52 protein-coding genes and 1 pseudogene are annotated in these 52,136 nt (G+C 70.6%); 29 read left to right on the top strand and 24 right to left on the bottom strand.

The features are described from left to right. A partial coding sequence (locus FNH08_RS04475) for a class II aldolase/adducin family protein (RefSeq protein ID WP_265579739.1) occupies positions 1-771 on the top strand: 771 nt, incomplete at its 5' end. Between the two features lie 73 nt (positions 772-844). Here FNH08_RS04475 and rox read toward each other — a convergent pair. Next, entirely contained in the window at positions 845-2,287 is a 1,443-nt protein-coding gene (gene rox, locus FNH08_RS04470) for a rifampin monooxygenase (protein WP_152769912.1), read from the bottom strand. A 412-nt stretch (positions 2,288-2,699) separates the two neighbouring features. On the opposite strand from rox, the gene FNH08_RS04465 reads away from it, so the two are divergent. From FNH08_RS04465 to FNH08_RS04455, 3 genes and pseudogenes are all read left to right on the top strand, one after another. Then, positions 2,700-3,929: a GNAT family N-acetyltransferase gene (locus FNH08_RS04465; RefSeq protein WP_152769911.1), complete on the top strand. Its 1,230-nt coding sequence runs from the start codon at positions 2,700-2,702 to the stop codon at positions 3,927-3,929. Positions 3,930-4,033: 104 nt separating this feature from the next. Then, complete coding sequence (locus FNH08_RS04460) at positions 4,034-4,447, top strand: cytidine deaminase family protein (RefSeq protein ID WP_152769910.1); 414 nt, start codon at positions 4,034-4,036, stop codon at positions 4,445-4,447. Between the two features lie 110 nt (positions 4,448-4,557). Then, a pseudogene (locus FNH08_RS04455) lies at positions 4,558-4,934 on the top strand (VOC family protein). Positions 4,935-4,963: 29 nt separating this feature from the next. Here FNH08_RS04455 and FNH08_RS04450 read toward each other — a convergent pair. From FNH08_RS04450 to FNH08_RS04430, 5 genes are all read right to left on the bottom strand, one after another. Next, complete coding sequence (locus tag FNH08_RS04450) at positions 4,964-5,416, bottom strand: VOC family protein (RefSeq protein WP_152769909.1); 453 nt, start codon at positions 5,414-5,416, stop codon at positions 4,964-4,966. A gap of 240 nt (positions 5,417-5,656) precedes the next feature. Then, complete coding sequence (locus tag FNH08_RS04445) at positions 5,657-7,774, bottom strand: bifunctional serine/threonine-protein kinase/ABC transporter substrate-binding protein (RefSeq protein WP_152769908.1); 2,118 nt, start codon at positions 7,772-7,774, stop codon at positions 5,657-5,659. A 93-nt stretch (positions 7,775-7,867) separates the two neighbouring features. Continuing rightward, entirely contained in the window at positions 7,868-9,043 is a 1,176-nt protein-coding gene (locus FNH08_RS04440; protein ID WP_322723671.1) for an ABC transporter substrate-binding protein, read from the bottom strand. Between the two features lie 58 nt (positions 9,044-9,101). Continuing rightward, a complete protein-coding gene (locus FNH08_RS04435; protein WP_228033889.1) occupies positions 9,102-9,938 on the bottom strand; it encodes a hypothetical protein in 837 nt (278 codons plus the stop codon). Between the two features lie 149 nt (positions 9,939-10,087). Beyond that, a complete protein-coding gene (locus FNH08_RS04430) occupies positions 10,088-10,687 on the bottom strand; it encodes a hypothetical protein (protein ID WP_152769907.1) in 600 nt (199 codons plus the stop codon). A gap of 104 nt (positions 10,688-10,791) precedes the next feature. Here FNH08_RS04430 and FNH08_RS04425 point away from each other — a divergent pair, with 104 nt between their 5' ends. Continuing rightward, on the top strand, positions 10,792-11,607 hold the full coding sequence (locus FNH08_RS04425; protein WP_152769906.1) for an SAM-dependent methyltransferase: 816 nt from the start codon (positions 10,792-10,794) through the stop codon (positions 11,605-11,607). 71 nt (positions 11,608-11,678) lie between these two features. Next, positions 11,679-12,188, top strand: a complete 510-nt coding sequence (locus FNH08_RS04420; protein ID WP_322723670.1) for a DinB family protein — start codon at positions 11,679-11,681, stop codon at positions 12,186-12,188. Between the two features lie 71 nt (positions 12,189-12,259). On the opposite strand, the gene FNH08_RS04415 is transcribed toward FNH08_RS04420, so the two are convergent. Then, entirely contained in the window at positions 12,260-12,802 is a 543-nt protein-coding gene (locus FNH08_RS04415; RefSeq protein ID WP_152769904.1) for a GNAT family N-acetyltransferase, read from the bottom strand. A gap of 46 nt (positions 12,803-12,848) precedes the next feature. Between FNH08_RS04415 and FNH08_RS04410 the strand changes: the two genes are divergently transcribed. The 5 genes from FNH08_RS04410 to FNH08_RS04390 all read left to right on the top strand — a co-directional run bounded on the left by FNH08_RS04410 (position 12,849) and on the right by FNH08_RS04390 (position 17,500). Beyond that, on the top strand, positions 12,849-13,478 hold the full coding sequence (locus FNH08_RS04410) for a helix-turn-helix domain-containing protein (protein WP_152769903.1): 630 nt from the start codon (positions 12,849-12,851) through the stop codon (positions 13,476-13,478). Further along, positions 13,444-13,929 (top strand): GNAT family N-acetyltransferase, encoded by a 486-nt coding sequence (locus FNH08_RS04405; protein ID WP_152769902.1) that lies wholly within the window; start codon positions 13,444-13,446, stop codon positions 13,927-13,929. Before FNH08_RS04410 ends, FNH08_RS04405 begins: the two co-directional genes overlap by 35 nt. 116 nt (positions 13,930-14,045) lie before the next feature. Then, on the top strand, positions 14,046-16,238 hold the full coding sequence (locus FNH08_RS04400; RefSeq protein ID WP_322723667.1) for a serine/threonine-protein kinase: 2,193 nt from the start codon (positions 14,046-14,048) through the stop codon (positions 16,236-16,238). A 10-nt stretch (positions 16,239-16,248) separates the two neighbouring features. Further along, complete coding sequence (locus FNH08_RS04395) at positions 16,249-17,082, top strand: LLM class flavin-dependent oxidoreductase (RefSeq protein ID WP_322723666.1); 834 nt, start codon at positions 16,249-16,251, stop codon at positions 17,080-17,082. A gap of 88 nt (positions 17,083-17,170) precedes the next feature. Next, entirely contained in the window at positions 17,171-17,500 is a 330-nt protein-coding gene (locus FNH08_RS04390) for an antibiotic biosynthesis monooxygenase family protein (RefSeq protein WP_152769901.1), read from the top strand. A 134-nt stretch (positions 17,501-17,634) separates the two neighbouring features. Here FNH08_RS04390 and FNH08_RS04385 read toward each other — a convergent pair whose 3' ends face one another. Both FNH08_RS04385 and FNH08_RS04380 read right to left on the bottom strand, forming a co-directional pair. Then, a complete protein-coding gene (locus FNH08_RS04385; protein WP_152769900.1) occupies positions 17,635-18,792 on the bottom strand; it encodes an alpha/beta hydrolase family protein in 1,158 nt (385 codons plus the stop codon). Positions 18,793-18,968: 176 nt separating this feature from the next. Further along, a complete protein-coding gene (locus FNH08_RS04380) occupies positions 18,969-19,376 on the bottom strand; it encodes a RidA family protein (protein ID WP_152769899.1) in 408 nt (135 codons plus the stop codon). Between the two features lie 222 nt (positions 19,377-19,598). On the opposite strand from FNH08_RS04380, the gene FNH08_RS04375 reads away from it, so the two are divergent. From FNH08_RS04375 to FNH08_RS04345, 7 genes are all read left to right on the top strand, one after another. Further along, the gene (locus tag FNH08_RS04375; protein WP_152769898.1) at positions 19,599-20,693 is read left to right on the top strand and encodes a LacI family DNA-binding transcriptional regulator; all 1,095 of its coding nucleotides are present in this window, start codon (positions 19,599-19,601) and stop codon (positions 20,691-20,693) included. A gap of 177 nt (positions 20,694-20,870) precedes the next feature. Next, on the top strand, positions 20,871-22,184 hold the full coding sequence (locus FNH08_RS04370; RefSeq protein ID WP_228033888.1) for an ABC transporter substrate-binding protein: 1,314 nt from the start codon (positions 20,871-20,873) through the stop codon (positions 22,182-22,184). Between the two features lie 50 nt (positions 22,185-22,234). Further along, the gene (locus FNH08_RS04365; RefSeq protein WP_152769896.1) at positions 22,235-23,191 is read left to right on the top strand and encodes a carbohydrate ABC transporter permease; all 957 of its coding nucleotides are present in this window, start codon (positions 22,235-22,237) and stop codon (positions 23,189-23,191) included. Continuing rightward, on the top strand, positions 23,188-24,105 hold the full coding sequence (locus FNH08_RS04360) for a carbohydrate ABC transporter permease (protein ID WP_228033887.1): 918 nt from the start codon (positions 23,188-23,190) through the stop codon (positions 24,103-24,105). Before FNH08_RS04365 ends, FNH08_RS04360 begins: the two co-directional genes overlap by 4 nt. Continuing rightward, on the top strand, positions 24,102-25,133 hold the full coding sequence (locus tag FNH08_RS04355) for a hydroxyacid dehydrogenase (protein ID WP_322723664.1): 1,032 nt from the start codon (positions 24,102-24,104) through the stop codon (positions 25,131-25,133). Before FNH08_RS04360 ends, FNH08_RS04355 begins: the two co-directional genes overlap by 4 nt. 54 nt (positions 25,134-25,187) lie before the next feature. Continuing rightward, positions 25,188-27,131, top strand: a complete 1,944-nt coding sequence (locus FNH08_RS04350) for a DUF2264 domain-containing protein (RefSeq protein ID WP_152769895.1) — start codon at positions 25,188-25,190, stop codon at positions 27,129-27,131. Continuing rightward, positions 27,128-27,910 (top strand): sugar phosphate isomerase/epimerase family protein, encoded by a 783-nt coding sequence (locus FNH08_RS04345; protein ID WP_322723662.1) that lies wholly within the window; start codon positions 27,128-27,130, stop codon positions 27,908-27,910. The genes FNH08_RS04350 and FNH08_RS04345 overlap by 4 nt, the downstream gene beginning before the upstream one ends. Before the next feature lie 17 nt (positions 27,911-27,927). On the opposite strand, the gene FNH08_RS04340 is transcribed toward FNH08_RS04345, so the two are convergent. Both FNH08_RS04340 and FNH08_RS04335 read right to left on the bottom strand, forming a co-directional pair. Further along, positions 27,928-29,970 (bottom strand): NAD(+) synthase, encoded by a 2,043-nt coding sequence (locus tag FNH08_RS04340; protein ID WP_322723661.1) that lies wholly within the window; start codon positions 29,968-29,970, stop codon positions 27,928-27,930. Between the two features lie 75 nt (positions 29,971-30,045). Then, positions 30,046-30,483 (bottom strand): Lrp/AsnC family transcriptional regulator, encoded by a 438-nt coding sequence (locus FNH08_RS04335; RefSeq protein WP_322723674.1) that lies wholly within the window; start codon positions 30,481-30,483, stop codon positions 30,046-30,048. A 97-nt stretch (positions 30,484-30,580) separates the two neighbouring features. Here FNH08_RS04335 and FNH08_RS04330 point away from each other — a divergent pair, with 97 nt between their 5' ends. After that, positions 30,581-31,501: an SMP-30/gluconolactonase/LRE family protein gene (locus FNH08_RS04330; protein ID WP_322723659.1), complete on the top strand. Its 921-nt coding sequence runs from the start codon at positions 30,581-30,583 to the stop codon at positions 31,499-31,501. 8 nt (positions 31,502-31,509) lie between these two features. Here the strand turns inward: FNH08_RS04330 and hemC are convergent, their stop codons facing one another. The 7 genes from hemC to FNH08_RS04295 form a co-directional block, all read right to left on the bottom strand. Next, positions 31,510-32,445: a hydroxymethylbilane synthase gene (hemC, locus tag FNH08_RS04325; RefSeq protein ID WP_152769893.1), complete on the bottom strand. Its 936-nt coding sequence runs from the start codon at positions 32,443-32,445 to the stop codon at positions 31,510-31,512. 115 nt (positions 32,446-32,560) lie between these two features. Continuing rightward, positions 32,561-33,010 (bottom strand): DNA-binding protein, encoded by a 450-nt coding sequence (locus tag FNH08_RS04320; protein WP_152769892.1) that lies wholly within the window; start codon positions 33,008-33,010, stop codon positions 32,561-32,563. Positions 33,011-33,068: 58 nt separating this feature from the next. Further along, complete coding sequence (locus FNH08_RS04315) at positions 33,069-33,656, bottom strand: hypothetical protein (protein ID WP_152769891.1); 588 nt, start codon at positions 33,654-33,656, stop codon at positions 33,069-33,071. Then, positions 33,653-34,984, bottom strand: a complete 1,332-nt coding sequence (locus FNH08_RS04310; RefSeq protein WP_152769890.1) for a hypothetical protein — start codon at positions 34,982-34,984, stop codon at positions 33,653-33,655. The genes FNH08_RS04315 and FNH08_RS04310 overlap by 4 nt, the downstream gene beginning before the upstream one ends. After that, complete coding sequence (locus FNH08_RS04305) at positions 34,981-35,790, bottom strand: ABC transporter ATP-binding protein (protein WP_152769889.1); 810 nt, start codon at positions 35,788-35,790, stop codon at positions 34,981-34,983. Before FNH08_RS04305 ends, FNH08_RS04310 begins: the two co-directional genes overlap by 4 nt. Before the next feature lie 83 nt (positions 35,791-35,873). Next, positions 35,874-36,704, bottom strand: a complete 831-nt coding sequence (locus FNH08_RS04300; RefSeq protein ID WP_152769888.1) for a zf-HC2 domain-containing protein — start codon at positions 36,702-36,704, stop codon at positions 35,874-35,876. Next, positions 36,701-37,240, bottom strand: coding sequence for an RNA polymerase sigma factor (locus FNH08_RS04295; protein ID WP_152769887.1), 540 nt, complete (start codon positions 37,238-37,240; stop codon positions 36,701-36,703). Before FNH08_RS04295 ends, FNH08_RS04300 begins: the two co-directional genes overlap by 4 nt. Before the next feature lie 184 nt (positions 37,241-37,424). Between FNH08_RS04295 and FNH08_RS04290 the strand changes: the two genes are divergently transcribed. Then, positions 37,425-37,724: a hypothetical protein gene (locus tag FNH08_RS04290; RefSeq protein ID WP_152769886.1), complete on the top strand. Its 300-nt coding sequence runs from the start codon at positions 37,425-37,427 to the stop codon at positions 37,722-37,724. 17 nt (positions 37,725-37,741) lie between these two features. Here the strand turns inward: FNH08_RS04290 and FNH08_RS04285 are convergent, their stop codons facing one another. From FNH08_RS04285 to FNH08_RS04270, 4 genes are read right to left on the bottom strand one after another with little or no spacing between them, the layout of a single operon-like run. Further along, positions 37,742-38,356: a response regulator transcription factor gene (locus tag FNH08_RS04285; RefSeq protein ID WP_152769885.1), complete on the bottom strand. Its 615-nt coding sequence runs from the start codon at positions 38,354-38,356 to the stop codon at positions 37,742-37,744. Next, positions 38,353-39,531: a sensor histidine kinase gene (locus tag FNH08_RS04280; protein WP_322723657.1), complete on the bottom strand. Its 1,179-nt coding sequence runs from the start codon at positions 39,529-39,531 to the stop codon at positions 38,353-38,355. Before FNH08_RS04280 ends, FNH08_RS04285 begins: the two co-directional genes overlap by 4 nt. Further along, positions 39,528-40,268, bottom strand: coding sequence for an ABC transporter permease (locus tag FNH08_RS04275; protein WP_152769883.1), 741 nt, complete (start codon positions 40,266-40,268; stop codon positions 39,528-39,530). The genes FNH08_RS04280 and FNH08_RS04275 overlap by 4 nt, the downstream gene beginning before the upstream one ends. After that, a complete protein-coding gene (locus FNH08_RS04270) occupies positions 40,265-41,212 on the bottom strand; it encodes an ABC transporter ATP-binding protein (RefSeq protein WP_194238363.1) in 948 nt (315 codons plus the stop codon). The genes FNH08_RS04275 and FNH08_RS04270 overlap by 4 nt, the downstream gene beginning before the upstream one ends. Positions 41,213-41,359: 147 nt before the next feature. Here FNH08_RS04270 and FNH08_RS04265 point away from each other — a divergent pair, with 147 nt between their 5' ends. The 7 genes from FNH08_RS04265 to FNH08_RS04235 all read left to right on the top strand — a co-directional run bounded on the left by FNH08_RS04265 (position 41,360) and on the right by FNH08_RS04235 (position 47,736). After that, entirely contained in the window at positions 41,360-42,238 is an 879-nt protein-coding gene (locus tag FNH08_RS04265; protein ID WP_322723656.1) for a fructosamine kinase family protein, read from the top strand. Positions 42,239-42,250: 12 nt separating this feature from the next. Then, complete coding sequence (locus tag FNH08_RS04260; RefSeq protein ID WP_152769880.1) at positions 42,251-43,234, top strand: aldo/keto reductase; 984 nt, start codon at positions 42,251-42,253, stop codon at positions 43,232-43,234. Positions 43,235-43,338: 104 nt separating this feature from the next. Next, on the top strand, positions 43,339-43,860 hold the full coding sequence (locus FNH08_RS04255; RefSeq protein WP_322723654.1) for a DUF2269 domain-containing protein: 522 nt from the start codon (positions 43,339-43,341) through the stop codon (positions 43,858-43,860). 19 nt (positions 43,861-43,879) lie between these two features. After that, a complete protein-coding gene (locus tag FNH08_RS04250) occupies positions 43,880-44,401 on the top strand; it encodes a MarR family winged helix-turn-helix transcriptional regulator (protein ID WP_228033886.1) in 522 nt (173 codons plus the stop codon). Further along, the gene (locus tag FNH08_RS04245) at positions 44,392-45,651 is read left to right on the top strand and encodes an MFS transporter (RefSeq protein WP_322723652.1); all 1,260 of its coding nucleotides are present in this window, start codon (positions 44,392-44,394) and stop codon (positions 45,649-45,651) included. Before FNH08_RS04250 ends, FNH08_RS04245 begins: the two co-directional genes overlap by 10 nt. Before the next feature lie 110 nt (positions 45,652-45,761). Continuing rightward, positions 45,762-46,664: an LLM class F420-dependent oxidoreductase gene (locus tag FNH08_RS04240; RefSeq protein WP_152769879.1), complete on the top strand. Its 903-nt coding sequence runs from the start codon at positions 45,762-45,764 to the stop codon at positions 46,662-46,664. Positions 46,665-46,926: 262 nt separating this feature from the next. Next, complete coding sequence (locus tag FNH08_RS04235) at positions 46,927-47,736, top strand: VOC family protein (protein ID WP_152769878.1); 810 nt, start codon at positions 46,927-46,929, stop codon at positions 47,734-47,736. A gap of 46 nt (positions 47,737-47,782) precedes the next feature. Here FNH08_RS04235 and glgX read toward each other — a convergent pair whose 3' ends face one another. Together glgX and FNH08_RS04225 are read right to left on the bottom strand one after the other, a co-directional pair. Then, positions 47,783-49,933, bottom strand: coding sequence for a glycogen debranching protein GlgX (glgX, locus tag FNH08_RS04230; protein ID WP_322723651.1), 2,151 nt, complete (start codon positions 49,931-49,933; stop codon positions 47,783-47,785). Further along, entirely contained in the window at positions 49,930-50,502 is a 573-nt protein-coding gene (locus tag FNH08_RS04225) for a pep a2 (protein ID WP_228033885.1), read from the bottom strand. Before FNH08_RS04225 ends, glgX begins: the two co-directional genes overlap by 4 nt. 316 nt (positions 50,503-50,818) lie before the next feature. Here FNH08_RS04225 and FNH08_RS04220 point away from each other — a divergent pair, with 316 nt between their 5' ends. Continuing rightward, positions 50,819-51,127: a DUF5133 domain-containing protein gene (locus tag FNH08_RS04220; RefSeq protein ID WP_152769913.1), complete on the top strand. Its 309-nt coding sequence runs from the start codon at positions 50,819-50,821 to the stop codon at positions 51,125-51,127. Between the two features lie 60 nt (positions 51,128-51,187). Continuing rightward, positions 51,188-52,136: maltotransferase domain-containing protein (locus tag FNH08_RS04215; RefSeq protein WP_152769876.1), on the top strand; the 949-nt coding region annotated here is incomplete at its 3' end.

Genomic DNA, 52,136 nt, shown 5'->3' with positions numbered 1-52,136 from the left:
GTCCCGGCGCGACAACAGCGCAACGGTGACGAAGAGCGACGCCTACGGCGCGAACTGGCCGCCGTCTACCGGCTCGTGGCGCACTTCCGCATGACCGACCTGATCTTCACCCACATATCGCTGCGGCTGCCCGGCCCCGAGCACCACTTCCTCATCAACCCCTACGGACTGCTCTTCGAGGAGATCACCGCCTCGAACCTCGTCAAGATCGACCTCGACGGCAACCCGGTCGAGCCGACCCCGTACCCGGTCAATCCGGCGGGGTTCGTCATCCACAGCGCGATCCACGCCGCCCGGTCCGACGCCCACTGCGTGCTGCACACCCACACCAGGGCCGGCTGCGCCGTCGCCGCCCAGCAGGACGGACTCCTGCCGGTCAACCAGATGTCCATGGAGTTCCACGACCGAATCGGCTACCACGAGTACGAGGGCGTCGCCCTCAGCCTCGACGAGCAGCAGCGTCTGGTCGCCGACATCGGTGACCATCCCGCGCTCATCCTGCGCAACCACGGTCTGCTCACCGTCGGCGAGACGGCCGCCCAGGCCTTCCTGCGCATGTACTACCTGGAGAAGGCGTGCGAGATCCAGGTCACCGCCCAGGCCTGCGGCACCCCACTGACACTGCCGCCCGCCGACGTGCGCGAGCGCACCGCCCGCCAACTGCGCGGCGAGGAACACGGCTCCGACCTCCAGGACGACCACGCGTACGACCTGGCCTGGCAGGCCCTGCTCCGTCTGGTGCAACGCATCGCCCCCGACCATGCGGACTGATCACCTCTGGACCTGCGCGAATGAAGCGGATTCAGCGGGCCGCCGGCGCAGTCGTTCGGTTGCTCAGGCGAAATCAGTTGGCGGGCTTGCCGAACCAGCGGGAGAGATGGTCGTCCAGGTCCTGCTGATCGTCGCCGATCCAGGCGACGTGGCCGTCGGGGCGTAGCAGGACGCACGGAACATCCAGTACCGCAGTGGGATCCGCGAGGTGGTCGACTCGGTCTGACCAGCCGCCCACGGTCAGGCGTTCGGTGCGGTCCAGCAGCAGGCCGCGGCCGCGATGCAGCAGACCGTAGAGGTGGCCCTGATTCACGTCGATGTCGCGCAGGCGGCGGCCGAGCAGGTCGGGGCCTTCGCCGAAGTCGTAGCGAATGCCGATCGCGGTGATCTTCTCGATCAGACAGCGGTTCACCTCGTCGAAGTCCATCAGTTCGGTGAGCAGCCTGCGCACGGCCTGCGGGCCCGGTTCGGTGGAGTGCAGTTCCATCTGGGCGCGGGTGTTGTCCAGCACGTCCTCGGCGACCGGATGCCGTTCGGCCTGGTAGGTGTCCAGCAGTGTTTCCGGCGCCCAGCCGCGGATCTGTGCGGCCAGTTTCCAGCCGAGGTTGAATGCGTCCTGTACGCCCAGGTTGAGGCCCTGTCCGCCGGTGGGTGGATGGATGTGTGCCGCATCGCCGGCCAGCAGCACCCGACCGACCCGATAGCGCTCGGCCAGCCGGGTGGCATCCCCGAAGCGGGACAACCAGCGCGGGGAGTGCACGCCGAAATCGGTTCCGGCGACGGCGCGCAGCTGTTGTTTGAAATCCTCAAGGGTGGGCGGTTCCGCGCGATCGCTGACTCCCGCGGCGGGGACCACGACGCTGTAGACCCCTTCGCCGAAGGGCCGTAGCCAGAATCGCTGATGGGTCCAGCGGATTTCGGTCACCTTGGCGGCGATCTCCTCCTGCGGCACACCCACTTCCATCTCGCCCATCAGCGTCTCGGTCCGCGAGGGCTCGCCGGGGAAGCCGACGCCGAGCAGTTTGCGCACCGTACTGCGCCCGCCGTCACAACCGACGAGGTAGCGCGAACGCAACTGTTCCCCGTCGGCCAGCTCGACGGTCACACCCTCGTCGTCCTGCTCGAAACCGGCGACCGCGCAGCCGCGCCGGACCTGCGCACCCCGTGCGATCGCATGATCCTCGAGCAGGCGAACGATGACCGGCTGCGGGATACCCAGCAGATAGGCGTGCGCGGAATCCAGGCCCTGCGGGGCGGGTTTGTCGATGGCGGCGAAGAATCCGCCGGCCGGACGCTGTCTGCCGTGTTCGAGAACGCGATCCAGCAGTCCGCGCATTGCCATCAGCTCGAGACTGCGAATATGCAGACCGACGATGCGGACGAACGACACGGGCTCGGTTTCCTTCTCCAGAACGAGTACCCGCACATCGTGCAGCCGCAGTTCGGCGGCCAGCATCGCACCGGTCGGCCCGCACCCGGCAATGATCACGTCGAACATGAACTGCGAAGAGAGCATAGGAGTTGCCTTTCGGGAGTGCCTTGTTGGCGAGGCACTCCTGGCGACACCTACGTCAATCGCCCGACCGTGACGGGAAGGGGGAGCACCCACATCGATACAGCGTTCATGGGTCTCACCTCCTCGGGCGGTGTCACGGTCAACTGGAAGCTACAAGCCCGACCATCACCCCGTCCAACCCTTTCCCAGCCACGTGATCACGACTCCGAACGGGCCCGTGCGGTTACAGGGCGAATCCGGCGTATGGCGAGCGAGGATCCCCCGTCGCCTGTCGGCCACCACACGGGGCGGCGGCCGCCGATGCGGCCGCGGGCCCGGCCGTAATTCGCTTGCCCTGGACACGGGTCAACGCTGCACTGTGGCCAGACATCACGAGCCGTGGTGCCGGTATCCCGAGGAGGCAGCGGCAACGATGGAAATCCGTCCCACGACCGACAAGGATCTCGACGTCTTCGTCGACACGGTCCATGCCGCGTTCGGGCTCTTCCCGGAAGCCCCGGTCGAGGGCGGCGGGCGCTGGTGGTCGGCGCTCGAAACGGACCGCTGCCTGCTCGCCCTGACGGCGGACGGGCGGCCCGTCGGCACCGCCGCCACGTACTCCTTCGAGCTCACCCTGCCCGGTGAGACCCTCGTCCCGGCCGCCGGGGTGACCGCCGTCGGCGTCCTGCCCTCGCACCGGCGCCAGGGCGTGCTCAGCGCGATGATGCGGCATCAGCTCGCCGAGCTGCGGGCTCGCGGGGAGATTCTTTCCGTGCTGCTGGCCTCTGAGGCCCTCATCTACGGCAGGTTCGGCTACGGACCGGCGACCTACACGGCGCGGCTGACGGTGCCGCGCCACAAGTCCGCCCTCACCGTTCCCCGGGCGCGCGAAACAGCCGGCGCACCAGCGACCGGTTCGGGCAACGGCTCGGTCGAGGTCCTGCGTCGTGCCGAGTGCGGCGAGATTCTGGAAGAGGTCTACGACCGCTATCGCCGTGCACAGCCCGGCGCGCTGTCCCGTCCGCACCGCTGGTGGGCCTTGCGCGCGGGGCAGCCCCCGATCTCGCCGGCGCCGCGCTACGTCGCCGTTCACCGTGCCGCAGACGGCGTCCCGGACGGCTATGCAAGCTACTCGATCGAGTCCGGCACCTTGACGGTCGACGAGACCATCGCCACCGACGACGTCGTCTTCACGGCCCTGGCCCGGTTCGTACTCGGACATGACCTGGTCTCTCAGGTCGTGTTCAAGCACGTCCCGCCCGAGCACCCGCTGCGACGGCAGTTCGCGGACTTCCGCGCCGGCGAGGTGAGCGGCGACATGGACTGGCTCTGGGTGCGGCTCCTGGATGTCCCAGGTGCTCTGACCGCGCGCGGGTGGTTCATGGACGGCGAGCTCGTCCTCGACGTCGACGACCCGTTCCTCGGCGAGCACGGCCACTACCTGCTGACCGTCCGGGACGGTATGGCCGACTGCGTCCCGACGGACCGGGAGCCCGACCTGTCCCTGGACATCAGCGACCTGGGCTCGGTCTACCTCGGCGGCACCGCCCCGAGCACGCTCGTGCGTGCCGGACACATCCGGGCCCACCACCCGGGCGCGGCCACCCTCGCTGACGCCCTCTTCCGCGCTGACCGTCCCCCGCACTGCCTGCACTGGTTCTGACCGCGCCTTCCTCGCCGGCAGCATGATCCGCCGCCGCATCATCTGGCGGAACAAGCACACCGCCCCGCCGCAACGTCGCCTGACACCTGACGAAGGCAGAGAAGATGACCACGCAGACCCACCCCGTCGACCACGAACTCATCCAGGCCGCGGCTCACGTCGCTCGCACTCGCTGCCAGGGCGACAACCACACCATGGCGGCCGCGGCCCGTGCCCGGGACGGCCGGATCGTCACCGCGGTGAACGCCTACCACTTCACCGGAGGCCCCTGCGCCGAGCTGGTCCTCATCGGCGCGGCAGCCGCCCAGGGCGCCTACGAGCTGGACACGATCGTCGCCGTGGGCGACCGCGACCGGGGAGTCGTCCCCCCATGCGGCCGCTGCCGCCAGGTCCTTCTCGACTACTTCCCCGCCCTCAAGGTCATCGTCGGCGAAGACGACCGCACCCGAACCGTCCTCATCACCGACTTGCTCCCCGAAAGCTACGTCTGGGCCGACCACCAGCTCAACGCCGAGTAACCGCGCCACCGATGCCGACCCAGTGGCCGAAGATGTCGAGAACGGCTTGTCGGCTCCGTCTCAGGGGCAGATGGGCCCACCGTGGCCATACCGAGTGAAAGAGGCCCAACGTGACGATCCGGCGGATGGACAACGTCCTCATCGTCGTCGACGACCTTGAGGCTGTTGTTGCGTTCTTCGTCGAACTCGGCATGGAGCTGGAGGGCAAGGCGTGCTGCGGACCCCGGACGGTCACGGACGAGTAGAGCTGGCGAAGTTCCACAGGCCGAGGGCCATCAGCCCCGAGCCGAAAGACGCGCCGGTGAACACGCTGGGCATTCGTCGCATCATGCTCGCAGTCGACGACATCGAGGACGTCATTGCCCGCCTGCGCACCCACGGCGCCGAACTCGTGGGCGAGCTGGAGCAGTACGAGAACATCTACCGGCTCTGCTACGTCCGTGGCCCCGAAGGCATCATCGTCGGACTCGCCGAGCAACTCGGCTGACGGGTGCCGAAGGGGCCGTGACCGCATGATCAGCTCGTACCGGCGGGCGGGTCGGCGTAGACGCCGTGCAGCATGCCGGTGGCCTGCCCGACTTCGATGAGATAGCCGTCCGGGTCGCGCAAGTAGCACCGCACCTCGGCCGTGCGATCGATGGGTGGCGTGAGGAATTCGGCGCCCTTCGCACTCCACTCTCGGTGACATGCCTCGATGTCGGCGACGCGGAGGTTGAGGAAGCTGCTGACCGTGCTCGGGTCGGTGGGCGGGCGCAGGGTGACGTCCGGCTTGTCCGGGGTGGGGCCGCCACCCGGGTTCATGATGATCCATCCGTTGGCGAGCTTGATGGTGCAGGGGTTCTCCGCGAGCACCACCTCTCCGCCGAGAACATCGCTGTAGAAGGCGCGAGATCGCGCTACGTCGGCGACGGTCAGAAAGTGAGTGAGGAGGAGCCCGGAATCCGGGGCCGGAAAACCATCACGGTGCATGCAAGACCTCCAGGCAAATCGGGCGTTTCCCTCCATAGTGGTGGATGGATGTCCGTGGGCGCGAATAAGCGCGGCCGGGAGGCGAGCCAGCCGTGCCGGCCGCCAGGCCCTCCACAGCACGCGCACCGGTCAGCGGACGTCGACGGCGCTCCTGCTCTGAATCATGCCCGCCTTGCGGCAGGCGTCGGCGAATGCCCGGCTCCTGTACTGGGACATGAACGTCTTCCCCCCGGCCCTGATCTACGTCTGCTTGCCGATGTCGTCAGCGCGCGCCACGAAGCGTGCGGTTCCCCCCGTCACCCGGTACAGGAACCCGCCATTGTCCTTCTCGACCTGGAAGTACTGCGAGACGGCGTCGAAGCCCATGACGCGGGTGATGCCCTGCCAGGGCTTGCGCAGAAGTCCCGGGCGGAGGGCGGACCGGCCGTCGTCGCCGATGGAGGCGAGGCCGTGGGCCGCGAACCGGACGGCGTCGTAGGCCTCGGCCGCCCAGGGGCCGGGCGCGCGTTCGTAGCGGGAGCGGAACGCGGCGGCGAACGCGCGAGTACGGGAGTCGGCGTTCGCGTCGATGTAGCCCGTGCCGATCCTCCAGCCCTCACCGACGGCGAGGAAGGGGGCGGCGAGGACGTGCTCGCCGGCGACCCGGGCACCTTTGTGGCCCGCGTTCCGCAACGCACGGGCACAGGCGGCCGCGCGGCTGGGGCTCGTTCCGGCGAAGAGGACGGCGTCACGGGGGCGCACGGCGATACGGCGCGCGAACCCGGTGAAGTCCTCGTCCGCGGCGACGTCCTCCACCGCCGTCTCGTTGTTGAGCTTGCCGTAGATGGTGGCGATGCGGACCGTGGGCAGGCTGTCCGCCTCAGTGGCCAGGTCGTGCACGACGACCGTGCGGGCGGGTTCGACGACCCGGTTCAGATAGCGCAGTACCGGGTGCGGGCCGAGAGTCTGGGTCGAGCGCAACAGGAGTGCCGTGGTGGTGTTGACGCCGTTGAGTTTCTCGGTGTCGGCCCGGGTGATCAGCAGGGTGAGCCGGGCCTTCTTGCATGGCGTCAGGGCCGCCGGCGCGGTCGCATTCGAGCCCGTGGCGATCGCCACGGACACGTCCGGGTCGTCGGCCAGCCGGACGGCCGCATCGGCGGAGCCCGCCGCCGTGCCGCGGTCGTCGGCGGTGCGCAGCACGAGGTCGACGGTGCGCCCGGCGTCCTGGTTGTGCTGCTCGACGGCGAGGCGGGCGCCACGCTCCTGGGCGGCGTAGAAAGGGTCGTCCGGGCTGCCGAGCAGAGCGATCACGTGGCGGGTCCGGTGTACGGAACCGGTGTTCGCGGACGCTCTGTTCCTGCCCCACTGCCACCACGCTCCCGCCCCGCCCGCCGCGGTGACGCCAAGCGCGCTCCCCGCGACGAGCAGCCGCCGCCGGGTGGGCGAGGGCGGAGCCTCGGGCACTGTCACGGAGGACGGCCCGTCGACCGTGGTGGGTTCGGGCACGGGCAGTTCGAGGACGCGTGCGGCCCGCGCTGCGACCCGCGCGGGCAGCCCCTCGGGCAGCCACCCGTCCGGGGTGAACCCGCCCAGGACATCGAGGAGTTCACGCGCGCCGGGGCGCTGCTCCGGCTCCTTCGCCAGACACCGCCGTACGATCCGGTCGAGACCCGCCGGTACGCCGTCCAGGTCCGGTTCCTCGTGAACGGTCCGGTACAGCACGGCCGCGGCGCCGCCGGTGCCGAACGGGGCCCGGCCGGTGACTGTGAGCGCGAGGACGCAGCCGAGCGAGAACACATCGCTGGGCGGACCCACGGTGCGCCCGCGGGCCTGCTCCGGCGAGAGGTAGCCGGGGGAGCCCACGACGGAGCCGTCCGCGGTGAGCGCGGTCGCGCCTACGGCCCGCGCGATCCCGAAGTCGATCAGGCGCGGCCCGTCCACGGCCAGGAGCACGTTCGCGGGCTTGACGTCCCGGTGGACCAGCCCGGCCGCGTGCACCCCGTCCAAGGCCTCGGCCAGCGCGGCACCCAGGCCGCGCACCTGCGCACCTGGCCAGAGCCCAGGCCGCGCGACCGCCTCGGCGAGGGACGGGCCGGGCACGTAAGCCGTGGCCAGCCACGGAGAATCGGCGTCGGCGTCGGCCCTGACGACCGGCACCGTCCACCAGCCGGTGAGGCGCGAGGCGAGCTCGGCCTCGCGGCGGAAGCGGGCGCGGAAGCCGGGGTCGTCGGCGTACTCGGCGCGGATCACCTTCAGCGCACACCAGGCGCCGTGCGGCGACCGCGCCAGGTAGACGACGCCCATGCCGCCCGCGCCGAGCCGCACCGCGAGCCGGTGTCCGCCGATCGCGGGCGGGTCGAAGGGCAGGAGCCGTTCCATGTCAGCAGCCCCTCCGTTCCCCGATCGTTCCCGCCCGCCCGACCTGCCACCGACTGCGCCGGGCTCCGGTCCCTCGCCGGCCACGGCGCTCCGTCAACTCCGGGCCTGCCCCGCCCGACTCAGATCGCCGAGCGATCCCAGCTGCCGGAAGCGCCCGCCGCGGACCTCGTGGACGAACGTCTGGTCAGTCCAGCCGTCCCCGGTGTTGTCGTACTGGTGGTACTCGCCGAAGGTGTACGTCCGAGCGATGCCGGCGTACTTCGCCTTCGCCAGCCGCTCGGCGAGGTCGGCCCGCACCGGCCGCTTGCGTACCCCGGCCGGGACCGTGCGGGCGAACTCGGCGAGCATCATCCGCACACTGTCGTACGCCTCCGTGGCATACGGCTCCGGAACGCCGCCGTAGCGCTTCCGCCACGCCGCTGTGAAGTCCTTGGCCTGCTTCGTCGTCAGCGTGGAGGAATCCACGGCCGAGGTGACCACGTACCAGCCCTCGCCCGCGTCGCCCGCGAGGCGCGGGAAGTCCGAGCCGTACAGCTGGTGCTGCATCCAGCGCGGCCCGGTGAAGTCGGCCGCGGCCAGCTCCCGGGCCGTGCGGACGGTGGCATCCAGGGTGCCCAGGTACACGAAGTCCCCCACACCTGCGGCGAGCAGTTCGCGGACCGCCTTCGGGCCGTCGTCGGTCTCCTCCGCGACGACGCGGGGTATGACCTCGGCCCCCAGCTTGTCGCGCCAGGCGGTGACCAGCGGGGTGCCCTGGTCCTGGATGATCGAGCCCCCGGCCCGGTCGATCACGACGCCGGCCGGCGCCAACTGCTTGGTCGCCAGCGCGTGAAACGCGATCCAGGTGCCGAGCGCCAGATGGGGGGCGCCGGTCTGGAACGAGGTCTTCGGCGACGTCACGAAGTAGTCCTGCTGACCGGTGCTGCTGGACACATGGGTCAGTCCTGCCTCGCCGTAGACGCCCGCGGCCGTCCGCATCGGGATCTCGGCCACCGGTCCCAGGACGGCGACGACGCTCCGGTCGGCGGTGAACTCCAGGGCCACCTTCCGGGCGGTGTCCGCGTCGCCCCGGTCGGGCAGTACCTTCACCTTCAGATCGTAGGAGCGCTTCGGCGCCGCGTTGTGCTGGGCGACGGCGAGGCGGGCGGCGCGTTCGCTCGCCCGGCTGACGGCGGCGTCGCCCCCGTCGGCGGACGTGTGCACGCCGAGGACGTACACGGGACGCCCGCCGCCGGCGGACGGCTCCTCGTCGTCCCCCGACGCCCACACCGCCGCAGCAACCGGAACCCCGCGATGCGGGACGGGTCTGACGACCGCAATGCTTCGCTCACTGCTCCGCCCCCTTCGTCTCGGCCGGTTCGTCCGTGGCCCCGTCCGTGCCACCCGAATCGTCTGCGGCGCCCTCACTGCCCGCCGCGCCCCAGTTGTCGATCTCGGCGGCGACGAAGCCCACGCCCTTGGCCAGATCGCTGGAGACGGCGGTGTCCTCCTCCTTGCTCCGGCCCGCGCCGTGCCGCGCGGTCGCGGCCACGGTGACCGGCCCGACCCGGAACTTGTACCAGTCGAAGGGGTGCGCCTCGTTCTCGCCGTCGACGACCCACTCCCCGGCCTCCACCAGGTCGTCCTCGGTGACCGCGTTCCGCAGGTCGGTGGACGCGTCGACCCTGGAGTACAGGCCGCGCACCACGTCCGTGGCGTTCAGCCGCTGTTCGGGACAGCGCAGCGCCGACTCCAGCGCTCCGGCCATGTCACGCCGCGCGGCCACGATGTTCTCGTGCACGGTGACGGTCAACGACACGTACACCGCTTCCTTACCCCCCTGTTCCGGCATCTCGAACGCCCGAGTGAGACTGGCCAGCGCGGTCTCCGGCAACGCCTCGCGCCGCCACAGGCAGTCCTCGCCGAGCACGGCCCACTGGGCCGGATCACTCTCGAAGGGGTTGCGCTTGCGGTACCCGGTAGCGAAGTAGTCGGGCCGCACATCGAGCCCACGGACAAACGCGACTGCCTCGCCCCGCGTCTTCGGCGCCTGCTCCTCCGCGAGCGTGTAGGGCTCGTCGGCAACGGCCGAAGCGCTGGAACTGGGACTGGGGCCGGTACTGGTACCCGACCCCTTCTTCGGCTCCCCCACCGCCACGCCTACAACTGGTCTTCGCCCGGCCATGCGTCACTCCCCCCGTACGCCCACGTTCTGCTGGCAGTCTGGCGCATACACGCGTGACGCCAACTTCCGTTACGGAAATACCTGGTTAAGGCTCCCGACGGCAGCGCAGAGCCCCCTGGTTGCACCAACCGCGACTCCAGCCGAAGCCCCTACACGAGCACGGAGTTCACCAACACGCAGAGGCCGCAGCCCAGCAGACCGCCGAAGAGCAGGCTGAGGCCGGTGACGGCCGTCCCGCGCCGCACGGGGCGGGTCCTGGAGCCGAAGGCCCGGCTCAGCATGAGCGCCGACACACCGAACATCGCCGCGGCCACGCACCAGGCCCGCGCGCCCTCGACGTAGAACGACGCCGGAGTGCCGGGGTCGAACGACACCGTGCTGAACGCCATCGCGTCGACCTTCTCGCCCTTGCCGTGGTCGGCGCCGGGCTCGAAGTCCTCCACGTCGTAGCGCAGTTTGCCGTCGTCGGAGCGGAAGGTGCCCGAGCACTCCACGTCGGCCGAGTCGTCGGCCTTGCCGCACCGTGCGATGGTGATCGTCCCGGACGTGCCGTCGGCCACCTTCTTGGGGCCGTCCTCGTAGCCCACGGCGACGAGGATCAGGCCGAGGAGCAGGACCAGGACACCCAGCACACCCGCCCCGACGCGGCCACCGGCTCCCCTCCCGGCACCGGCCGGACCTGTGCCGGCCCTCGTACCGTCCGATCCGGTCTTGCGCAGGCTCCTGTCGCCACTTGCGTCCGTCTTCAACGCCTTACCCCACCGTCCATGTGAACTGGCCTACCTCGCCGGAGCGTTGGGACGTACGTTGTGCGCTGAACAATCCACCCCCCGGCTGAAGACGGATGGTACCCATGGCCGACCCCGTGACCACACCCGAACCAGCGGCACATCAGAAGATCGACACCTCGGTGCCGCACTCGGCCCGGATCTGGAACTACTGGCTGGGCGGGACGGACAACTACCCCGTCGACCGGGAAGCCGGCGACGCCTACACCTCCGTCTTCCCCGGCATCGTGACCATCGCCCGCAGCAGCCGCGCCTTCCTGCGCCGCAACATCACCTACCTGGTCGCCGAGGCAGGCATCCGGCAGTTCCTGGACATCGGCACCGGCCTGCCCACCGTGGACAACACCCACGAGGTGGCCCAGCGGCTCGCCCCGGAGAGCAGAATCGTGTACGCCGACAAGGACCCGATGGTCCTCGCGCACGCCCGTACCCTGCTCAGTTCCTCTCCCGAAGGCGCGACCTCCTACCTCGACGCCGACCTGCTGGACCCCGACCGCATCCTGGCGGCTGCCGCCGGCACGCTGGACCTCACTCGTCCCACCGCCCTCATCCTCAGCAACATCCTCGGTCACATCGCCGACCACGATCAGGCGCGCTCGATCGTCACCCACCTGATGGACGCGCTGCCGCCCGGCAGCCATCTCTCCGTCAACGACGGTTCACGGGGCACCGACCCGGCATTCGAGCGGGCCCAGGACGCCTACAACGAATCGGGTGCCGTCCCCTACGTCCTGCGCACCGTCGACCAGATCAGCGCCTTCTTCGACGGCCTGCACCTCATCGACCCCGGAGTCGTCTCGGTCCCCCTGTGGCGCCCTGCCGCAGCCTCCCCCACCCCGGAACCCGTGGGCGAACACGGGGGCCTCGCCCGCAAGCCATGACGTCGGTCCGGCGAGCGCCGACGGGGGTGGATACTGACCACCCCCGTCGGTACGGATCAGGAGCACGGCCAGTGACCAGTGACCCTCGCACAGGACCGCCCAGTTTCGGCAGCGAACGCGACATGCTGCGGGCTTTCCTCGACTACCACCGCGCGACCCTCGCCATGAAGTGCGAAGGACTGACCGACGAGGAGCTGCGGCAGCAGTCGATGGCGCCGTCCACGCTGTCGCTGCTCGGGCTGGTGCGGCACATGGCCGAGGTGGAACGCGCTTGGTTCCGCCGGGCGTTCGAGGACAACGAGGCGCCCCTGGTCTGGTCGGACGAGATCGACTTCCAGGCGGCGTACGACGCGAGCGCGTCGACCAGGGCCGAGGCGTTCGCGGCGTGGGAGGCCGAGGTGGAGAACTCGCGCCGTGTCGAGCGGGAGGCCGCGTCCCTGGACCTGGCCGGGTATCAGCCGAGGTGGGGTGAAGAGGTGTCGCTGCGGATGGTCATGCTGCACGTGCTTCTGGAGTACGGCCGGCACAACGGGCACGCGGACTTTCTGCGTGAGGGTGTCGACGGGACCGTGGGCGCCTGAGTCCGCCGGCCCCACCGCTCGGGGCGTCCCGGGCTCGTCATCAGGCGGGACCGGTACGGCCCGTGGCCGCGTCACCATGCCGCCGTGGTCCCGTCCCGGTCGCCCGCCGTCAGGTCGCGCTGCAGCAGCAGCGTGTCGATCCACCGTCCGTGCTTGCGGCCGACGCCGGTCAGACGGCCGGCGTCGGTGAATCCGCAACGGCGGTGCAGCGCTGCTGAGGCGTCGCTGCCCGTGTCGGCGATGACCGCGATCATCTGCCGCACCCCGGCCCGGGCCGCCCCGGCGATCACCTCGCGCAGCAGGGCGCCGCCCAGGCCTCGGCCGGTGGCGGCCGGGGTGAGGTAGATCGTGTCCTCCACCGTGTGGCGGTAGGCGGGCTTGGGCCGCCAGGGGGCCGCGTACGCGAAACCGGACACCTGCCCGGAGAGGTCGGCGACGACGAACGGCAGCGAGCGGCCGGTGAGATCGTCCAGCCGGCGCTCCCAGTGGGCCACGTCCGGCGGCGTTGTCTCGAACGTGGCGACGGTGTGCAGGACGTAGTGCGCGTAGATGTCGGCCACCGCCTTCAGGTCCCTAGGGGTCGCCGGACGGATCGTCGCCTCGAAATCTGCCATCGCCAGCCCATTTCTCTATAGTGAAACTATGTGCTATTATAGCGTAATGCTCGATCTGTTGGTGCTGGGCAGGCATATCCAGGGACTGCGGCACGGCCGAGGCCTGACTCTCCAGCACCTGGCGGACGCGGCCGACGTGAGTGTGAGCATGCTGTCGTCGGTCGAGCGCGGGCAGAAGGCCCCGACGATCACCGTCCTCGCCCGCATCGCCGAAGGGCTCGGCGTTCCCCTCCCCGAACTCGTCGCCCAGTCCGCGCAGAGCCGTGCCATCGTGCGACGAGCGGCCGACCAGGACACCGTCGACGAGCCCGGCGGATGGCACCGGACCGTCCTCTCCCCGGTCGTCCCCGGAGTGAACTTCGAATGGATCCGCACCACTCTGCCGCCCGGCTGCGACGCCGGCACGTTCCCCGCCTACGCCCCGGGTTCCCACGAGTTCATCGCAGTGCAGTCCGGCACGCTCCGTCTGACCCTCGGGGACGAGATCCTCGACCTCGGCGAGGGGGACTCCGCCTACTTCGCCGCCGACGTCACCCACGGTTACGCCAACCCGGGCCAGGAGCCGTGCACTTACCATGTTGCCGCCCTCATCATGCGCCCCCGCTCCACCCCGTCTCACCGGTCACTGCCTGGAGGTTCTGATGGACGTCACACTGCGAGACGTGCGAGACAGTGACCTGGCGGTCTTCTACGCCCAGATGAACGAACCCGAGGGGGTGCGGATGGCGGCGTTCACCGCCAAGGATCCCTCGGACCGTGCCGCGTTCGACGCGCACTGGGCACGGAACCGCCTCGATCCCCGGGTCGTCATGTGCACCGTCGTCGGCGAGAACGGGGAGATCGTCGGCCACGCCGCGGTGTTCGGCCCGCCGGAGGAGCGTGAGGTCACGTACTGGATCGGGCGTGAGTTCTGGGGCCGTGGAGCCGCCACGGCCGCGCTGCGGGAGTTGCTCGACGTCGTTGCGGACCGCCCGTTGTACGCCCGTGCGGCCGCGGACAACGGCGGCTCCATCCGAGTCCTGCAGAAGGCCGGGTTCGTCGTGACCCACAACGAACGGGGCTTCGCGCACGCACGCGGCGAGGAGATCGACGAAGTGGTTCTCACCTTGTCCGGCTTGTCCGGCTGACCCCCACGCGACGCCGAGTTCATGGTGAGTGCGTCGGTCGCCGACTAAAGTGAGCGGTCCATGCCAGAGGGGGCCGCGTCGGAGCCGTCCAGGCCGGAACCGGTGGAGGAGATACGGTGACCCTGCGCGAGGATGATCCGCGGTCTGTCGGCGGATACCGGATCGAATCGCGGATCGGGGCCGGCGGCATGGGCGTGGTCTACCTGGGCAGGTCGGTCTCGGGGCGGGCCGTGGCCGTCAAGGTCGTGCATACGAAGTACGCGGACAACGCCGAGTTCCGGGCCAGGTTCCGGCAGGAGATCGCGGCCGCCCGGCGGGTCAGCGGAGCGTTCACGGCGCCGGTCGTCGACGCCGACCCGGACGCGGAACGGCCGTGGATGGCCACCGCGTTCGTCCCGGGCCGCACACTCGCCGACCGGGTCGCCGAGTCGGGCCCGCTGGACTGGTCCGCGCTGCGCCGCCTCGGCACCGAACTCGCCGAGGCCCTGCGGGAGATTCACCGAGCGGAGGTCGTGCACCGGGACCTCAAGCCCAGCAACGTACTGCTGGAGGACGGGGACAGCGACGGAACGGTACGGGTCATCGACTTCGGCATCTCGCGCGCGGCCAGCAGTGAGGTGCGTACCCAGACAGGCATGGTGATGGGCTCGCCGCCGTTCATGGCGCCCGAGCAGTTCGTCAGCCCGCGTGAGGTCGGCCCCGCCGTGGACGTCTTCTCCCTGGGCGCGGTGCTCGTGTACGCGGCCACCGGGCGCAGCCCCTTCGAGGCGGAGAACGCCTATCTCGCCGCGTACAACACCGTGCACAGTACGCCCGAGCTGGCCGAACTTCCTGAGCCCCTACGGCAGCTGGTGTCGGCCTGTCTGGCGAAGGAGCCCGCGGACCGGCCGACGTCGGGTGAGGTGCTGGACGCGCTGGCCGGGCTGCCGGAGGAACTGTCCGGGGCGGAGCCCGACAGCGAGCTGTCCCCGATTCCGGTGACCGTGGTGTCGGGAACAGCGACGCTGCCGCCCGGGACGGCCAAAAGGACCGGACCGGCCAGGAAGAGCGGGCAGGACGGAGAGAACCGGCGGAAACAGCGCAGGAAGATCCTTTGGACCAGCCTCGTCGGCGCGGTCGTCCTCGGGATCGCGGGTACGACCTCCGTGGCCCTGATGGCCGAGCCCCCCGCACCCGCGACCGTCGAGGCCGGCCAGAGCGATCCGCGGGGAGCGACCCGTGGTTCGGTACCGCCGGGCTGGAAGCCGTGGCGCAACGCGCTGGAGCCGGCCAAGGACGACCCGTTCGACATGAGTCCGGCGTGCACGGCGGACGCGCTCGGGGTCTTCTGCTCGTCCCCACGGATCGCGCTGATGCGCCTGAGCCCCGCGACGGGCCGTGTGGACTGGACGAATCCCATGAGCGACAAGAAGTTCAGCAGCTTCTCGCTGCGCGCGCCGGTCGTCCACGACGGCGTGGTGTACGTCAGCAGTGCCGACCGTTCGGAGGGAGTGGACGCCTTCGACGGCAGGACCGGGAAGCGGCTCTGGCATCTGGACGGTGTGTTGGGCGAGTTCGCGTACATGAGCGGCGTACTGCTCGTACGGCTGGGCGCACTCGGGCCTTCCGACACCGCGCGCTATGCCGCCTACGAACCGGACACGGGTGAGGAACTGTGGCGACGCGAGCTCACCTCCGCCACAGCGGACCCCTTCCACGCGGGCCCCGAGGGAACCCTCTACGCCGACCTGCGCGGGGGCTCCGGTGGGATCGCCCGCATCGACGCGCGTACCGGCCGGACGGTGGACACGGTCAAGGCGCCCAAGGGTGATCTGTGGCTGGCCACGGTCCACGGCAGCACGGCGTACTACGCGCGCTGGGAGGACGACACCGGGGTCTCCGCGGCCTTCTTCATCCAGGACCTCGGCAGTGGGAAGACCCGCCGTATCGACTTCCCCTGGAGTGTCGAGCCGGAAGCGCCGCCGCTGGTGCACGGCGACACCATGTACATCTTCGACTACGGCAACGAGACCCTGCTCGCCCTCGATCTGAAACGCGGAAAGCCGCTGTGGACGAGCTCGCGCGATCTGCGTGTCTTCAGCGAACCCGCCATCCACGACGGCCGGTTGTACGTCGGCATGCCGGACACCAGCATCCTCGCCCTCGACCCGCGCACCGGCAAGGAGATCGGCCGCACCGACCCCTCCTTCGACACCCAGGGCCGCTCCTTCGAGGAGTTGCACCCGAGTTCGACGCCACCGCTGCTGGTGGGCGGGGTGCTGTACGGGGTCACCGAACCGGGGGTCTTCTCTGTGGCCGACGTCTCCTGAGAGGGTTCCCGTGAACGAGAACACGCGCTTCGGCGTCTACCTGCCGCCCTTCGGCCCGTTCGGCGATCCCCGTGTCCTGGTGGAGTTGGCGGTACGAGCGGAAGCGGCCGGATGGGACGGTGTCTTCCTGTGGGATCACGTGCTCACCGACGCGATGCCGATCGCCGACCCCTGGACCACGTTGGCCGCGATCGCCCACGCGACCGACGATCTGCTGCTCGGTCCGATGGTGACACCGCCCGCCCGGCGTCGGCCCTGGATGGTCGCCCGGCACGCGTCCACCGTCAGCAGGCTCTCGCGGGGACGGCTTGTCGTCGGGGCCGGGGTGGGCGTCGACGAGTCCGGTGATTTCAGCAGCTTCGGAGAGCCCACCGACCTCGCGACTCGAGCGGCGATGCTCACCGAAGGGCTCTCGTTGATGCGTGCGATGTGGGCCGGGGAGGCCATCGAGCACAGCGGCGCGCACTATCAGGTGAGTCTGGCGGCCACGGCACCGGAGCCGTACCGCATTCCCGTCTGGATGGCCGGCTCCACGAACCACCCGCGGGTGATCCGCCGCGCCGTGGACTGCGACGGATTCTTTCCCAACCCGGCAGACCACGAGCTCACCGTCGAGGAAGTCGCCGACATCCGGCAGGAGTTGCACCGCGCCGGCCTTCCGGCCACCCGGCCGTTCGACATCGCCGTGCGCGGCAACGCCAGTCCCGCGTGGCAGGAGGACAAGAACGTGGACCTCAAGGGCCTCGCCGAAGCCGGCATGACCTGGTGGCTGGAGTCACTGATCCACTTCGACCCACTGGAGCTGTCGATGGCGGTCGTCGACGCGGGGCCGCCGCGCGTATGAGCCCGACCGGAGCTTCTCGGGGAACCGCGGCGACACGTGCGTACGGGGCGCCGCTCGTGCGCCGGGCGTCGTGCGGCAGGATGGAGGCATGAGCGTCGTCAAGATCAACGTACTGACCGTCCCCGCCGAGCAGCGGGAGACGCTGGAGAAGCGCTTCGCGTCCCGTGCCCACGCCGTGGAGAACTCCGACGGGTTCGAGTGGTTCGAGCTCCTCCGTCCCGTCGAGGGCACCGACAGCTACCTCGTCTACACGCGGTGGCGTGACGAGGAGTCCTTCCAGGCATGGATGGAGGGTCCCATGAAGTCGGCCCACCAGGGCGGGGGCGCCGAGAGCGGCGAGCGGCCCAAGCCCGCTGCGAGCGCATCCACACTCTGGTCCTTCGAGGTGGTGCAGCAGGCGGCTCCGACCGGCGCATAGTCGGGTCACCACGTTCGCCCGGGACGGTTCGCCGGGACAACAGGCCCCCACGACTCCGTGTGGACGGACAGTGCAGCAGGTCTGCTCCTGTCCGTCCACGCGGAACGGCCCGGTGCTCCGTGTGCCTCGTTCGGTCAGCTGGTCCGGTGGATTCTCACTTCCGGGTACTGTGACGACGGGCCGTCCAGCAAGGGCTGGCTGTCGCCCTTGAGGTGGAGGTCGAAGAAGGCCGCCACATAGCGGCGGGTGATCTTCTGCGACCGCTCGCCCGACAAGGGTTCCTCCGGAGGCAGGAGCCCCAACTGGTCGGCGAGGACCGGTACGTCGGTGAAGGTGAAGTGCCCCGAACCGGCCACGGTCAGCCAGCGCTTCCAGCCGTCGAGTTTCGGCCAGTCCCGTACCCAGGTGGCGTCCTCGCCCTCGGTGCCCAGCACCATGAACGGCCGGCCGCCGAGGCCGCCCGCCGGCACCGGGTCGAAGAAGGAGCCGTCCAGGTTGACCCCGGCACGCACCCGCTGGTCGCCCGTCATGGTGGACGCGGCGGAGGCACCGCCGATGGAGTGACCGGCCATACCGATCCTCGTGGGGTCGATCATGTCGGCGTGCCGCCAGGCCGGGGAACGGCCGGTCAGCCGGTCGAGCACGAAGGAGACGTCCTGGGCACGGCCGCGGGGGACGGTCTCGTCGGGTTCGGCAACTTTGTCGCAGGCCGCGCATGTGAGGAGCCGGTTGCCCGGGAACGTCGTGCCCACCGACTCGTAGGCGTGGTCGACGGCGGCGACCACGTACCCTCGGCTGGCCAGTTCCTCTGCGAGCAGGGTGAGGGTCGAGCGGTTGGTGGTGAATCCCGGCGACAGCACGACCAGTGGAAACCTCCCGCGCACGGGGGTGGCGCCGACGCGGGCATGGGTGCGGGTGCCGCTGAGCGTCTCTGCGGGCACCACCCCGGCCAGGTCCCGGTCCTCGAGGAAGGCGCGGGCCTCGTCGGTGGTCATGTACGGTGCGGTGCGGCCTCGGCCTGAGCGGGCGGGGTAGTACAGCGACACCATCAGCTCACGAGCCCCGGCCTGCGGCACCCACGGGTCGGGGCGGTCGGTGTCCACCAGATGCAGGGTGTCGCGCCCTACCGTCAATGATCCTGTGGGGCGCGGCAGTTCGAGGCGGACGCGGTCGCTGTCACTGGCCATGGGCGCGTCGGCCGGGGCCGGTAATGCGTGGGCCGTCCCTGACCCGAGGAAGGCGAGGGACAGACCGAGTAACGCGGCGGTGGCGCCGCGGGGCAGTCGATTCATGCAGGTGAGACTAGGCAAAGTGAACCCTCGTCACGTCCTGCGGCGAGCTGATCCATGATCGGCCCAGGGGCTGATTCGGGGGGCGTGACGTCAGTCGAAAGGCTGATGGACGTCGGCCACGCCTTGCGCGAACGGCTTCTCAACCACCCTTGGGAACTGAGCAGTTGTCCGTGCCGTCAGTCGATGATCGCGGTGGCCTCGACCTCGATCAGATGCTCGGGCACGTCCAGTGCCGCGACGCCCAGCAGTGTCGCCGGCGGGGTCGGGGTGACCCCGAGCTTCGCGGCTGCCCGGGAGATCCCCTCCAGCAGCAGGGGCATCTTGTCGGGGGTCCAGTCGACGACGTGGACGTTCAGTTTCGCCACGTCGTCGAAGGACGCCCCGACCTCGGCCAGAGCGGTGCCGATGTTGAGGTAGCACTGCTCGGCCTGGGCGGCGAGGTCGCCTTCGCCGACCGTGACCCCCTCGGCGTCCCAGGCGACCTGCCCGGCGATGAAGACCAGCTTCGACCCGGTCGCGATCGACACCTGCCGGTAGACATCGATCTTGGGCAATCCGCTGGGGTTGACGAGGGTGATGGCCATGCTGTCCGCCTTCGTGTCATGAGCGCCTGTGGTTACCCGGGAACCGTAGGAGTGTGGCCGCTGACATGGAAGAACGCACTTTTCAGTGACTGGGTGACCTCATGGTGACCAGGCAGCTCAAGGCTTCACCCGAGGCCGCATACCCTATCGTGATCGATTGATCGGTATCATGAGCGCATCGCGCGCAACCGATCGCGCGACGCGGACGAGAGCGGTGGGGACATGCGGGAGTCGGCGCAGAAGCGGCAGGGCCGGATCGCGGAGGTGGTGCGGGACCGGGGCGTCGCGCGCATCACCGATCTCGCCGACGAACTCGGCGTCTCCGTCGTCACCGTGCGCCGGGACGTCGAGGAGATGGCCCGGCGCGGGGAGGTGCGCCGCGGGCACGGGGTGGCGCGTTCGCTTCGGCCGGTGCCCGAGGAGGTCGCTGCCGGAGGTGACGCCGTCGCCATGGTCGTTCCCGAGAGCAACACCTACCTCACCGAGGCCGTGCAGGGCGCGCGGGAGGCCGCGGAGAAGGCGGGCCTGCGGCTCGCGCTGCACATCACCGCCGGGGACGCCGGGGCGGAGCGCGAGGCGGTGCACCAGGCGCTCGACGCGGGGGCGCGCGGGCTGCTGCTGTCGCCGCACTGGCGCACGCGGGCCGAGGCGGAGTCGGACCACTCGTGGCTCGCCGCCCTGGACGTCCCCACGGTGCTGGTGGAGCGGCGCCCCGCACGGACCAGCGGGATCTCCGAACTGGACTGTGTGCGCTCGGACCACGCGTACGGCGTGCACCTGACGCTCGGGCACCTGGTCCGCCTGGGGCACCGGCGGATCGTTCTGGCGGCACGCGACGACAGCCCCACCGCGCGGGTCATCCGAGCCGAGTTCGCCGAGCAGACCGCCGCCCGGGGACTCGCCGACGGGTGCCGCACGATCCTCAGCTCGCGCACCGCCGGGCCCGACCCGCGCGCCGCCGACCCACGGGCCGCCGACCTGGCCGAGGTGGTCGGGGAGAGCGGCGCCACAGCGGTGCTGATCCACAGCGACATGGACGCGCTGGTGCTGGTGCGTCGGCTGCAGGCTGCGGGGGTCGACGTGCCGGGGCGTTGTTCGGTGGTCGCGTACAACGACGTGGTCGCCGACATGGGGCCGGTCCCCCTGACGGCCGTCGCCCCGCCCAAGGCCGAGCTCGGCCGGGTCGGGGTCGAGCTGCTGCTGCGCCGGCTCGACATGGCGCGAGGCGGGCTGCGGCCCGGACCCACCCGCCACGTGGAACTGCTCCCGGACCTGGTGATCAGGGAGTCGACGACCGCGGCTCCCCCGGCGGTCTGACGCTACTGACCGGCGGCTGCTGACGGCCGCAGACAGCTGTCCGATCCGATCCGGGGTTCACTCACCCGTGATTCTTGTTCGTTTGACCGCTTCAGTTTCTTCTGTTCGATGTATTGACGCCTTTTTCGTTCGCCGCCGAGGATGCCCGTAACCCAGCAAGGACGCGGGAGGGGCTCCATGCGAAGTACCCGCAGGGTCGGAGCGGCTCTGTTCACGATCCTCGCCGTCTTGATGACGGGCTGCTCGGCCTCGGGCAGCAGCACCAGCACCAGGAACGGCCCGGTCCATCTCACCTTCTGGTCGGCACTCCGCGGCAGCCAGGAGGTCGTGGACGAGTTCAACCGCACCCACACCAAGATCAAGGTCGACTTCGAGCAGGTCCCCTCGGGCGACCAGGGCGGCTGGGCCAAGCTCAGCAACGCCGCACGGGCGGGCAACGCTCCCGACGTCGCCACCATCGAGTATCCCCAGCTGCCCAGCTACGCCATCGACGGTGTGCCCCGCGACATCACCGACATGGTGCCCGACTCGGTGCGCCGCAAGATCCTGCCGCAGGCGATGGACCTGACCACGTTCGAGGGGCGCACGTACGCCCTGCCGGTCGACATCGAGCCGATGGTCTTCCTCTATCGCAAGGACCTGTTCACCAAGCACGACATCGCCGTCCCCAAGACCTGGGCGGAGTTCGAGAGCGCGGCCCGCGAGCTGAAGAAGGCCGAGCCCCGCTCCCGTATCGCCAGCCTCTTCACCATGGGCGGCACGCTCGCCATGGCCGGCCTCGCCTGGCAGGCCGGTGCCCAGTGGTACGACACCTCGGACAAGTCCTGGACCGTCTCCATGGACGACGCCCCCACCCGCAAGGTCGCCGCGTACTGGCAGCGACTGGTGGACGACGACCTGGTGCGGGTCGAGCCCTCGTCCAGCCAGCAGTGGCGGGCGCACCTGCAGAGCGGTGAGACGGCCGGCTGGCTGGCGGGCGCCTGGGCCGCGGGCTCGATGATGGCGTCCACACCGGGCGGCAAGGGCAAGTGGGCCATCGCGCCCTTCCCCCAGTGGGACCCGGACAAGCCGTCGCTCGGCACCCAGGGCGGATCGACCTTCATGGTCACCAAGGACAGCCAACACCCCAAGGAAGCCCTGGACTTCATCACCTGGATGGTCACCAGCCCGGACGCGCTGAAGGCCAAACTCGCCAGCGGTGTCAGCAGCGCGTATCCCACCGTGCCCGACCTCGTCCCGGTCGCCCGCAAGGAGATGGACACCAGCTACTACGGAGGCCAGGACATCTTCGGTCTCTTCCAGAAGCAGGCCGAGCTGATCTCCACCCGATGGAAGTGGGGACCGCGGATGGTGTCGACGACCAGCTCCGGCGACGACGGGCTCGCGCGGGCCGGTGTCGGCAGCGGCACCATCATCGGGGCCCTCCGAGAAGCACAGAAGAAGACCCTGCCCGACCTGAAGAGCCTCGGCCTGTCCGTCACCACCCGCTGACCGACAGCCGCGTCACACCACGATCCGAGGTGCATCCGTTGACGACAGTGATGACTTCCAGAAAACGGGCGGGAGCCCCACCGCCACCGGCGGGCCCCGCCCGTGCCCGCAAGGTCGGACGCCGACAGCAGACGCTCGCCTACGTCACGCTCCTCACGCCGTTCACGGCGCTGCTCGTCGCCGTGTTCCTCGTCCCCGTCGGCTACGCCGTCTACCTCAGCTTCTTCTCCGAGGACCACGAGGGCCTCGGCTTCGGCGGCGGCCGCACCATCTTCACCGGACTGCGCAGCTACCTCGCCGTGCTGGAGGACCCGAGCTTCCTCTCCGGGTTCGGCTCCATCGCCCTGTACTGCGTGATCTTCGTCCCCCTCGTGGCCGTCGGCGCCCTCGGCCTCGCCCTGCTGCTCGACTCCGGGCTGATCCGGCTGCGGCGCACCGCGCAGATGCTGCTCTATCTGCCGCACGCCGTGCCCGGCATCATCGCGGCGGTCATCTGGCTGTACCTCTACACCCCGGGGCTCAGCCCGGTCATCAAGCTCTTCGCCGAGGCCGACATCACCATCGACTTCCTCGGCCTGCACACCGTGCTCCCGTCGATCGTCAACATCGCCCTGTGGAGCGGCCTCGGCTACAACATGGTGATCTTCTACGCCGCGCTCCAGGCGCTGCCGCGCGAGGTGCTGGAAGCGGCCCGGATCGACGGGGCGGGCGGCATCCGCACCGCGCTTCAGGTCAAGATCCCCATCATCAGGGGATCCGTCCTCATGGTGTGCATGTTCTCCCTCATCGGCGCACTGCAGCTGTTCACCGAGCCCATGCTGATGAACCAGGCGACACCGATGGTCAGCTCCCGCTTCACACCGAACATGTACATCTACGACGCGGCCTTCCGCCGCAACAACTACGGACTCGCCTCCGCGGCCTCCGTCATCCTCCTCGTCGTCACCTGCGCCCTGTCGTTCGCGGTGACCCGGTGGGCCGGCCGCCGGGATCGGAGTGCGAAATGACCACCACGACCCCCACGATCACCCCCGCGACCACCCCCGGCGGGCCGCTCACCAAGCCACTCGGCCGCCCCTTCGGCAAGACCGGACTGACCAGCCGCGGCTTCGCCAACGCCGTCGTGCTGATCGCCGCCCTCTACGCCCTGCTGCCCGCCCTGTGGCTGCTGTTCGCGTCCACCAAGAACGCCGACGCCCTCTTCGGCTCGGACATCTTCTCCCTGGGCGACTTCTCGCTCGCCCGCAACCTCTCCGACCTCTTCGCCATGGACGGCGGCCTCTACGGCGAGTGGTACCTCAACAGCCTGCTGTACGCGGTCGTCGGCGCACTGGTCGGCTCCCTCATCAGCGTCTCCGCCGGGTACGCCTTCGACAAGTACGAGTTCCGGCACAAGGAGAAGCTGTTCGGGCTCGTCCTCACCGGCGTGATGGTCCCGCAGACCGTGCTCGCCCTCCCGCTGTACCTCGTGGCCTCCGAGATCGGCATCGTCAACACCTTCTGGGCGGTCTTCATACCGGTGCTGTTCAACCCCTTCGGCGTCTACCTCGCGCGCCTGCTGAGCAGCGGTTACGTGCCCAACGAGGTGCTGGAGGCGTCCCGTGTGGACGGCGCGGGCGAGCTGCAGACGTACATACGGGTCAGCCTGCGCATGCTCGGCCCCGGATTCGTCACCGTCTTCCTGTTCCAGCTCACCGCCATCTGGAACAACTTCTTCCTTCCCATGGTGATGCTCTCCGACCAGCACCTGTATCCGCTCAGCCTCGGGCTCTACACCTGGAACAGCTCCGCCACCGTCTCCCCCGAGTACTACCCGCTCGTCGTCATCGGCTCACTGCTCGCCGTCGTGCCGCTGATCGTCGCGTTCATCACTCTGCAGCGCTACTGGAAGTCCGGCCTGACCGCAGGGAGCGTCAAGTGACCCAACCCGACCTCCGGCCCCGTCGCCGTCCGCGTGCCGTGCTGGCCATGGCGCGGAAGACCGCGCACCAGGTCCTCGACACGGACGTACGGGCCCGGCTGGCCGCCCTCACCGACATCGACCCGCAGCTCGTCCTGGACGATCTCACCACCCCCGTCGCGCACCGTGCGCTCGCCGACGCCGAACTGCTCATCACCGGCTGGGGCTGCCCGCCGATCGACGGGGCCGCGCTGGATGCCGCGCCCCGGCTGCGCGCCGTCGTGCACACCGCCGGAACCGTACGCCACCACATCACGCCCGCGTGCTGGGAGCGCGGTCTCGCGGTGGCCTCCGCCGCCGCGGCCAACGCCGTACCGGTCGCCGAGTACACCCTCGCCATGATCCTGCTCGCCAACAAACGCGTCCTCGACACCGCCCGTCTGTACCGCCTCGAGCGCCGCCGCATCGACTGGAACGAACGCCACCCGGACGCGGGCAACTACCGCAGGACCGTGGGCATCCTGAGCGCCTCGATCATCGGACGGCGCGTCATCGACTTACTCCGCCCGCACGACCTGACGGTGCTGCTCCACGATCCCTACGTCACGGACACCGAGGCACGCGAGCTCGGGGCACAACCGGTCTCCCTTCCGGACCTGTTCGCGGTCAGCGACGTCGTCAGCGTCCACACCCCGCTGCTGCCCGAGACACGGGGACTGGTCAGCCGCGAGCTGCTGGCCAAGCTGCGTACGGGCGGCACGCTGATCAACACCGCGCGCGGTGCCGTCGTCGACCAGGGTGCCCTCACCGACGAGGTGGTGTCCGGGCGGCTCCACGCGATCCTGGACGTGACCGAGCCGGAGGTGCTGCCCACAGACTCACCGCTATGGGACTGCCCGAACGTCCTCGTCACCCCGCACATCGCCGGCTCGAAGGGCGGGGAGCTGCGCCGCCTCGCCGACCTGGCGCTGGCCGAGGTCGAGTCGTACGCCCTCGGCCGCCCCTTCGCCCACCCCGTCCGGCCCGAACACCTGGCCCGCCTCGCCTGAGCCCATCGGACGTCACGAACCGGAACGGAACGAACAGGAGACGTGGCCTCTCCCATGCCCGAACACCCTTTCCCCACGGCCCCCGAGGAAGACCGCACCCTCAGCCCGCACACCGGCTACTCCCGCGCCCACTGGGAAGCCACCGCCGACCGTCTGCTGGCCTCCGCCCTCCGCTACGCCACCCCCGGCCACGCCCTCATCGACCTGCCCGGCCCGCCCTCGAAGTCGGGGGTGCGCTCCGACGGTCTGGAAGGGTTCGCCCGTACGTTCCTGCTCGCCGCGTTCCGCAGCGCCGGAGCGTCCGGCAAGGACCCGCACGGGTTCCTTGAGCGCTACACCGCCGGTCTCGTGCGCGGTACCCGTACTCCCGGCCGCGACGACGCCGAGTCCTGGCCGGAGATCCGCCACCACGGCATCCAGGGCCAGCCCATGGTGGAGTCCGCCTCCGTGGCGCTTGCCCTGCGGCTGACCGCGCCCTGGACCTGGGACACCCTCCCCGCCGCCGACCAGGACCGTGTCGAGCAGTGGCTGCGCGGCGCGCTGCGGCACACACCCGCCCCCAACAACTGGTACCTCTTCCCGCTGACCGTCGCGGGCTTCCTGGAGTCGGCCGGGCGGGGCGACGCCGAGACGCGTCACGCCATCGAGCGCGGACTCGCCCTGCTGGAGGGCTGGTACCAGGGGCAGGGCTGGTACTCCGACGGCGACGGTCGGTCCTTCGACCACTACAACGGCTGGGCCCTGCACTTCTACCCGCTGCTCCACGCCCACCTCGCCGGGGACCGGGCACTGCTCGACGAACTCGGCCCGCGGCTGCGGGAGTTCCTGGACGGCTTCGCCCTGCTCTTCGACGCGAACGGTGCCCCGATCCACCACGGCCGCTCCCTGACGTACCGCTTCGCCGCCGTAACCGCCGTGGCCCTCGGTGCCCTCACCGGCCAGACACCACTCGCCCCCGGCGCCACCCGCCGCGTCCTCAGCGGAGCACTGCGCCACTTCCTCGACCGTGGCGCGCTGACCGCGGACGGCGTACTCAGCCTGGGTTGGTACGGCCCGCACGAGGCGACCCTCCAGCGCTACTCCGGGCCCGGCTCCCCGTACTGGGCCTCCAAGGGCTTCCTCGCCCTGCTGATCCCTCCCGAGGACCCCGTGTGGACGGCCACCGAGTCGCACGCCCCCGTCGAGGGACCCGACCGCGCGCTCGCCCTCCCCGCCCCCGGGCTGCTCGTCCAGACCACGGGCGCGGACGGTCTGGCGCGCCTGCACAACCACGGCAGCTACAAGCTCGGCCCCGGAGAGCCGGAACGCGCCCCCGGCAACCCGCTGTACGCCCGGCTCGCGTACTCCACCCGCACCGGCCCGACCAGCGCCTCCAACACTCCTGACAACCACATCGCGCTCCAGGCGCGGGGCCTCCGCAGCGCCCGTATCCGCGTCAACCCGCTTGCCGCCGGTCCCGACTGGCTCGCCTCGTGGCACCGGCCGGTCTTCCCCGAGGGCGGTCCCGTCCTGCCCTCGGCCCGGATCGAGAGCCTCACACTGGCCCGCGGCCGGCTCGAACTGCGTGTGCACCGCGCCGTCGCCGTACCGGCGGGCACGCCGGTCCACCACAGTGGTTGGGCCGTCGCGCTCGCTCCGGGGGCCGCCGCCGAAACCGAACAGGCCGCGGAGGTACGGCTCGACGGTCCGGAGGTGACAAGTCAGTTGCTCGGCCTGTACGGCTGGGAGACGCAGCGCGCGGTCCGCGCCCCGCAGGGCACGGCCTACGGCCCCTGGGCCCTTGTCCCCGAACTCACCGGAACCGTGGGGGCGGATCCGGGCCGCACGGTGTTCGTAGCCCTTGCCTCCCTCACCGGCGAACCCGGCGCGGCCCCCCTCGCGGGGCAGGCCACCGCCGCGGTGGACGGTCTCGCTGTCGTCGTCCGCTGGGCCGACGGAGCCCGGACGGTCGTCGACTTCGGCACCGGCGTGCCCTCGGTCACCGAGGAGCCGGCGTGACCGGGGCGACCGGGGCGACCGGCGTGACGCCCCGCCTGGGGCTGTGCTCCGTGACCCTGCGCCACCTCGACGTGGACGGTGTCCTCGCGGCCTCGGTCGAGGCGGGCCTGGAGTGCGTCGAGTGGGGCGCCGACATCCACGTACCGGCGGGGGACGAGGCCGTTGCCGCCCGGGTCCGCGCGGCCACCGAGGAGGCGGGCCTCGCGGTGGCCTCGTACGGCTCGTACTACCGCGCCGGACACACCGATCCCGCGGAGTTCGCCGGAGTGCTCCGCTCCGCCGTGCTGCTCGGGGCGCCCCGTATCCGGATCTGGGCGGGAGCGAAGGGCACCGACGAGATGTCGCCCGAGGGCCGGGCGGCGGTCGTCGAGGACACCCGCCATGCGGCGGCGCTCGCGGCCGGCGCGGGCGTCCAACTCGCCTACGAGTTCCACCGCAACACCCTCACCGACGGAGCCGACCGCACCCTGCGACTGCTCGACGAGGTGGACCACCCGGGCGTGCGCACCTACTGGCAGCCCCCGCTCGACGTGCCCGACGCGGACGCCCTCGCCGGTCTCGACACGGTGCTCGACCGGGTCGCCGCCGTGCACGCCTTCTCCTGGTGGCCCGGGAACACCCGCCACCCGCTCTCCACCCGTGCCGAACTGTGGAGCGCGGTCCTCGCCCGTCTGCGCGCGCACGGCCGCCCGCTGGACGTCCTCCTGGAGTTCGTCCCCGACAACGACGAGAAGGTCCTCACCCGCGAGGCCCGGACCCTCCGGTCCCTGGCGACCTGACACGGCCCGGGCGTGGGTCAGTCGGCCCCCGGCAGGTCCCAGCGGGCAAGGTCGCGCAGCCATGCCTTCGCCGTGCTGTCGGACGGTGCCCGCCAGTCGCCGCGGGGCGAGAGGGAGCCGCCGGCCAGGACCTTGGGCCCGTTCGGCATGGCCGAGCGCTTGAACTGCGCGAAGGCGAAGAAGCGGCGGCAGAAGTACTCCAGCCAGTGCCAGATCTCCGGCAGGTCGTACGCCATCCGCTCGGCCTCGGGGAACCCCGGCGGCCACGCGCCCGCGTCCCGGTCGTGCCAGGCGCGCCACGCGAGGAAGCCGATCTTCGACGGCCGCATGCCGTATCGCAGGACGTGGAAGAGGGTGAAGTCGTGCAGCGCGTACGGGCCGATCTTGGACTCGGTGGACTGCAGCTCCTCCCCCGGCACGAGTTCCGGGCTGATCTCCGTGTCGAGGATCGCGGCCAGCGTCTCGTTGGTCTCGTCGTCGAACTGGCCGCTGCTGATGACCCACCGGATCAGGTGCTGGATGAGTGTCTTCGGTACGCCGGAGTTGACGTTGTAGTGGCTCATCTGGTCGCCGACGCCGTAGGTGCACCAGCCGAGTGCCAGTTCCGAGAGGTCACCGGTGCCGAGCACGATGCCCCCGCGCTGGTTGGCCAGCCGGAACAGGTAGTCGGTGCGCAGCCCGGCCTGCACGTTCTCGAAGGTCACGTCGTACACCGGCTCACCGGACGAGAACGGGTGGCCCATCTCCTGGAGCATGAGCCGGGCGGTCGGCGTGATGTCCAGTTCGGCCGCGGTGACCCCGAGCGAGCGCATCAGCGCGTGGGCGTTGCCCTTGGTGTGCTCACCGGTCGCGAAACCGGGCAGGGTGAAGGCGAGGATGTCGCTGCGGGGGCGGCCCGCGCGGTCCATGGCCCGGGCGGCGACGATCAGAGCGTGGGTGGAGTCGAGGCCGCCGGACACCCCGATGACGATCTTCGGACCGCCGATGGCCGCCAGTCGGTGCTGCAGGCCCGCGACCTGGATGTTGTAGGCCTCGTAGCAGTCCTGGGCGAGGCGGGTGGCGTCGGCCGGTACGAATGGGAACCGCTCGACCCGGCGGCGCAGCCCGAGGTCGGTCGTGGGTGGGTCGAGCCGGAAGGACACCTGCCGGAAGTCGCCGGTGCGGGTGGCGTGGGTACGGCGGTTGTCGTCGAACGTGCCCATGCGCTGCCGCTCCTGCCGCAGCAGGTCGAGGTCGATGTCGGCCACCGCGTACTGGTCGTCCAGCGGGAAGCGGTCGGTCTCGGCCAGCAGGACACCGTTCTCGTAGATCATGGTCTGGCCGTCCCAGGACAGGTCGGTGGTCGACTCTCCCAGTCCGGCCGCCGCGTAGACGTAGGCGGCGAGGCAGCGCGAGGACGCCGAGCGGCACAGCAGCTTCCGGTCCTCGGCCCGCCCGACCGTGATGGGGCTGCCCGAGAGGTTGGCGAGGACGGTCGCTCCGGCCAGCGCCGCCTCCGCGCTCGGGGGCACGGGCACCCACATGTCCTCGCAGATCTCGGCGTGCAGTACCAGGCCGGGGACGTCCTCCGCCGCGAAGAGCAGGTCCGTGCCGAACGGCACGCTCGTGCCCCCGACCCGGATGGTCCCGCCGCGCTCGTCGTCGCCCGGGGCGATCTGCCGCTTCTCGTAGAACTCTCGGTAGTTCGGCAGGTAGGACTTGGGGGCGACACCGAGGATCCGCCCGCGATGCACGATCACCGCGCAGTTGTAGATCCGGTTGCGATGGCGCAGCGGGGCGCCGACGACGAGCACCGTCAGCAGGTCGGCCGACCCGGCGACCACGGTCTGGAGCGCCGCCTCGATCTCGTCGAGCACCGCGTCCTGCAGCAGCAGGTCCTCGATCGAGTATCCGGACAGACAGAGTTCGGGGAACACGGCGACGGCGACCCCCTCCCGCGCGCATCGGCGCCCCTGTGTCAGGACCGCCTCCGCGTTGGCGGGCGGGTCGGCGATGGCCGCGTGGCCGGTGCACGCGGCGATCCGGGCGAAACCGTGCTCGTAGATGGACCAGAAGTTCACGATGCGAAGTGCCCCTTTCCGGCAGCTCCATGTGACTGGGACACGTATATGGGTGCACCCTTGCACCCACCAGTATCAGTCGGGGCGGACGGGCCTTTCGAAGAAGGTCTCCAGCACGACCGTCGCCTGCGTCCCGCTCACGCCCTCGATCGCGTACAGCCGCCGCAGGACGTCCTGCAACTGCTCCGTGGTCGCCGTGCGCACCTTCACGAGGACGGCGGCGGTGCCCGCGATGACGTGGGCTTCCTGGATCTCGGGGATGGCGGCGAAGGACGCGGTCGCGTCGCCCATCCACGCCGACGAGTCGACCATGACGAAGGCGAGTACGCCCCGCCCGAGGGCGGCCGGGTCGACCTCCACGGTCGTGCGGCGGATGACACCGCGTTCACGGAGCTTGCGTACGCGATCATGAGCCGCGCCCGCCGACAGGCCGACCGCCCTGCCCAGCACCGCGTAGGCCTGGGTGGCGTCGCGCTGAAGCTCTGCGATCAGTGCTCTGTCGACGTCGTCCACGATCCCGTTGACCATCCCCACACCTCCACCATATCCGGTTCGGACGCACTAAGATCAAAGAGAATGACATTCAGCTGATATGGGAGAGAGGCGGATCGTGTCCGGCGTAGTGCTGAAGAATCTGTACGAGGTCCTGGACGAGCGCTTTCACACCGAGGGGTGCGCCAGTGGCGACGCACGGCTCGAACGGCTGCACGCCGACTGCCGCTGGGCCGAGGGGCCGCTCTATCTGCCCGCCTGGCGGCAGCTGATCTGGAGCGACATTCCGGGCGACCGCCTGCTGCGCTGGGACGAGGCAACCGGCGCGATCGGGGTCTTCCGCTCCCCGGCCGGGTACGTCAACGGCAGCACCCTCGACCGCGAGGGCCGGCTCGTGAGCTGCGAGCAGGGCAACCGCCGGGTCACCCGCACGGAGCACGACGGTCGCGTCACCGTGCTCGCGGACCGTTTCCAGGGCAAGCGCTTCAACAGTCCGAACGACACGGTCGTACGCTCCGACGGCTCGGTCTGGTTCACGGACCCGGACTTCGGGATCCTCACCGACTACGAGGGACACCGCGCCGAGAGCGAGATCGGCACCTGTGACGTCTACCGGATCGACCCCACGACGGGCGAGGTCGAGCGGGTCGCCGACGGTTTCGACGGACCGAACGGCCTGGTCTTCTCACCGGACGAACGGCAGTTGTACGTCGCCGACACGAGGGCGGCACAGATCCGCGTCTTCGACGTGCGCGATGATCGCACCCTCACCAATGGCAGGGTCTTCGCCGAACGCACCGACGGCGGCTTCGACAACATCCGCTTCGACAACGGCGGGCGGCTGTGGGCCGCCGCGTTCGACGACGGCGTGCACTGCTACCACCCCGACGGCACCCTCATCGGACGACTGCGTGTGCCCGAGCCGGTCTCCAACATCGCCTTCGGCGGCCCGAAGAACAACCAGCTGTTCATCACGGCGACGACCTCGCTGTACTCGCTCATGATGTCGGTGACGGGTACGCCCAGGGTGCTGCCCTGACAGCTGGGTCAGTGAGGAATGGAGTCGATCAGCTCGCGTGCGCCCTGGCGGAGGAGGGCGACGGCGACCGCGGTGCCGAGCGTGGCCGGGTCGAGGCGGCCGGCCCATTCGTGGGCGTTGAGGATGGTCTTGCCGTCGGGGGTGAACACGCAGGCACGAAGGGACAGTTCGCCGTTGCGCTCGGCCCTGGCGTAGCCGGCGATGGGTGAGTTGCAGTGGCCTTGGAGGACGTGGAGGAACATGCGCTCGGCGGTGGCCTCGCGGTGGGTGTCCGGGTGGCCCAGGGCGCTGACGGTGTCGATGAGGGCGGTGTCGTCCTCGCGGCACTGGAGGGCGAGGATCCCGGCGCCGATCGGCGGCATCATCACGTCGACCGGGAGGATCTCGGTGATGACGTCCTGGCGGTCGATGCGTTCGAGGCCGGAGACTGCCAGAAGGAGGGCGTCGGCGTCGCCGCGTGCGAGTTTGTCCAGGCGCCGGTTGGCATTGCCGCGCATGGGCACGCAGGCCAGGTGCGGGTGGGAGGCGGCGAGCTGGGCGACACGGCGCACCGACGAGGTCCCGATGCGCGTGCCCCGCGGCAGCTCGTCGAGGGCCAGGCCGCCCGGGTGGATGAGGGCGTCACGGATGTCGTCGCGCTTCAGGAAGGCGGCGAAGACGGTCCCCGCGGGGAGCGGGCGGTCGGCGGGGATGTCCTTGACGCAGTGCACCGCCAGGTCGGCCTGCCCGGCGAGGAGGGCGGCGTCGACCTCCTTGGTGAACGCCCCCTTGCCCTCGACCTGCGCGAGGTCGCCCATCCACTTGTCGCCGGTCGTCTTCACCGGCACGACCTCGGTGCGGATGCCGGGGTGGAGCGCGGCCAGTTCGGCGCGTACGCGTTCCACCTGGGCGAGGGCCATGGGCGAGTCGCGGGAGACGATGCGGATCAGCTCGGGCGCGGTCATGCCCTATACGGTAGGCCCTCACAGGCGGACTCCGAGCCACAATCCCGTGTCCCGGCCCACTCACGCGCCTCAGAAGTTGTAGTTCTCGGACACGTGTGTGCTCTGAGGCCCTCTTCTACTCCGCACCCTCCGCGTCGGTGGTGGCGCGGCTCGCCAGTCGTTCGTACCGCTGCCTGGCGGCTTGCGGTGTGCCGAGCCCGAGACCGAAGGCGATCTCCTGCCAGGTCATGCCACGACCTCGCGCCATCTGGAGGAGCCCGGCTTCCAGTTCGTCCATCTCTCCACGGACCAGCGGGACGAGGCTCAGCGCAGCGGTGATGTCGGCCCGGTCCACCTCCGGTTCGCCGTCGTCCGGCAGTGCGGCCCCGCTGAGCAGGAACGACACCAGCCTGACGGCTTCGTGCGGCCCGAGGACCGAAGGATGGACCTGCCGGCGGCGCTGCTCGTCGGTGGCCGCGTGCCGCTCGGCGATGCGGAAGAGCGACGCTGCTACACGTTGCGCGCGCGCCTGCTCCGGCTGTGGGGCCGTGAACGGGTCGGTGGACTGTTCAGGGGTGGCGGACATGACATCAGCATGCACGAACCAACACATCGACGTCAATTAATTGTTGTGAACAATCCGTTCAACCGGCGCTCGCTGTGGAGGTCTGACGGCTGCCGCGGGTGGCGTAGACGGCCAGACCTCCGACGACCAGGACGACGGCGACCACAGTGGCCACCTTGCTGTCCGGTGGCTGCACGGGCCAGGTGAGCAGGTGCAGGATCTCCGGTTCCGTGAGGGGTGGAACGACCGCGGCCGCTCCCGCCGCGGCGGTCGGCAGGGTCCAGGCGAGTTGGTGGCCCAGCGCCGTCGCCGCGAGCGCGGTGAGTCCGACGAGGCCGGCCGTGGCGCGCAGGACGACGCCCGTCGCTGCGTCGCTGGAGGCGGCCGCGACGACGAACACCGCGACGGCGACGGCCACGACGTGCGCGGTGCGCCAGCAGGCCCAGCGAATCGCCGCCGTACGTTCCAGTGCGTCGGCCGCACCGCCGAGGCCGTTGCCGAGCACGCCCAGACCGAGGCCCAGGGCGAGTACGGCGAAGATGTGCGTCTGCAGCGGGCGTTCGGGGGCGTTGCCGAGCAGAGCCACCACGGCGACTGAGGCCGCTGCCACGCCCAGCGCGACGGGAAGCTGACGCGACCGTAGGTACAGCGTGAGAAGCCGCGTCATGAAGCCCCCTTGGCCAGCACCGCGTCCAGGTCGCCCCGGCAGGTCAGTTCGGCCTCGCGTACAGCGTCGATCCGGCGTACCTGCTCCTGGGCGGGCAGCGCCTTGAGCTCCCGCCACGCGGCGTCCCGTGCGCGTGCTTCCTCGCCCGGAAGGATCGTCTGGCCCGGCGCGGGATACCGGCCGTACAGCCAAGCGCCGGCGACAGCGCGCGCACCGTAGGCGATGGGTTCGCAGGGTCGGGTGCCCGCACCGGCGAGGATGTCCACGACCAGCGCGTCCTCGCTCTCCGCGGCCCAGCCACGACCGGGTACGTAGTTGTCGGAGTGCAGCCATACCTGGTTGGCCGGCTGCGGGCCGGGGCGGTCGCCGGTCACCTCGTGCACGGAGGTGGGTGCGTCGGGCAGTTTCGCCAGCGACTTCAGCGCGCGACGCGCGGGTCCGACCAGGTCGGCCAGGCCCTGCTCGTGTGCCTTCGTCACACAGACCGTGGGGCCGCCGTCGTGCGTACAGACCTCGGCCGACGCGCCCGGGTCACGCTGCAGGCCGGAGGCCGGTGCGGCGCTCAGCAGGGGCACCGCCACCACGAGTCCGAGCAGAGCGGGTACGGGTGCCACGAGGGCCGTGCGACGCCGGGCGACCATGAGCAGCAGCAGCCCGCTGCCGGCCAGGCCGGTGAACCAGAGTGACTGTGCCAGGCTCACCGAGCCGACGATCGTGGTGAACTCGTCGAAGTCGGTGGTGAGGTTGGGTGCCAGCAGCGAAATGGCGCCGGGCTCCGACGACTTGGACAGCTGGACCGGAAGGAGCAGCACCAGGAAGCCCGCGACGACCAGTACGGGCGGGGTGTAGACCGACGGGACGAGCCGGCCGATGCCCATGCCCAGCCATCCGGCCGCGACCAGTGTCAGTGCGCCCACGGCCGTGACGGGCAGCCAGTCGGTGGACAGGTAGTCGGTTCTGCCGGCGACCCGGACCGCACCCGCGGCGAGCGTCACCACGTAGCCGAGGATCAGGCAGAGCGCCAGTGCGACGGCGGTGGGCAGCGTACGCCGCCAGGTCGGCAGCGGGGTGGTGCCGAGCAGCTCCTCCATGCCGGAGCGACGGTCACGCCGGGCCTGCCAGGCGCCTGAGCCGAGGGCCAGGGGCCAGAGCAGGACCAGCATGATCCGCTGGAAGCCGGCGAGCATCGTCCACTGCACGTCCCACAACTCCCCCTGGTTGGACATGACCACGGACCACAGCCCGGCGACGCCGAGCGCGGCGATCAGCGCGCCGACGACCGGCGCGGAGGAGCGGCGCAGTTCGACGGCCAGGATCCGTGCACTCATCGGTCCGCCTCCCGCCGCACGCGGGGGCGGGCGAGGAGGGCGGTGTAGCCGCGCTCGATCGGGCTGTCCCCGACGTCCCGCGGGTCCCCGAGGGCGGCCACCTCCTCGGGTGTTCCCTCGAAGACGAGTTGGCCCTCGGCGACGAGCACGACGTTGGTGCAGGACGCGGCGACGTCCTCGACCAGATGCGTGGACACCAGCACACAGGCCCGTTCGCCGAGATCACGCAGGAGCGTGCGGAACTCCAGGCGCTGCGCAGGGTCCAAGCCCACGGTCGGCTCGTCGAGCAGCAGGACGTCCGGGTCGTTCACGATCGCCTGGGCGATGCCCGCACGGCGCAGCATGCCCCCGGACAGCGTCTTCATCCGGTCGTCGGCGCGATCGGCGAGGCCCACCCGCTCGATCGCGCGCTGTACCGCTCCCGAGATGTCACGCGCGTCCACCTTCTTCAGCCAGGCCATGTACTCCACGAACTCGCGCAGGGTGAACCGCGGGTAGTAGCCGAACTCCTGCGGCAGGTACCCGATCCGCTTCCGCAGCGACCGCAGGTCGGTCCGGCCGCCGATCCGCCGGCCCAGCAACTCCAGTTCGCCGCCGTCCGGTTTCAGGACGGTCGCGAGCGAGCGGATCAACGTCGTCTTGCCGGCGCCGTTGGGGCCGAGCAGTCCGTGTACGCCTTGGCCCAACCGCAGGTCCAGGCCGTTGACGGCTGCGCGGCGTCCGGCCCGCACACGTAGGTCCCGGGCATGTATGTGCCAGGCGTAGGTAGTTGGCGCCAAGTCGGCGGAAGCCACCGTACGCACCATTGTGTCTCCTGTTCGTCCGTGGGTGAGAAGTCGTGTGTGTCTCAGGGAAGTTGCGTCGCAACTCAGGGAACTTGCGTCGTATCTCAGGGAAGTTCCGTGCCGGGCAGGGTCGTGAAGGCGCGTGCCCGTACGGTGATCGCGAGCGCGGACACCGTGACCGCCAGTCCCCAGACCGGCAGGCTCTCGGGTGCCAGCAGCACGGACAGCCGAGCGGTGGCCAAGCTGGGGACGATCGCCCCGACGGCCCATGCCGAGCCCAGGAGCGCGGCCGCCCGCCGTAGGCCCGTCACCGTGCCCAGCGCGAGCGTGCCGACCGTGAAGGCGAGGCACGGCAGCAGGCACAGGGCCGGTGACACCCCGACGATTCCCCCGGCCACGGCCAGCACCGGGATCACCACGCCCAGCACCACGGCGGTGCGCCGCAGCACCATGCGCAGCCCCGCGCGGGGTGTGGTCGCCGTCAGCTCGCCCATCGGGTCGAGCCGCTGGGACCAGGCGGCCGCCACCCCGAGGAGCGGAACCACGGGAGCCAGCAGCAGGACCAGCGAAGGTACGTCCCTCTCTCGGGCGAGCATGTCGATGCCCAGCGCGGAGAGAACCACCAGCACGCTCATCAGCAGCCAGGGCAGCTGCGACGGCGGCGCCCAGCGGCGTACCGCGCGCAGCAGCGGGGAACGTACGGGTGCCGGCAGGTCGTGGGCCGTCGCGGCCACTTCGGCCCACACGCGGTCCAGCAGCGTGTTCACCGTGGGGGTGTGCGTCGCGACCGCCTCGGCGACGTGTCGCCTGCACGGGGCGCAGTTCTCCAGGTGCGCTTCCAACGCCCATTCCGCGTCGGCGGGCAGTGTGGTGTCCCCCGTGACGTAGGCGGTGATCAGGTCGCGCCCGGCGTGGGGTCCTGTGGTGCCGCTCATGACATCGCCTTCCGCATGGCCGACCGCGCGCGCCGGGCCCGGGTCTTGACTGTTCCTTCTGGTATGCCGAGCAGCGTCGACGCCTCCCGGACACTCAGCCCGTCCAGCACCAACGCTTGGAGGACCTGGCGCAGTTCGGGTGCGAGCGTGGCGAGGGCGTCGCCCACGTCACCGGACAGCGTCGACTCCAGCAGCGTCTCCTCGGCGCTGGGATCCGGTTCGGCCGTGTCCACGGCGGCCGCGGCCCGGACGATCGTCTGGTGTCGCCCTTCGGACCGGAAGGCGTCGACGAGCCGCCGGGCGGCCACGGTCCACAGCCAGCCCATCGCGCTGCCGCCTGCCGCGCCGCCGGCGAACGAGCCCGCCGCTCGCCACACCGCGATATAGGTCTCCTGGAGAACCTCCCCCACGATCTGCTCATCGGCGCAACGGCGGCGCAGCCGCACCGCGAGCCACGGTGAGGTACGGCGGTAGAACTCCTCGAACGCCGCGCGGTCGCCCTTGGCCACCCTGCGCAGCAGTCCTTCCTCGTCCAACCGCCCTATGACGGTCGCTCTTTTCCACACATCAGGCCGGTCGTCCCGAGCACCCCCGCGGGTTCACTCATTGGCTGTGATGCCCCTCACACGGAGAGATTCGCGCAGACGGCCCACGACGACGGGCGGCCAGTCGGCCGGGCCGGTCTACTGGCCGGGAAGCGTGAACAGAGGAGGCGTCGCCATGGCCGTTGTGTTGTCCCTGTTCTGGGAAGGGCTGGCGCCCGAGCAGTACGACGCCGCACGGGAGTCGGTGCGCTGGGAGGAGGAGGTGCCGGAAGGTCTCCTCCTACATGTGGCCTGGTACGAGGAGGGCGCGCTGCAGGTGACGGACGTGTGGGACGACCAGGCGCACTTCGAGCGGTTCTTCGCCGACCGGCTCGCGCCCGCCCTCAAGGAGGTCGGCATCAGTGGTGAGCCCGAGTCCCGTTGCCTCCCTCTCCACCGGCGTTTCGTGGCTCCCGGCGTGAGCGGTGCCGCCTGACGACCGGGGCCTGGGGGCTAGAGCCAGCCCTTCTCCCTCGCTATCCGCACCGCCTCCGCTCTGTTGCGTGCCGTCAGTTTCTGGATCGCGGTGGAGAGGTAGTTGCGGACCGTGCCCTGGGAGAGGTGCAAGGTGGCGGCCAGTTCCGCGTTGGTGGAACCGTCTTCGGCGGCGCGGAGCACCTCGCGTTCGCGGTCCGTCAGGGGGTTCGCGCCCTCGGCCAGGGCCGCCGCGGCCAGGGTGGGGTCGATGACGCGCTCCCCCGCCAGCACCTTGCGGACCGCCGCGGCGAGCTGGGCCGCGGGGGCGTCCTTCACCAGGAACGCGTCCGCCCCGGCCTCCATCGCGCTGCGCAGATAGCCGGGCCGTCCGAACGTCGTGAGGATCACCAGCTTGATCATGGGCAGTTCCGCGTGCAGCTGGGCAGCCGCCTCGATCCCGGTCGCACCCGGCATCTCGATGTCGAGCAGCGCCACGTCCACGTCGTGTTCCCGGGCAGCCCGCACCACGTCGTCCCCGCGTGCGACCTGTGCGACCACGTCGATGTCCGGTTCGAGGCCGAGCAGGGCGGCCAGCGCCTCACGGACCATCGACTGGTCCTCCGCGAGCAGGACCTTGATCATGCGGCTCATGCCCCGGATCCTATGGGCTCGTCGCCCGCGCCGGTTCCCGCCCCGGCGGGCACCAGGGCGACCAGCCGGAAGCCGCCGCGCCGCCCCGGTTGTGCCGTCAGCTCCCCGCCGGTCTTCTCCAGGCGCTCGGTCAGGCCGGTCAGCCCGTTCCCGTACGTACTTCCGTCCGCGCCCTGTCCGTCGTCCTCCACGGTCAGCTGCACCGTCGGCCCGTCGAGGGTCTGGCGGCGCACCAGCTCCACCGAGCAGCGACGTGCCCCGCTGTGCCGTACGACGTTGGTGACCGCCTCGCGCAACGCCCACGCCAGCGCGGTCTCGCACTCCTCGGAGATCCCGGTGAGGTCCGGTTCGGCGGGCACGTCGGCGGTGATCCCCGCCGCGGTCAACGCGACCTGTGCGCCCGCGAGTTCGCCGGGCAGCCGCGGCCGGCGATAGCCCGTGACGGCCTCACGGACGTCGACCAGGGCCTGGCGGCTGACGTTCTCGATGTCGGCGATCTGCCGGGCCGCCGTGTCGGGGTGGTCGGGCAGCATCCGGCCCGCCAGTTCGCTCTTCAGCGTGATCAGCGACAGGGAGTGCCCCAGCAGGTCGTGGAGGTCGCGGGCCAGACGCAGCCGTTCCTCGTTGGCGGCGAGCTGGGCCACGGTCGCCCGCGCCTCGCGCAGCGCGATGGTCGTCCGGACGAGCTCGCGCACGCCGGTCATGGCGAACCCGCCGAGGAGCGCCGGGAGGAGCAGCCCGGCCAGGTACGCCTCCCCGCCCGGGACGCTGAGCGCGATCACGGTCATCAGGGCGGACGTGACCGGGATGGCCCACCTCGCGAGCCGCATCGGGAGCGCCGCACCGGCCGAGATGGACACGTACACGAACAGTACGAGCCACTCCCGCCCCAGGAAGAGGGACAGGACGGCCGACTGGGCCGCGAGGACCGCGAGCGCGCCGAGCACCGCGCCGTTGGTCTCGCGGCGGCCCGTGCGGAAGATCAGGGCGAAGTACCAGACGACGAAGACGACCAGACCGAGACAGCCGAGGATCCGGACGCCGTCGCTGTGGCCCCCGTGCAGCAGGTCCTTGACGGGGGCGCTCAGATAGGCGAGCCAGATGCCGATCCAGAGCAGTTTGATCTGCTTCTGTCTGCGGGTCTGGGGGCGCTGCCCCAGTCCGATGCCGCTCACGCCTTCAGCGTGTCCTTCCGGTAGAGCCATGCCGCGCCGCCGGAGAAGAGAACGAAGAAGACGGCGAGGATGGCGATGTCCTGGGCGTGCGGGGCCTGGCTCTGCTCGATCGCCCGCCCGAGGGCAGCGTACGCGTGTGTGGGCAGCCACTTCGCGATGTCCTGCAGCCACTGCGGGAACGTGGTCGACGGCATCCACAGGCCGCCGAGCATGGACAGTCCGAAGTAGGTGATCATCGTGATCGGACGGACCGCGTCCCCGGTCGCGAGATAACCGATGGCGACGCCGAGAGAAGCGAAGACGAGGCTGCCGGCCCAGATGGCGCCGGTGAGGGCGAACCACTGCCAGAAGTCCAGGCGCACGTCCTTCACGGCCGCGGCGACGACGAAGACGATGACGATGGACGGCAGACTGACCACGGCGGCACTCGCCGTCTTCGCCAGGACGTAGCCGCGCCCCGGCAGGGTGGTCAGCCGCAGCTGTCGTACCCAGCCACTCTCGCGCTCCTTGGCGATGCGTTCGCTGTTGCCCATCAGCACGGCGGTCAGGGCGCCGAAGGACGCCATGGAGACCATCATGTACGTCGGGACGGTCAGACCGGTGCCGTCGATCTTGGTGGTGGAGTCGGCGTTGCCCGCGATGAGCAGGAACAGCGCCGAGGGGTAGATCACCGAGAAGAACAGGAACTTGCGGTTGCGCAGGGCGCGGGCGAGTTCGAGCCTGATCAGGCTGTTCATGACTGCTTGGCCTCCTCGGCGGCGGTGATCGCTACGAAGGCCTGCTCCAGCCCGAGCCCGGCCACTTCGAGATTGCGGGGGTAGAGACCGAGGCCGTACAGCGCGTGCACGGTGGCGTCGGCGTCGGTGGACTGGATGCGGACCGCCCGGCCGGGGGCTTCGGCGGAGCCGTTGCGGGAGATCGTGATCGTGGTGAGGAAGGGCAGCTCGCGCAGCCGGTCTTCGTCGACGGCGCCCTCCACGTCGAAGGCGATCCGGCGGGCTCCGGCCTTCGCCTTGATCTCGGCGGCGGTGCCGTCCGCGAGGAGCCGCCCCCGGTGCAGGACCAGCACCCGGTCCGCTATCGCGTCGGCCTCTTCGAGGTAGTGGGTGGCGAAGAGGACCGTGCGTCCCTGCTCGGCCTGCTCGCGCATGGTGGCCCAGAAGGCCTGGCGGGCGGAGACGTCCATGCCGGTGGTCGGCTCGTCCAGGACGATCAGGTCGCTGTCGCCGGCCGTGGCCAGGGCGAAGCGGACGCGCTGACTCTGGCCGCCGGAGAGCTTGTTGACCTTGCGGTCGGCGATCTGTGCGATACCCGCGCGGGCGAGCACGTCCCTCACCGGGAACGGCCTGGGATGCAGGGCGCAGGCCAGCCGTACCAGCTCGCCGACCGTCACCTCGTCCATCAGCCCGCCGCTCTGGAGCATGGCTCCGACCCGGCCGCCCACGATCGCCTCGCGGGGGCTGGTGCCGAACACCCGGACCGTGCCGCTGTCCGCCGGCCGCAGGCCGAGCAGCAGGTCGAGCGCGGTGGACTTGCCCGCGCCGTTCGGCCCGAGGAGGGCCACCGTCTCCCCCGGGTGCAGGGCGAGCGTGAGCCCGTCCACCGCACGGACGTCTCCGTACCTCTTGGTCACCTGATCGAAGCCGACCACCGGCGAGGTGGCCTTGGCAGTTGTCGTCATGCGGACCATCCTGGCGAGGAGGGGCCGCGGCCCGGCAGTGCCGTGTGTCGCGCGTACGGAATGACAGATGTCATGCCCGAACAGCCGCTGGAGAACCCGAACAGCTGCTGAAGAACCGGAAGATGGTGACGGCCTACCCTGGTGGCCGTGCACAGCGAGAACCCGGGAACAGCGGCGGAACGGCTCACCGGCCGCCAAGTGAGGGGTGAGCGCCCGCTGTCGGCGACGCTCGCCGAAGTCACCCTCGACGGCGGCCAGGTCGTGATGGTCAAGCGCGGGGACGGGCCCGGTGCGGCGCGGGCCGAGGCGGCGGGGTTGCGCTGGCTGAGCGACACGGGGACGGTCCGTGTCCCCGCCGTGTACGGGCACGACGCACACTGGCTGGTGACCGAACATGTCCCGCGTGGCCGGCCCGACCGGCAGGCGGCGGTCCGCTTCGGCGCCGATCTGGCCACCCTGCACTCCACCGGCGCGACGGCGTTCGGTGCCGCGCCGCCGGACGGCCCCGCCCATGCGTACATCGGGCTCGCTCCGATGCGGAACACTCCGGGTGCCGACTGGCCCCACTGGTACGCCGAGCACCGCGTACTGCCCTATCTGCGCCGGGCGGTCGACGAGGGCGTCATGCGTGCCGACGAGACGGCCGTGGTGGAGCGGGTCTGCGAGAGGCTGCCGGAGTTGGCGGGCCCCGCCGAGCCGCCCGCCCGCCTCCACGGCGACCTGTGGAACGGCAATGTGCTGTGGGGCGCCGACGGACATGCCTGGCTGATCGACCCGGCCTCCCACGGCGGCCACCGCGAGACCGACCTGGCGATGCTCCACCTCTTCGGCTGTCCGCATCTGGACCTGGTCCTGGAGGGCTACCAGCGCGCCGTGCCACTCGCCGACGGCTGGGCCGACCGCATCCCGCTGCATCAACTGTTCCCCTTGCTGGTCCACACCGTGCTGTTCGGCCGCGGCTACGCCGAGCAGTCGCTCACGGCGGCCCGGGCAGCCCTGACCGGCCGACGTGGTGGCGGCGAATGACAGACTGACCGCATGGATGAGCGCGCAATCAGCAGGTTGGGTCAGCGGGTGTCGGTCGTGGGGCTGGGCACCTGGCAGTTGGGGGCCGACTGGGGAGACGTCGACGACAAGGACGCCCTGACGGTGCTGGAGGCGGCGGCCGAGTCGGGGGTGACCTTCTTCGACACGGCCGACGTGTACGGGGACGGGCGCAGCGAGCAGACCATCGCCGCCTTCCTGCGCGGCCGGCCCAATCTGCACGTGCTGGTCGCGACGAAGATGGGCCGTCGCGTGGAGCAGATCCCGCAGAACTACGTCCTGGACAACTTCCGTGCCTGGAACGACCGGTCCCGGCGCAATCTCGGCGTCGATCGCATCGACCTGGTGCAGTTGCACTGCCCGCCGACGCCCGTCTACTCGTCGGACGAGGTGTTCGACGCCCTCGACACGCTCGTCGACGAGGGACGCGTCGCCGCGTACGGCGTCAGCGTGGAGACCTGCGCCGAGGCGCTCACGGCGATCGCGCGGCCGAACGTGGCGAGCGTGCAGATCATCTTCAACCCGTTCCGTATGAAGCCGTTGCGGGAGGTTCTCCCGGCGGCCGAGAAGGCGGGCGTCGGCATCATCGCCCGGGTTCCGCTCGCCTCCGGGCTGCTGTCGGGCAAGTACACCAAGGACACGGTGTTCGCCGCCAACGACCACCGCACGTTCAACCGGCGCGGGGAGGCCTTCGACCAGGGCGAGACGTTCTCCGGCGTCGACTTCGAGACGGGCGTCGAGGCGGCGGCCGAGTTCTCCGGCCTCGCCCCGCAGGGGTACACCCCGGCCCAGTCGGCGCTGCGCTGGATCATCCAGCAGCCGGGCGTCAGCACCGTCATACCCGGGGCCCGCTCGCCCGAGCAGGCCCGCGCCAACGCGGCCGCCGCCAAGTCGGCGCCGCTGTCCGAGGAGACACTCACCGCGATCCAGGACCTGTACGACCGCAGGATCAAGGACCAGGTCGAAGGCCGCTGGTAGTCGCTGGTAGTCCCCGAGGGCTGTCTCCGTACGCCGAGGCCAGTACGCGCGGTTACTCCCGCCGTCAGACGCCCTCGCCGCTCCCGCCCGGCACCGTGGGTCAGGTGAAACTCAGCCGACCCGCACGCCGGGCTTTCCTCGTTGTCCATGTGGCCGCCTCCGCGGGCTGGCTCGGGCTCACGCTCGGGCTGCTCGCGCTCGGGGTCACCGCGGCCACCACCGGGTCCGCGGTGACGGTGGAGGCCTCCGTCCGGGCCATGAAGCTCTTCGCCGACTGGCTCCTGCTCCCCGTCGCGTTCCTCACGTTCCTCAGCGGGCTGGTGCTGTCCCTGGGCACTCCGTGGGGACTGGCCAGGCACCGGTGGGTCCACACGAAGTTCTGGCTGACCCTGGCCACGATCACCGCGACGGTCTTCGCGCTGCGCCCCGGGGTGAACTCCGCGGTCGCGGCGGTCACCGCGGGAGGGCCGCTGCCCGACGCCGGCGACGTCCTGTTCGGTCCGATCGTGTCCCTGTCCGCCTACGTGTTCATGACCGTGATCTCGGTCCTCAAGCCCTCGGGGCTGACGCGGCGGGGCCGTAGGCTGCGTGCGTCCACCCGAAAAGACGTAACAGTACTTATATAAGCGCTGTTACGCTCCGCCCATGACCGAACCCCAGCCCCACGCGCCCGAACCTCACGTACCCGACCCCACCCACCAGAGCCTCTGGCGGCCCCTGCGCCTTCTCCAGGCGTCGATGGACGCGGACATCACCCGGATCTACACCGAGGGGCGGATCGAAGGACTCAAGCCGAGCTTCGTGATGGAGCTGCTTCGGCTGCACGCCTGCGGGCCGATGACCATCAAGGAACTGGCCGAGTCGGTGAACCGGACGCACTCGGCGCTCAGTCAGAAGGTGGCCGCGATGCGTGCGGCCGGCTGGGTGCAGACCGTCGTCGGTGACGACGCGCGCAGCAAGAAGGTGACGCTCACGGAGCAAGCCCGCGGTGTCGTCGACCGCTTGGCGGCGGAATGGCGAGCGACCGAGGCCGCCATCGCCGAGATCGAGGCGGAGGTCCCCTATCCGCTCAGCCGGGTCGTCGCCGACATCGAGCAGGCCCTGGAGCGCAGGAGCTTTCATGACCGGATCGCCGAGAAGCTGGCTCAGGACCCCGCGTGGCACTGAGACACGCTCTGCTCGACGTGGCCCCGCTGCGGTCCTCGCCACCGTTCCGGCGACTGTGGATGGGGCAGTCCCTCTCCGCGCTCGGCGGCCAGATGACGGCCGTCACCGTGATGTTCCAGGTCTGGCAGACGACCGGGAGCACCGCATGGACCGGCGCGGTCGGCCTGGCACAGGCGATCCCGCTGGTCACGCTGGGCCTCTTCGCCGGTTCGGTCGTCGATCGCGTCGACCGTCGGAGGTTCTACCTGGTCACGACCAGTGGCCAGGCCGTCTGCTCGCTCCTGCTCGCGCTTCAGGGCTTCCTCGGAGGCTTGCCGGCCGGCGGAGTGCTGGTCCTGGTGGCAGCTCAGTCCTGCTTCTCCGCCGGCGGCGGCCCGGCGTCCCGCACCTTCATCCCGCACCTTCTGCCCAAGCACCAGTTGGCTGCCGCACTGGCGCTGCGGCGGATCGCCTTTCAGGGGGCCATGCTGGCGGGGCCGGCCCTGGGTGGGCTGATCATCGGCGGGCTGGGAGTCGGCACCTGCTACGCGATCGACGCGGCCACGTTCGGCGCGGCGTTGTACGGTGCCTTCGGTCTGCCACAGATGAAACCCGCGGGCGAGCCCTCCCGGCCCGGCCTCGGCGGTGTCCGGGACGGCCTGGCCTTCCTGATCAGGACTCCTGTCATCCGTGGGGCGCTGGTCACGGACCTGGCCACCACCGTGCTGTCCATGCCGATCAGCCTGTTCCCCCTGATCAACTCGGAACGGTTCGGGGGCAGTCCGCGAACTCTCGGGCTCTTCCTCACAGCCATAGCCGTCGGCGGCACCGTCGCGTCCCTGCTCTCCGGGACCTTCACCCGGCTCCCCCGCCCCGGCCTGGTCATGCTCGGCGGATCCGCGGCGTGGGGCGCGGCACTCGCGCTGTTCGGCATGGCGCCCAATCCGTGGGTCGGACTGGCCCTCCTCGTGCTGGCCGGCGCCGCCGACACCGTCTCCGTGGTGTCGCGCGGCACCATCGTCCAGACGCACACACCGAACGAACTGCTGGGGCGCGTCAGTGCCGCCGAGCAAGTCGTCGGGCAAGCCGGCCCCGACATCGGCAACATGCGTGGCGGGCTCGTCGCGGACGCCACGACAGGGACGGCGGCCCTCATCAGCGGCGGCCTGCTCTGCCTCGGCGCTGTCGCCCTGGTGGGAGCCACCACCCCCGGGCTGCGCCGGTCGTCTGCGATGTCGCCCGCTCCCCACGCGCCCCCGACCAGCTCATAGTTCCACTTCAGAAAATCCACCGGTCCGGGACTACCCTGGGGCACCCTCCGGTTGGCACAAGTGGATCAGCTGGCACGGTCCAGCGTCGAGTACGGAGGGAAACGGAATCGATGTCGGAATCGATCGGGAACGTCACCGCTGTGGACCACGGGAGCGCCGCGAAGGAGTCCGTCGGGCGGTACGGCGTCTGGAGTTTCGGGCTTCGGACGGAGGACCAGGCGCGGCGTGGTGAGCTCACGGAGGCCGTGGCCGAACTCGAGGAACTCGGTTTCGAGGCGGTGTGGTTGGGCGGCAGCAGCGCGGTGGAGCACGCCGTGCCGCTCGTCGAGGCCACCGAACGGATGACCGTGGCCACCGGTATCCAGAGCATCTGGCAGTACACGGCGGCCGACTCCGCCCGGCAGGTGGCCGAGCTGGAGGCCTCGCACCCCGGCCGTTTCCTGCTCGGCCTCGGGGTGAGTCACGCCCGGCTGACCGACCAGTACCGTCGCCCCTACTCCTCCATGGTGGGTTACCTGGACGCGCTGGACACCGCGGGGGTGCCGGCCGGGCGGCGGGTGCTGGCGGCGCTCGGGCCGAAGATGCTGGAGCTGTCGCGCGACCGGGCCGCCGGTTCCCACCCGTATCTGGTCACGCCCGAGCACACCGCGCAGGCCCGCGAGATCCTGGGGGACGGACCGCTGCTGGCGCCGGAGTTGAAGGTGGTCCTGGAGACGGATCCCGAACGCGCCCGTGCGATCGCCCGCGAGTATCTCGCCCTCTACCTCGGGCTGCCGAACTACACCAACAGCTTCCTGCGGCTCGGGTTCACCGAGGACGACTTCACGGACGGCGGCAGCGACCGGCTCGTCGACGCCGTGGTCGCGTGGGGCGACCAGGACCGGATCCGGGCGGCCGTCGACGCCTTTCACGCGGCGGGAGCCGACCACGTGGCCCTCCAGGTCGTCGACGACCAGCCGCGCGACGCCCTCCCGCGCGACGCCTGGCGTCGCCTGGCGGATCTGCTGATCTAGGGGGTGTGTGAAAAGCCCCCCGGCCTGCCCGGCGACCGGATCGTCCCTCACCCCGTTCGGAGGCACACGCCGGTCCCATGTCACCCGTACGGCCAGACGCCATCCGGATGAGTTGCGGGCCCGGACCCGTTGACGCCGGGCCCGCTGTCGCGTCCGTTTCGTCGGCATTCCCGGGGTACTCGACAGGCGCCGGTACCGCGTCAGGCCGGACACTGGTGTCCTGTCGGCGTAAGCCGGTCGACGAGACCAGGACGCTACTGCCATGAACCACGACACGACACGTTCCAGCGGGGCGACAGACGTCGCCTCCACCCGTTCCGTGTTCGGAGCCCCGTGCTGGGTGAGCCTGACCAGCCGGGACATGCAGGCCACGGAGGACTTCTACCACGCGGTACTGGGGTGGGAGTGGCGGACGGCGAAGCTGGGGGACCGTTTCCGCATCGCGCTGCAGGACGGGGCGCCGGTCGCGGGGATCGCCGGGGTGGCGACGATGTGGCAGGTGGCCGTCGCCTGGACGCCGTACTTCGCGGTGCCCAGCGCTGACGAGGCCGCGTCCCGGGCCCGGGAGCGCGGGGGCACCGTGGCGGTCGGACCGCTCTCCTTCCCGCCGGGCCGGGCGGCTCTGCTGGCCGACCGCGACGGGGCCACCTTCGGGATCTGGGAGGGCGAGTTCGTCGGCGACTGGGAGGCCTGGCTACGCGTCGCGCCGGCGTTCATCAAGCTGCACACACGGGACGCCTTCGACGCCGCGATCTTCTACGGCGAGGTCCTTGAGTGGGCCACGGAACGGCAGGGCTGCTGCGAGGTCCACTACGAGGCCAACGAGGTCGTGCTGCGTCATCGGGGCGAGGTCGTGGCGCGGATCAGCTCGGGCGCGCTGGAGGCGGCGCCCGACCCCACGATCCGGCCTCACTGGCAGGTCCACTTCGCCGTCTCCGACGTGGCGGGCTGCGCGAAGACGGTGGAGGAGCACGGCGGCACCGTGCTGCGGCAGGGCGAGGAGGAGGCCGTCCTCCGTGACCCGGACGGCGCCCAGTTCACGGTGGTCCTGCGGCCGGACCCGGAGGACTGACCTCCACGCATGGACGCTCTGTCCGCTTACGCCGTCGCGAAGCTCCTCAGCGCCCCCGTACGGTCCTGGACGGCCGCGACAGCAGCACCAGGCTGCGGGCCTCGACGAGGATCTCGGTGTCCGCCTTGTGTTCCGCCTCGTCGGGGGTGCCCTGCGGGTCGGCGGTGTCGATCAGGGTCGTCCAGCGTTCGCCGTACGTGACGTCGGGCAGGCAGAAGGTCATGGGCTCCCAGTAGCCGTTCAGCAGGAGCAGGAACGAGTCGTCCACCACGCGCCGGCCGTACGGGTCGCGTTCCGCGATGGCGTCGCCGTTGAGGAGGACGGCGACGGAGTGCGCGTCGGAGCGCCGCCAGTCCTCGTCCGTCATCGCGCGGGCGTCCGGCAGCAGCCACACCAGGTCGGGCAGCGGCTGACCGGCGGGGGTGGCGGTGTCGCCGCGGAAGAAGTGGCGGCGGCGCAGGACGGGGTGAGCGGCGCGCAGGGCGATGAGGCGGCGAGTGAAGTCGACCAGCCCGCGCTGTTCGCGGGTCAGCCGCCAGTCGATCCAGGAGACCTCGTTGTCCTGGCAGTAGGCGTTGTTGTTGCCGCGCTGGGTACGGCCCAGTTCGTCGCCGTGGGACAGCATCGGGATGCCCTGGGACAGGAACAGGGTGGCGAGGAGGTTGCGCTGCTGGCGGGCGCGCAGGGTGAGGACGCGGGGGTTGTGCGTCGGCCCCTCGGCTCCGCAGTTCCAGGAGCGGTTGGCGCTCTCACCGTCCCGGTTGTTCTCGCCGTTGTCCTCGTTGTGCTTGTCGTTGTACGAGACGAGGTCACGCAGGGTGAACCCGTCGTGCGCGGTCACGAAGTTGATGCTGGCGCGCGGGCGGCGCCGGCTGTGCTCGTACAGGTCGGCGGAGCCCGTCAGACGTAGGGCGAACTCACCGAGCGTGTGCTCCTCGCCGCGCCAGAAGTCCCGTACGGTGTCACGGTACTTGCCGTTCCACTCCGACCACAGGGGCGGGAAGTTGCCCACCTGGTAGCCGCCCTCGCCCACGTCCCAGGGCTCGGCGATGAGTTTGACCCTGCTGATCACCGGGTCCTGCTGGATCAGGTCGAAGAACGCCGACAGCCGGTCCACCTCGTGGAACTGGCGGGCCAGGGTGGCGGCGAGGTCGAAGCGGAAGCCGTCCACGTGCATCTCGGTGACCCAGTACCGCAGCGAGTCCATGATCAGCTGCAGAACGTGCGGGTGGCGCATCAGCAGGCTGTTTCCGGTGCCGGTGGTGTCGTAGTAGTGGGACCAGTCGCCGTCCACCAGGCGGTAGTACGAGGCGTTGTCGATGCCGCGGAAGGAGAGGGTGGGGCCCCGCTCGTTGCCCTCGGCGGTGTGGTTGTAGACCACGTCGAGGATCACTTCGAGACCGGCCGCGTGCAGCGCCTTGATCATGGACTTGAACTCGGTGACCTGTTCGCCGCGGGTGCCGCGGGCCGCGTAGCCGTTGTGCGGGGCGAAGAAGCCGATCGTGTTGTAGCCCCAGTAGTTCGACAAGCCGCGGCCCCGCAGGACGCCGTCCTGGACGTACTGGTGCACCGGCATCAGCTCGACCGCGGTCACACCCAGCGTGATCAGGTGGTCGAGGACCGCGGGGTGCGCGAGGCCCGCGTAGGTTCCCCGGAGCTCGGAGGGGACCTCGGGATGGGTGCGTGTCAGGCCCCGGACGTGGGCCTCGTAGATCACCGTTTCGGCGTAACTCCGCCGGGGCGGCCGGTCGTCGCCCCAGTCGAAGGCCGGGTCGGTCACCACACCGAGCATGGTGTGACCGGCGCTGTCACCGGTGGCGGGCCCGGCCGGGGCGCGCTCGTAGAGCGAGGGGTGGTCGTCGACCTGACCGTCCACCGCCGTGGCGTACGGGTCGAGGAGCAGTTTCGCCGGATTGCAGCGGTGGCCCGCCGACGGGTGCCATGGGCCGTGCACCCGGTAGCCGTAGCGCTGCCCCGGCCCGACACCGGGCAGGTAGCAGTGCCACACGAAACCGTCGGACTCGGTGACCGGGACCGAACGGGAGGTGCCGTCGTCACCGAAGAGGACGAGGTCGACACCTTCGGCCACCTCGCTGAACAGGGCGAAATTGGTGCCCGCACCGTCGAAGGCGGCGCCCAACGGGTATGGGTGCCCGCTCCAGGCGGGCACCCTTTTCCGGCGTGGCCGCGCGGTCACGGCGCTTCTTTCGGTTCGTCCGGCATCGCGCCCTCGGAGCCGGCGAGGGCCGGAACCGGCGCCTCCCTCTCCCGCTCGTCGGACGCCATGCCCTCCGGACCGGCGAGCACGGGGACCGGGATCTCGCGGGGCGCCTGGAGGGCCTCCCGCTCCGTCGGGAAAGGTGTCGTCGGGACCAGCGGCGCGCGCTCGCCGGCGCGGGCCCGTTGCGAGAACCAGATGAGCTTGGTGCCCGTGGCCGTGGCACAGCAGCCCCATCCGTCACTCAGCGCGGCGATGCTCACCAGGCAGGACCGCAGGTCCTGGTCGGGTCGTAGGTACCGGTCGTTCTGCCCGAAGGCGGTGATGAGGTGCTGGCGGTTCCACCACATCTCGATCGATGTCTTCTTGTCCTTGGCGTGCTCGTCGATGGCGCGCAGCAGCAGCTCCGCGCCCTGACAGACCGTCTCGACGAGTGTGTCCAGATCCCAGTACCGGAGGTGGGCGGCCAGAATGCGCCTCACCTGTCCGACCCGTTCCGGGCTCACCTCCACGTCGAGGTGGTAGTAGCAGGGCACTGCGGTCTTCATCGTCGTTGGCTCCTCACCCTGCGAAGCTCTCGCCCGTCTTCGTCCTCGTGGTCCTCGTGGTCCTCGTGGACAGAGCCCCGAATACGAGGCGTGAGCCCTGATCACTTCTGAGTCACTCCAGCGTGGGAGTGCTACGCCATTCGTGCAACACGAGAGACGGATGAGGTAGTTGAAGCTCCAACAAGACGTTGAGTGGCGAACCATGCACCATGAGTGAAGGTCTCGGCCCCGTGACGGCCGGGCCCCCTCCGTGCACGGCCGCGGCTCATCCGGGAGACCGTGCCCCCGTCGAAAGCGTGGAAAGGTGACCAGCGCCATGCTGCTGCCCGCCAAAGCCGAGGTCGCCCGGCATCTGGAGCGGTACCGGGCGTGGGAACGCGTGATGCTCGCGGCCCCGACCGACCGTACGGCGAGGGGGAATTTCGAGGACTCGGGCTACACCTTGTGCGTCCTGATGGGAAAGCGCTGCGCCCGGGAGGCCGTGGAGGCCGCCGAGCGCTATCTGCGGTCGAACCTGGTCACGTATCTGCGGGAGAACGGCCAGTCCCAGCAGCGGCACGTGGGCAGACGCGGCCCTCCGACCGGTCGCCGTCCATGGCCAGGAGGCCGCGCGTCAGGGAGGTAGGAACCGTCGGGCACGGCTTGGATACCGAGCCCGGCTCCGAACACGGCGGAGGTGAAACGCATGAGGTCGACTCCGGCCATCGGCCGCATCCCGGTACGGGATGTCCGGCCGGCCGTCGAGTGCGGCAGACGCCCGGCGAAGGCCGTCGCGGGCGAGACCTTCCAGGTCTCGGCGACGGTGTTCCAGGAGGGCCATGACGCCGTCGCCGCCAACGTCGTCCTCAAGGACCCCGACGGCCGTACGGGCCCCTGGACGCCGATGCGCGAACTGGCACCGGGCACCGACCGCTGGGGCGCCGACGTCACGCCGGACGGGACGGGTCTGTGGACGTACCGGGTGGAAGCCTGGAGCGACCCGGTGACCACCTGGCGCCGCACCGCGGGGATCAAGATTCCGGCCGGCATCGACACCGGACTGGTGCTCGAAGAAGGCGCCCAGCTGTACGAGCGGGCCGCGGCCCGGGTGCCGAAGGGTGCGGCACGTGACGCGGTCCTGACCGCCGTGGGGGTGCTGAGGAACGACTCCGTGGCGCCCAGGGAACGGTTCGCGGCCGCGTTGACGCCCGAGGTCGACGAGGTCCTCGCCCGTCATCCACTGCGGGAACTGGTCACCGCTTCCGAGGAGTTGACGCTGCTGGTGGAGCGGGAGCGGGCGCTGTACGGCTCCTGGTACGAGTTCTTCCCGCGCTCGGAGGGCACCGCTGAGCAGCCGCACGGCACGTTCCGTACCGCCGCCCGCAGGCTGACCGCGATCGCCGGCATGGGCTTCGACGTCGTCTACCTGCCCCCGATCCACCCCATCGGCCGCACCTTCCGCAAGGGCCGCAACAACACCCTCTCCCCCACACCCGACGACGTCGGCGTGCCCTGGGCCATCGGTTCTCCCGAGGGCGGCCACGACGCGATCCACCCCGACCTGGGCACCCTGGAGGACTTCGACCACTTCGTGGCCGAGGCCCGCTCGCTGGGCCTGGAGATCGCCCTGGACTTCGCCCTGCAGTGCTCCCCGG

The sequence above is a fragment of the Streptomyces spongiae genome (assembly GCF_009377185.1).
Classification (GTDB): Bacteria; Actinomycetota; Actinomycetes; order Streptomycetales; family Streptomycetaceae; genus Streptomyces; species Streptomyces spongiae.
Note: the sequence above shows the minus strand (reverse complement) of the source record. Positions and strands in the feature narration are given on the sequence as shown.

Bases quoted from the DNA above. Each gene is read 5' to 3' on its own strand.
- FNH08_RS04300 (WP_152769888.1), bottom strand. From the start codon at position 36,704: ATGAGCGGCACCACAGGACCCCACGCCGGGCGCGACCTGATCACCGCC.
- FNH08_RS04385 (WP_152769900.1), bottom strand. From the start codon at position 18,792: ATGAATCGACTGCCCCGCGGCGCCACCGCCGCGTTACTCGGTCTGTCC.
- rox (WP_152769912.1), bottom strand. From the start codon at position 2,287: ATGCTCTCTTCGCAGTTCATGTTCGACGTGATCATTGCCGGGTGCGGG.
- FNH08_RS04320 (WP_152769892.1), bottom strand. From the start codon at position 33,010: ATGTCCGCCACCCCTGAACAGTCCACCGACCCGTTCACGGCCCCACAG.
- FNH08_RS04305 (WP_152769889.1), bottom strand. From the start codon at position 35,790: ATGGTGCGTACGGTGGCTTCCGCCGACTTGGCGCCAACTACCTACGCC.
- FNH08_RS04410 (WP_152769903.1), top strand. From the start codon at position 12,849: ATGCTCGATCTGTTGGTGCTGGGCAGGCATATCCAGGGACTGCGGCAC.
- FNH08_RS04465 (WP_152769911.1), top strand. From the start codon at position 2,700: ATGGAAATCCGTCCCACGACCGACAAGGATCTCGACGTCTTCGTCGAC.
- FNH08_RS04310 (WP_152769890.1), bottom strand. From the start codon at position 34,984: ATGAGTGCACGGATCCTGGCCGTCGAACTGCGCCGCTCCTCCGCGCCG.
- FNH08_RS04370 (WP_228033888.1), top strand. From the start codon at position 20,871: ATGCGAAGTACCCGCAGGGTCGGAGCGGCTCTGTTCACGATCCTCGCC.
- FNH08_RS04390 (WP_152769901.1), top strand. From the start codon at position 17,171: ATGAGCGTCGTCAAGATCAACGTACTGACCGTCCCCGCCGAGCAGCGG.
- hemC (WP_152769893.1), bottom strand. From the start codon at position 32,445: ATGACCGCGCCCGAGCTGATCCGCATCGTCTCCCGCGACTCGCCCATG.
- FNH08_RS04275 (WP_152769883.1), bottom strand. From the start codon at position 40,268: ATGAACAGCCTGATCAGGCTCGAACTCGCCCGCGCCCTGCGCAACCGC.
- FNH08_RS04435 (WP_228033889.1), bottom strand. From the start codon at position 9,938: ATGGCCGGGCGAAGACCAGTTGTAGGCGTGGCGGTGGGGGAGCCGAAG.
- FNH08_RS04380 (WP_152769899.1), bottom strand. From the start codon at position 19,376: ATGGCCATCACCCTCGTCAACCCCAGCGGATTGCCCAAGATCGATGTC.
- FNH08_RS04375 (WP_152769898.1), top strand. From the start codon at position 19,599: ATGCGGGAGTCGGCGCAGAAGCGGCAGGGCCGGATCGCGGAGGTGGTG.
- FNH08_RS04290 (WP_152769886.1), top strand. From the start codon at position 37,425: ATGGCCGTTGTGTTGTCCCTGTTCTGGGAAGGGCTGGCGCCCGAGCAG.
- FNH08_RS04425 (WP_152769906.1), top strand. From the start codon at position 10,792: ATGGCCGACCCCGTGACCACACCCGAACCAGCGGCACATCAGAAGATC.
- FNH08_RS04285 (WP_152769885.1), bottom strand. From the start codon at position 38,356: ATGAGCCGCATGATCAAGGTCCTGCTCGCGGAGGACCAGTCGATGGTC.
- FNH08_RS04220 (WP_152769913.1), top strand. From the start codon at position 50,819: ATGCTGCTGCCCGCCAAAGCCGAGGTCGCCCGGCATCTGGAGCGGTAC.
- FNH08_RS04450 (WP_152769909.1), bottom strand. From the start codon at position 5,416: ATGCACCGTGATGGTTTTCCGGCCCCGGATTCCGGGCTCCTCCTCACT.
- FNH08_RS04250 (WP_228033886.1), top strand. From the start codon at position 43,880: ATGACCGAACCCCAGCCCCACGCGCCCGAACCTCACGTACCCGACCCC.
- FNH08_RS04315 (WP_152769891.1), bottom strand. From the start codon at position 33,656: ATGACGCGGCTTCTCACGCTGTACCTACGGTCGCGTCAGCTTCCCGTC.
- FNH08_RS04415 (WP_152769904.1), bottom strand. From the start codon at position 12,802: ATGGCAGATTTCGAGGCGACGATCCGTCCGGCGACCCCTAGGGACCTG.
- FNH08_RS04460 (WP_152769910.1), top strand. From the start codon at position 4,034: ATGACCACGCAGACCCACCCCGTCGACCACGAACTCATCCAGGCCGCG.
- FNH08_RS04240 (WP_152769879.1), top strand. From the start codon at position 45,762: ATGTCGGAATCGATCGGGAACGTCACCGCTGTGGACCACGGGAGCGCC.
- FNH08_RS04360 (WP_228033887.1), top strand. From the start codon at position 23,188: ATGACCACCACGACCCCCACGATCACCCCCGCGACCACCCCCGGCGGG.
- FNH08_RS04350 (WP_152769895.1), top strand. From the start codon at position 25,188: ATGCCCGAACACCCTTTCCCCACGGCCCCCGAGGAAGACCGCACCCTC.
- FNH08_RS04225 (WP_228033885.1), bottom strand. From the start codon at position 50,502: ATGAAGACCGCAGTGCCCTGCTACTACCACCTCGACGTGGAGGTGAGC.
- FNH08_RS04260 (WP_152769880.1), top strand. From the start codon at position 42,251: ATGGATGAGCGCGCAATCAGCAGGTTGGGTCAGCGGGTGTCGGTCGTG.
- FNH08_RS04270 (WP_194238363.1), bottom strand. From the start codon at position 41,212: ATGACGACAACTGCCAAGGCCACCTCGCCGGTGGTCGGCTTCGATCAG.
- FNH08_RS04235 (WP_152769878.1), top strand. From the start codon at position 46,927: ATGAACCACGACACGACACGTTCCAGCGGGGCGACAGACGTCGCCTCC.
- FNH08_RS04405 (WP_152769902.1), top strand. From the start codon at position 13,444: ATGGACGTCACACTGCGAGACGTGCGAGACAGTGACCTGGCGGTCTTC.
- FNH08_RS04365 (WP_152769896.1), top strand. From the start codon at position 22,235: ATGACTTCCAGAAAACGGGCGGGAGCCCCACCGCCACCGGCGGGCCCC.
- FNH08_RS04445 (WP_152769908.1), bottom strand. From the start codon at position 7,774: ATGGAACGGCTCCTGCCCTTCGACCCGCCCGCGATCGGCGGACACCGG.